General features: G+C 64.8%; 44 protein-coding genes (2 of these 44 cut by a window edge). 22 read left to right on the top strand and 22 right to left on the bottom strand.

What is annotated here, in order from left to right; translation table 11 throughout:
- The 3 genes from B0G57_RS22245 to B0G57_RS22235 all read right to left on the bottom strand — a co-directional run.
- On the bottom strand, positions 1-277 hold the 5' portion of the coding sequence (locus tag B0G57_RS22245) for a GatB/YqeY domain-containing protein (RefSeq protein ID WP_026229504.1). The gene continues 170 nt to the left of window position 1, outside the view; only the first 277 of its 447 coding nucleotides appear in the window; it begins with the start codon at positions 275-277; the stop codon falls past the left edge of the window.
- 136 nt (positions 278-413) lie between these two features.
- Positions 414-626: a 30S ribosomal protein S21 gene (gene rpsU / locus B0G57_RS22240; protein WP_018439737.1), complete on the bottom strand. Its 213-nt coding sequence runs from the start codon at positions 624-626 to the stop codon at positions 414-416.
- A gap of 67 nt (positions 627-693) precedes the next feature.
- The gene (locus B0G57_RS22235) at positions 694-1923 is read right to left on the bottom strand and encodes a BaiN/RdsA family NAD(P)/FAD-dependent oxidoreductase (protein ID WP_018439738.1); all 1230 of its coding nucleotides are present in this window, start codon (positions 1921-1923) and stop codon (positions 694-696) included.
- 184 nt (positions 1924-2107) lie between these two features.
- Here B0G57_RS22235 and B0G57_RS22230 point away from each other — a divergent pair, with 184 nt between their 5' ends.
- Both B0G57_RS22230 and tsaD read left to right on the top strand, forming a co-directional pair.
- Positions 2108-4177: a Na/Pi cotransporter family protein gene (locus B0G57_RS22230; RefSeq protein ID WP_026229505.1), complete on the top strand. Its 2070-nt coding sequence runs from the start codon at positions 2108-2110 to the stop codon at positions 4175-4177.
- Positions 4178-4411: 234 nt separating this feature from the next.
- Positions 4412-5437 carry a tRNA (adenosine(37)-N6)-threonylcarbamoyltransferase complex transferase subunit TsaD gene (gene tsaD / locus B0G57_RS22225; RefSeq protein ID WP_018439739.1) on the top strand — a complete coding sequence of 342 codons (1026 nt, stop codon included), beginning with the start codon at positions 4412-4414 and terminating at the stop codon, positions 5435-5437.
- 12 nt (positions 5438-5449) lie between these two features.
- Here tsaD and folE2 read toward each other — a convergent pair whose 3' ends face one another.
- The 4 genes from folE2 to B0G57_RS22205 form a co-directional block, all read right to left on the bottom strand.
- Positions 5450-6262 (bottom strand): GTP cyclohydrolase FolE2, encoded by an 813-nt coding sequence (gene folE2 / locus B0G57_RS22220; RefSeq protein WP_018439740.1) that lies wholly within the window; start codon positions 6260-6262, stop codon positions 5450-5452.
- Between the two features lie 159 nt (positions 6263-6421).
- On the bottom strand, positions 6422-8317 hold the full coding sequence (dxs, locus tag B0G57_RS22215) for a 1-deoxy-D-xylulose-5-phosphate synthase (RefSeq protein WP_018439741.1): 1896 nt from the start codon (positions 8315-8317) through the stop codon (positions 6422-6424).
- A gap of 82 nt (positions 8318-8399) precedes the next feature.
- Positions 8400-9284, bottom strand: a complete 885-nt coding sequence (locus tag B0G57_RS22210; protein ID WP_018439742.1) for a polyprenyl synthetase family protein — start codon at positions 9282-9284, stop codon at positions 8400-8402.
- Positions 9281-9583, bottom strand: coding sequence for an exodeoxyribonuclease VII small subunit (locus B0G57_RS22205; RefSeq protein ID WP_018439743.1), 303 nt, complete (start codon positions 9581-9583; stop codon positions 9281-9283). The genes B0G57_RS22210 and B0G57_RS22205 overlap by 4 nt, the downstream gene beginning before the upstream one ends.
- 411 nt (positions 9584-9994) lie before the next feature.
- Between B0G57_RS22205 and B0G57_RS22200 the strand changes: the two genes are divergently transcribed.
- Together B0G57_RS22200 and B0G57_RS22195 are read left to right on the top strand one after the other, a co-directional pair.
- Entirely contained in the window at positions 9995-11101 is a 1107-nt protein-coding gene (locus B0G57_RS22200) for an aromatic ring-hydroxylating oxygenase subunit alpha (RefSeq protein ID WP_018439744.1), read from the top strand.
- 190 nt (positions 11102-11291) lie between these two features.
- Positions 11292-12161 (top strand): sulfurtransferase, encoded by an 870-nt coding sequence (locus B0G57_RS22195; RefSeq protein ID WP_018439745.1) that lies wholly within the window; start codon positions 11292-11294, stop codon positions 12159-12161.
- 73 nt (positions 12162-12234) lie between these two features.
- On the opposite strand, the gene B0G57_RS22190 is transcribed toward B0G57_RS22195, so the two are convergent.
- The 3 genes from B0G57_RS22190 to polA all read right to left on the bottom strand — a co-directional run bounded on the left by B0G57_RS22190 (position 12235) and on the right by polA (position 17394).
- Positions 12235-13107, bottom strand: coding sequence for a dienelactone hydrolase family protein (locus B0G57_RS22190; protein ID WP_018439746.1), 873 nt, complete (start codon positions 13105-13107; stop codon positions 12235-12237).
- 62 nt (positions 13108-13169) lie between these two features.
- Positions 13170-14528 (bottom strand): NAD(P)/FAD-dependent oxidoreductase, encoded by a 1359-nt coding sequence (locus tag B0G57_RS22185; protein ID WP_020566085.1) that lies wholly within the window; start codon positions 14526-14528, stop codon positions 13170-13172.
- 94 nt (positions 14529-14622) lie between these two features.
- On the bottom strand, positions 14623-17394 hold the full coding sequence (gene polA / locus B0G57_RS22180) for a DNA polymerase I (RefSeq protein WP_026229506.1): 2772 nt from the start codon (positions 17392-17394) through the stop codon (positions 14623-14625).
- Position 17395: 1 nt separating this feature from the next.
- On the opposite strand from polA, the gene B0G57_RS22175 reads away from it, so the two are divergent.
- Positions 17396-18142 carry an LOG family protein gene (locus B0G57_RS22175; RefSeq protein ID WP_018439749.1) on the top strand — a complete coding sequence of 249 codons (747 nt, stop codon included), beginning with the start codon at positions 17396-17398 and terminating at the stop codon, positions 18140-18142.
- A 441-nt stretch (positions 18143-18583) separates the two neighbouring features.
- Here B0G57_RS22175 and B0G57_RS22165 read toward each other — a convergent pair whose 3' ends face one another.
- The 3 genes from B0G57_RS22165 to B0G57_RS22155 form a co-directional block, all read right to left on the bottom strand.
- Positions 18584-18946 (bottom strand): type II toxin-antitoxin system PemK/MazF family toxin, encoded by a 363-nt coding sequence (locus B0G57_RS22165; protein WP_018439751.1) that lies wholly within the window; start codon positions 18944-18946, stop codon positions 18584-18586.
- On the bottom strand, positions 18946-19200 hold the full coding sequence (locus tag B0G57_RS22160; protein ID WP_018439752.1) for an AbrB/MazE/SpoVT family DNA-binding domain-containing protein: 255 nt from the start codon (positions 19198-19200) through the stop codon (positions 18946-18948). The genes B0G57_RS22165 and B0G57_RS22160 overlap by 1 nt, the downstream gene beginning before the upstream one ends.
- A 95-nt stretch (positions 19201-19295) precedes the next feature.
- Entirely contained in the window at positions 19296-20822 is a 1527-nt protein-coding gene (locus B0G57_RS22155; RefSeq protein WP_018439753.1) for an AMP nucleosidase, read from the bottom strand.
- A 207-nt stretch (positions 20823-21029) separates the two neighbouring features.
- Between B0G57_RS22155 and B0G57_RS22150 the strand changes: the two genes are divergently transcribed.
- The 3 genes from B0G57_RS22150 (at position 21030) to B0G57_RS22140 (ending at position 23384) form a co-directional block, all read left to right on the top strand.
- Complete coding sequence (locus B0G57_RS22150; RefSeq protein WP_018439754.1) at positions 21030-21428, top strand: hypothetical protein; 399 nt, start codon at positions 21030-21032, stop codon at positions 21426-21428.
- A 184-nt stretch (positions 21429-21612) separates the two neighbouring features.
- Entirely contained in the window at positions 21613-22599 is a 987-nt protein-coding gene (locus B0G57_RS22145) for a homoserine kinase (RefSeq protein WP_018439755.1), read from the top strand.
- A complete protein-coding gene (locus B0G57_RS22140) occupies positions 22590-23384 on the top strand; it encodes a BPSS1780 family membrane protein (RefSeq protein ID WP_018439756.1) in 795 nt (264 codons plus the stop codon). The genes B0G57_RS22145 and B0G57_RS22140 overlap by 10 nt, the downstream gene beginning before the upstream one ends.
- Before the next feature lie 31 nt (positions 23385-23415).
- Here B0G57_RS22140 and B0G57_RS22135 read toward each other — a convergent pair whose 3' ends face one another.
- The gene (locus tag B0G57_RS22135; RefSeq protein WP_018439757.1) at positions 23416-23592 is read right to left on the bottom strand and encodes a DUF3563 family protein; all 177 of its coding nucleotides are present in this window, start codon (positions 23590-23592) and stop codon (positions 23416-23418) included.
- 143 nt (positions 23593-23735) lie between these two features.
- The gene (locus B0G57_RS22130) at positions 23736-24881 is read right to left on the bottom strand and encodes an extracellular catalytic domain type 1 short-chain-length polyhydroxyalkanoate depolymerase (RefSeq protein WP_020566087.1); all 1146 of its coding nucleotides are present in this window, start codon (positions 24879-24881) and stop codon (positions 23736-23738) included.
- A gap of 312 nt (positions 24882-25193) precedes the next feature.
- Here B0G57_RS22130 and B0G57_RS22125 point away from each other — a divergent pair, with 312 nt between their 5' ends.
- Positions 25194-25889 (top strand): phosphatase PAP2 family protein, encoded by a 696-nt coding sequence (locus B0G57_RS22125; RefSeq protein WP_018439759.1) that lies wholly within the window; start codon positions 25194-25196, stop codon positions 25887-25889.
- A 14-nt stretch (positions 25890-25903) separates the two neighbouring features.
- Here the strand turns inward: B0G57_RS22125 and B0G57_RS22120 are convergent, their stop codons facing one another.
- From B0G57_RS22120 to B0G57_RS22110, 3 genes are all read right to left on the bottom strand, one after another.
- Positions 25904-26803, bottom strand: coding sequence for a TOBE domain-containing protein (locus tag B0G57_RS22120; protein WP_051089987.1), 900 nt, complete (start codon positions 26801-26803; stop codon positions 25904-25906).
- A gap of 39 nt (positions 26804-26842) precedes the next feature.
- Entirely contained in the window at positions 26843-28342 is a 1500-nt protein-coding gene (locus B0G57_RS22115) for a CHAD domain-containing protein (protein ID WP_018439761.1), read from the bottom strand.
- Positions 28343-28442: 100 nt separating this feature from the next.
- Positions 28443-28829: a tautomerase family protein gene (locus B0G57_RS22110; protein ID WP_018439762.1), complete on the bottom strand. Its 387-nt coding sequence runs from the start codon at positions 28827-28829 to the stop codon at positions 28443-28445.
- Positions 28830-28929: 100 nt separating this feature from the next.
- Here B0G57_RS22110 and B0G57_RS22105 point away from each other — a divergent pair, with 100 nt between their 5' ends.
- The 6 genes from B0G57_RS22105 to B0G57_RS22080 all read left to right on the top strand — a co-directional run bounded on the left by B0G57_RS22105 (position 28930) and on the right by B0G57_RS22080 (position 33731).
- On the top strand, positions 28930-29802 hold the full coding sequence (locus B0G57_RS22105) for a LysR family transcriptional regulator (RefSeq protein WP_026229507.1): 873 nt from the start codon (positions 28930-28932) through the stop codon (positions 29800-29802).
- 66 nt (positions 29803-29868) lie between these two features.
- The gene (locus tag B0G57_RS22100; RefSeq protein ID WP_018439764.1) at positions 29869-30138 is read left to right on the top strand and encodes a MoaD/ThiS family protein; all 270 of its coding nucleotides are present in this window, start codon (positions 29869-29871) and stop codon (positions 30136-30138) included.
- A gap of 60 nt (positions 30139-30198) precedes the next feature.
- Positions 30199-31383 (top strand): WD40/YVTN/BNR-like repeat-containing protein, encoded by a 1185-nt coding sequence (locus B0G57_RS22095; RefSeq protein WP_018439765.1) that lies wholly within the window; start codon positions 30199-30201, stop codon positions 31381-31383.
- Between the two features lie 195 nt (positions 31384-31578).
- Positions 31579-32571 carry a DMT family transporter gene (locus B0G57_RS22090; protein ID WP_018439766.1) on the top strand — a complete coding sequence of 331 codons (993 nt, stop codon included), beginning with the start codon at positions 31579-31581 and terminating at the stop codon, positions 32569-32571.
- Between the two features lie 114 nt (positions 32572-32685).
- A complete protein-coding gene (locus B0G57_RS22085) occupies positions 32686-33048 on the top strand; it encodes an MbcA/ParS/Xre antitoxin family protein (protein ID WP_051089988.1) in 363 nt (120 codons plus the stop codon).
- On the top strand, positions 33039-33731 hold the full coding sequence (locus tag B0G57_RS22080) for an RES family NAD+ phosphorylase (RefSeq protein ID WP_018439768.1): 693 nt from the start codon (positions 33039-33041) through the stop codon (positions 33729-33731). The genes B0G57_RS22085 and B0G57_RS22080 overlap by 10 nt, the downstream gene beginning before the upstream one ends.
- A gap of 13 nt (positions 33732-33744) precedes the next feature.
- Here the strand turns inward: B0G57_RS22080 and B0G57_RS22075 are convergent, their stop codons facing one another.
- From B0G57_RS22075 to B0G57_RS22060, 4 genes are all read right to left on the bottom strand, one after another.
- Complete coding sequence (locus B0G57_RS22075; protein ID WP_018439769.1) at positions 33745-34488, bottom strand: metallophosphoesterase; 744 nt, start codon at positions 34486-34488, stop codon at positions 33745-33747.
- A 63-nt stretch (positions 34489-34551) separates the two neighbouring features.
- Entirely contained in the window at positions 34552-36003 is a 1452-nt protein-coding gene (locus tag B0G57_RS22070; protein WP_026229509.1) for a c-type cytochrome, read from the bottom strand.
- Positions 36004-36164: 161 nt separating this feature from the next.
- Complete coding sequence (locus tag B0G57_RS22065; protein ID WP_018439771.1) at positions 36165-37766, bottom strand: GMC family oxidoreductase; 1602 nt, start codon at positions 37764-37766, stop codon at positions 36165-36167.
- 157 nt (positions 37767-37923) lie between these two features.
- Complete coding sequence (locus B0G57_RS22060) at positions 37924-38487, bottom strand: sugar dehydrogenase complex small subunit (protein WP_018439772.1); 564 nt, start codon at positions 38485-38487, stop codon at positions 37924-37926.
- 546 nt (positions 38488-39033) lie between these two features.
- Here B0G57_RS22060 and B0G57_RS22055 point away from each other — a divergent pair.
- From B0G57_RS22055 to treY, 7 genes are all read left to right on the top strand, one after another.
- Positions 39034-42501 (top strand): maltotransferase domain-containing protein, encoded by a 3468-nt coding sequence (locus B0G57_RS22055; RefSeq protein ID WP_018439773.1) that lies wholly within the window; start codon positions 39034-39036, stop codon positions 42499-42501.
- 2 nt (positions 42502-42503) lie between these two features.
- Entirely contained in the window at positions 42504-46019 is a 3516-nt protein-coding gene (gene treS / locus B0G57_RS22050; protein WP_051089989.1) for a maltose alpha-D-glucosyltransferase, read from the top strand.
- Between the two features lie 54 nt (positions 46020-46073).
- Positions 46074-48287 carry a 1,4-alpha-glucan branching protein GlgB gene (gene glgB / locus B0G57_RS22045; RefSeq protein ID WP_026229510.1) on the top strand — a complete coding sequence of 738 codons (2214 nt, stop codon included), beginning with the start codon at positions 46074-46076 and terminating at the stop codon, positions 48285-48287.
- A 55-nt stretch (positions 48288-48342) separates the two neighbouring features.
- On the top strand, positions 48343-50460 hold the full coding sequence (gene glgX / locus B0G57_RS22040) for a glycogen debranching protein GlgX (protein WP_018439776.1): 2118 nt from the start codon (positions 48343-48345) through the stop codon (positions 50458-50460).
- 79 nt (positions 50461-50539) lie between these two features.
- Positions 50540-52483 (top strand): malto-oligosyltrehalose trehalohydrolase, encoded by a 1944-nt coding sequence (gene treZ, locus B0G57_RS22035; RefSeq protein ID WP_018439777.1) that lies wholly within the window; start codon positions 50540-50542, stop codon positions 52481-52483.
- Positions 52480-54717, top strand: coding sequence for a 4-alpha-glucanotransferase (gene malQ / locus B0G57_RS22030; protein WP_018439778.1), 2238 nt, complete (start codon positions 52480-52482; stop codon positions 54715-54717). Before treZ ends, malQ begins: the two co-directional genes overlap by 4 nt.
- Positions 54714-57671, top strand: the 5' portion of a protein-coding gene (gene treY, locus B0G57_RS22025) for a malto-oligosyltrehalose synthase (protein ID WP_018439779.1). The gene runs 42 nt beyond the window's last position; only the first 2958 of its 3000 coding nucleotides appear in the window; the start codon lies at positions 54714-54716; its stop codon lies off the right edge, out of view. Before malQ ends, treY begins: the two co-directional genes overlap by 4 nt.

Below are 57671 nucleotides of genomic sequence, written 5' to 3'. Positions count from 1 at the left end.
GCGCCGGCATATAACCTGCGAGAACCGCCAGCTCGGCCGTTTCCTTGTCGACGAGATCGGTGCGGCCCGCGGCTTCGAACTGGCTGATCGAGTCCTTGCGCTGCTTGATCATCTTGTCGATGACGGCCGTGACGGCCGTGTCGTCGAGCGTCGTACGCTCATCGACCTCACGTTGCTTGATCGCCGCGAGCAGCAGGCGAATCGTCGCGAGACGCTCCGATTCGCGCGCGCGCATGGCGGACTTCATGTCGTCGTTGATCCGATCCTTCAAACTCATCATTCACCCGAAGAACGCGTTGAAACAGAAGGAAAACGCTTACCGAGCGCAAAAACCCGCTTGGGATCCGACCTCAAGCGGGTTTTTGCGCGACGCACGGACTGATCCGCACGGCGCGGCTAAATCGTTAGAGCTATCAGTAGAACTTCTTCGGCAACATCTGGCTGCGCAGGCGCTTGAAATGGCGCTTCACTGCGGCAGCTTTCTTACGCTTGCGTTCAGCCGTAGGCTTTTCGTAAAACTCGCGCGCACGAAGCTCGGTCAGAAGACCGTTCTTCTCGATCGTGCGCTTGAAGCGGCGCATGGCGACTTCAAAGGGCTCGTTTTCTTTAACGCGGATGATCGTCATGTTCCTAACGGAAACTTGGCAAAGGTCCGGGAGTATAGCAGACGATCTGCATTAATGCCAGCCAGCTTCAAGCGTCAGTTTTGCGAGCGTATTCCGCCGCAGCCTCGCCCGCCGCGACCCCCGATGCCCACGCCCACTGAAAGTTGTAGCCGCCGAGCCAGCCCGTTACGTCGACGGCTTCGCCGATGAAATAGAGCCCCGGAACGCGCTCGCTCATCATCGTGGCCGACGACAGCTCTCGCGTATCGACACCGCCCTTCGTCACCTCCGCCTTGCGGTAGCCCTCCGTGCCGCTCGGCACGAGCGTCCATACCGAAAACGCCTCGCCGAGCCGGCGCAGCGTCTTGTCGGGAAGGTCAGCCACGCGCGCTTCGGGCGAAAGTCCCTGCGTTTCGAGCCAGGCGTGCGCCAGGCGTGCCGGCAGCCACTCGGCGATCAGATTGCCGATCTGGCGCTTCGTTGCGCTCTTGGCCCGCAGCAACTCGGCGACAGGCTCGCGATCGGGCAGCAAATCGATCCGGATCGGCTCGCCCGGCTGCCAGTAGCTGGAAATCTGCAATACGCCCGGTCCGGATAGACCGCGATGGGTGAAAAGCAGGTCTTCGACGAACGACCCGGCTACCTTCGTCTTCTTTTCGCCGGTCGCCACGCCGACTTCCAGGGAGACGCCCGACAGGACCGTGAACGGCGCCCAAACGTCTGACGAAAACGTCAACGGCACGAGGGCCGGACGCGGCTCGACGAGCTTATGCCCAAACTGCTTCGCCACCCGATAAGCGAAGTCCGTCGCGCCGATCTTCGGGATCGACAGTCCGCCTGTGGCAACGACGAGCGCGCGCGCCGCGATCGGGCCCGCGCTCGTATCGAGCGCAAACCCACTGCCGTTCGCATGACGGACCGCATCGACGGCCACGGGGCGCCGCCACGCGACCTTGCCCGTGTCGCATTCCGCCTTGAGCAGGTCGATGATCGCTTCGCTCGAGTGGTCGCAGAACAGCTGCCCGCGGTGCTTCTCGTGCCATGAGACGCGATGCGCCTTCAACAGAGATAGGAAATCGCGCGGCGTATACCGCGCAAGCGCAGAGCGGCAAAAGTGCGGGTTGGCCGAGAGAAAATTGGCGGGGCTCGCCTGCAGATTCGTGAAGTTGCAGCGGCCGCCGCCGGAAATTCGGATCTTCTCCGCAAGGCGCGCCGCATGGTCGATGAGCACGACGCGCCGACCGCGCTGTCCCGCCACCGCCGCACACATCATCCCCGCCGCACCGGCGCCGATCACCGCGATATCGAAATCTTCCATGGCGCGCAGTGTAGCGTGTTCGATCCATTCGAGCGGCTGTCAATTGTCGGATTACCGCTCGAGAACCGTTAGTTGCCCCGCCAACTCACCCCAGGAGACCGCCTACACTGAGCCAACTGTCTGCACTGAGCCGGATCGATCGCAATCCGCCTCACAGCCCTGCAGCATCAGGACCAGAAGCCATATGACGTTCACATTTACGCTGATCGATCTCGCCGGCTCCATTGCGTTGCTGATGTTGGCCACCCAAATGGCCCACACTGGCGTCCAGCGCGCATTCGGAGCAAGTCTTCGCTCGCTGCTGAGCCTGACGCTCCGCGGGCGGCTTGCGGCATTTTTCGGCGGACTCGGCGTAACAGCGGTCTTGCCGAGCAGTACGATCGCTTCGAGCATGACGGCGGAATTCACGAGGCAAGGGATCGTGGAATTGCCCGCCGCGCTCGCCGTCGTATTAGGCGCGAACGTCGGTGCGACATTGGCGGTGCAAGCGTTGTCGTTCAATATCCCCGCCATCTCGCCCGCGCTGATACTGATCGGCGTGATGATGTTTCGCAAAGCATCGAACACGCGCGCGCACGATTTGGGCAGCACGCTGATCGGGCTGGGCCTGCTGTTGTTGGCGGTGGACCACTTGCAGGAGCTGATGACGGATTACGACGATGCGCCGAATCTTCGGATGCTGCTGGGCGCCGCGTCCACCGTACCCGCCGTCGACGTCCTATTGGCCGCCGGCTTGGCCTGGGCGGCCGATTCCAACGTCGCGATGGTGCTTCTCGTTGCAACGCTTTGCGCGAAGAATGTCGTCCCCCCCAATACCGCCTTCGCGCTCGTGATGGGCGCAAATCTGGGTGCGGCAATCAATCCCGTGTTGGATGCCACCGCGGCGCACGATCCCGTATCGCGACGATTGCCCGTCGGCAATCTGATCATTGTGATTGTCGGCGCCGCCGCGGCCCTTGCGGTCCTGACTCCGATCGGCTGTGTCATGGTCAGAATGGAGCCCGACAACGGGCGCGTCGTTGCTGACTTCTACACGCTGTTCAATTTAGTTCTCGCGAGTCTCTTCTTCCCGTTGCTGACTCCTTATGCGAGCCTGTTGAGCCGGCTATTGCCGCCGCTTGCGAAGTTCGCCGATGCGGCACCGCCGCGCGACATGAATCCGCTCGCGACAGGCTCTCTCAGTCAGTCCACCAACAGCGCGTCAAGCCCCGCGCTCCGCGCAAAGGAGACGCTTGGCACGGTGCTGTCAGGGCCGCGCTCGGCCTGCGCCGAACGTCGTGGAACGCAGGCGCCCGTGGCTTTGCCGCGGGGCGATGTCCTCGAGATGTTGGTGCCGGAGTGGCGGAATCATTCGACCGTTGTCGATGCCGCCCGGCTGACCGAAAGCGATCGACGGTCCTCGGATGAGCAGACTCGAATTTTTCCCCTTCAAATCAGGGAATGCGCTAACCATAGCATCCAGTTGGTCGATCCCGACGGAAACGCTTGGATGTACTACCCGGCCAGATCCCTCTGGCTAACCTTGCAAGACATCAAGCTCATCCGGCAGCTAGAGCCATCAGGCAATCCGGAGCGATCGATCGTGTCGACGTGCGTGCGCGGCACGGCATGCCTCGACGACTGCGAGCTATCGATCATCGGCCAGCCTCAGAAGAGCACGCGCACGGTCTTGATCTCCTTCGCCGCTCGTGAGATAGCCACGGCTGACCGCCTGGCGCTGCGCGAGTGGCAGGACGATATGGGAATATCGTTGTCCGACGAGCCTCTGGGCGTGGCCAGGCTCGGATTTAACGCCTCCGAGGCGGAAACGGAGGAAGTGGACCAGTGGTGGGTCGAATGCCATATCCCCGAGAGCAGCATGCAGGCGCTCGCCGATGGCATCGAGGAGGGGCGGATAACAGCTGTCAGGCTTGCCGTCTTCCTGCATGGGCTTTATACGACGGCCGCGTCGGGGATCGGCGAACCATCGATTTTTCTGAGGCCGATGCAGGATGACCAAGATGCCGAATCTCCGGTGATCGCGCCCGGCTATGTTGTCCACCTCGCATTCGATCTATCCACGCTGGACCTGCGGCCCGACGATGAAGAAAAACGACCGCGCCCAGGACGATCGCCCGGAACGCCTTCAATCGCCAGCAGCGCTGATGCGGTGGCACCGCTGGCGGCAAGACTCGATAGGTTGGTGAACAACCTGAAGTGGCTCGCGGCGTTGATTGCTGTCTTGGTGCTCGTCTTTGCGATTAAGGGACGCTGACGGCTCTCCGCTCGAAAGAATCGCAGCACCAATCGCCGTTCACACGCACTCGATGTTTAGCGGACGGGTGCAATTCGACCCAATGCCAGCAGCCGTGCTCACTCCCGGCGATAGCCAGCCGCCAATCGCTGCGCTGGTATAATTCTATGTTTCCATTCGAAAGGCTCGACGGGCGCACCACGTCGCCGGACATCGGCCCCATCGCACCACCCGCCGCCTTTTGCATCACCCACCATGCTCGTCCTCGGCATCGAAAGCTCCTGCGACGAGACCGGTCTCGCACTGTATGACAGCGAGCGCGGTCTCCTCGCGCACGCCCTTCATTCGCAGATCGCGATGCATCGCGATTACGGCGGCGTCGTGCCGGAGCTCGCTTCGCGCGACCATATCCGTCGCGCCCTACCATTGCTCGAGGACGTCCTCACACGCGCGGGCGCGCGCGGCACCGATGTCGACGCCATCGCCTTCACGCAGGGCCCCGGCCTGGCGGGCGCGCTGCTCGTGGGCGCGAGCGTTGCCAATGCGCTCGCCATGGCTTGGGACAAGCCGACGATCGGCATCCATCATCTCGAAGGTCACTTGCTGTCGCCGCTGCTCGTCGAAGCACCGCCGCCGTTTCCGTTCGTCGCGCTGCTCGTTTCGGGAGGACATACACAGCTGATGCGCGTGACCGAGGTCGGTATCTACGAAACGCTCGGCGAAACCGTCGACGACGCGGCCGGCGAAGCATTCGACAAGACGGCAAAGCTCCTGGGGCTCGGCTATCCGGGCGGCCCCGAAGTCTCGCGCCTTGCCGAATACGGCACGCCGGGCGCCGTGGAGCTGCCGCGGCCGATGCTGCACTCAGGCGATCTCGATTTCAGTTTCAGCGGACTCAAGACCGCCGTCCTCACGCAAGTGAAGAAGCTCGGCCAGAACGTCTGCGAGCAGGCGAAGGCCGATCTCGCACGCGGTTTCGTCGATGCCGCGGTCGACGTTCTCGTCGCCAAGTCGCTCGCCGCGCTGAAGAAGACGCATCTGACACGGCTCGTCGTGGCGGGCGGCGTCGGCGCGAACCGGCAGCTGCGCGACGCGCTTTCGCAAGCGGCGCAAAAGCGTCGCTTCGACGTGCACTACCCGGACCTGTCGCTTTGCACCGACAACGGTGCGATGATCGCGCTCGCCGGCGCTTTACGTCTGCAGCGCTGGCCCGAGCAGGCCAGCAGGGACTACGCGTTCACCGTCAAGCCGCGCTGGGACCTCGCCTCGCTCGCGCGCTAACGGCGCACCCCGTTATGCGGCAGGCTGGCGCTTGTCGTGCTCAATCACGGCGTAAGCGCTGTGGTTGTGGATCGACTCGAAGTTCTCGGCTTCGAGCGTGTAGGCGACGATCCGCTCGTCCGCGTTGAGCCGCTGCGCGACATCGCGCACGAGATCCTCGACGAACTTCGGATTCTCATAAGCGCGCTCCGTCACGAACTTCTCGTCGGGGCGCTTGAGCAACCCCCAGAGCTCGCACGACGCCTCATCTTCAGCAATCCTGATCAATTCCTCGGCCGACATGTCGCCCGTGAGCTCGGCGCGAATCGTCACATGCGAGCGCTGATTGTGAGCGCCGTATTCCGAGATCTCCTTTGAGCACGGGCAAAGGCTCGTCACCGGCACAAGGACCTGCACGAACGTGCGCAGCGCCCCGTCGCGCATTTCGCCCGTCATCGTCACTTCGTAATCGAGCAGACTCGAGACGCCCGACACGGGCGCCGTCTTGCTGACGAAGTACGGAAACGACACCTCGATGCGGCCTGCCGGCGCTTCGAGCTTCGCGAGCATCGCGGCCAGCATCGCGCGGAATGTGGCCGACTCGAGCGGTGCCTTGCTTTCCTCCAGCAGAGCGACAAAGCGCGACATGTGCGTGCCCTTCTGATCGGCGGGCAGATGGACGTCGAGGTTCCAGGTGCCGACCGTCGCCTGCGCGTCGCCGTTTGCCGTGCGCACCGAGAGCGGGTGACGTACGCCTTTTACGCCGACACGCTGAATGGAGATTTGCCGCGTATCAGGCGAGCTTTGCACGTCGGGCATCGCGAAGGCTGGATTCATGAGATTCATGGTTCTTTTGGTCCTTGAAGGCGCAGCGGCGAGAAACACCGCACACCTATCCGGCGCCGGCCGTGCAGATCACTGCATATAACGAAACATGGGCCGAGGGGCCCATGCATGAGTACGCTACGGAAAGAACGCAGCCGCCGTGAAGCGGCGGCCACATCGTTACGCGACGCGTTGCGCAAGCTTCGCGGCAGGCTCGACGAAACGCGCGCGGATCGATTTTTCGATGCCCGCGCCGTCGAGACCGCACTCCGCCAACAACTTGGCCGGATCGCCGTGATCGATGAAGCTGTCGGGGAGGCCCAATTGTAGTACGGGCCGAACAACCCCATTGGCGAGCAGGGTTTCCACGCAAGCGGATCCAGCGCCACCCATGATGCAGCCTTCCTCGACCGTCACGAGCGCATCGTGGGTTTGCGCAAGCTCGAGCAGCAACGCGGCATCGATCGGCTTCACGAAGCGCATGTTGGCCACTGTCGCATTGAGCGCCTCGGCCGCCGCGAGCGACGGCGCGACCATCGTGCCGAACGCGAGGATGGCGATGCGGTTGCCCTTGGCGGCCGTCGATTGTCGACGAACCTCGCCACGACCGACCGGAATCGCCGACATCTGCTTGGCCGTCGCGACGCCGATGCCGGCGCCGCGCGGATACCGCACCGCCGTCGGATTCGACTGCTGCAGCGCCGTGTAGAGCATCTGGCGGCATTCGTTCTCGTCGGACGGCGCCATGACCGTCATGTTCGGAATGCAGCGCAGGAAGGCCAGATCGTAGGCGCCCGCGTGCGTCGCACCGTCGGCGCCGACGAGCCCGGCGCGGTCGATCGCGAAGACGACGGGCAGATTCTGAAGTGCCACGTCGTGAATGAGCTGATCGTAGGCGCGCTGCAGAAACGTCGAATAAATGGCGACGACGGGCTTCATGCCTTCGACGGCCAGGCCGCCCGCGAACGTCACCGCATGCTGCTCGGCAATGCCGACGTCATAGTAGCGGTCCGGAAAACGCTTCTCGAATTCGACTAGACCGGACCCCTCGCGCATCGCGGGCGTGATGCCGACTACACGCGAATCGAGCTCAGCCGCATCGCAAAGCCACTCGCCGAAAACCTGCGTATAAGTCTTCTTGGGCGGTACCGCAGGCGGCTTGATCCCTTCTGCCGGATTGAACTTGCCTGGGCCGTGGTAGAGCACCGGATCGGCTTCCGCGAGCTTGTACCCTTGCCCCTTCTTCGTGACGACGTGAAGGAATTGCGGCCCGCGCAACTCACGGATGTTCTGCAGTGTCGGGATCAGGGAATCGAGATCGTGTCCATCGATCGGGCCGATATAGTTGAAGCCGAACTCCTCGAAGAGCGTAGCCGGCACGACCATCCCTTTCGCGTGTTCTTCCAGCTTGCGCGCAAGCTCGAGCATCGGCGGCGCAACGCGCAGTACGCGCTCCACGCCCGCGCGAGCCGCGGCATAGAAACGGCCCGACATCAGCCGCGCGAGGTGACGGTTCAGTGCGCCGACGGGCGGCGAAATCGACATGTCGTTGTCGTTGAGGATCACGAGCAAGGGCACGTCGTCGCACACGCCGGCGTTGTTCATCGCTTCGAACGCCATGCCGGCCGTCATTGCGCCGTCGCCTATGACGGCGATCGAGAAACGGTTGTCGCCCGCGAGCTTGTTCGCGATCGCCATGCCGAGCGCGGCCGAGATCGACGTGCTCGAATGGGCCGTGCCGAACGTGTCGTATTCCGATTCCGAGCGGCGCGGGAAACCCGAAATGCCATGGCGCTGACGAAGCGTGTGCATTTCGTCGCGGCGCCCGGTGAGAATCTTATGCGGGTACGTTTGATGGCCGACGTCCCAGACAATGCGGTCGTGCGGCGTGTCGAACACGTAATGCAGAGCGATCGTCAGCTCCACCGTGCCGAGATTGGACGACAAGTGCCCGCCCGTCTGCGACACGCTGTCGAGCACGAACGCGCGCAGCTCGTCGGCAAGCGGCTTCAGTTGACGACGGTCGAGACGGCGAAGGTCCGCCGGGTCGTCGATAGTTTTGAGCAAGTCGTACATCGTCGTTCCATTGTAGGAAAACTTACGCGCCCGCTTTTTTCTCGCGCTCCCCGTGGCATTTGCGCGGCGGCGGGCTTAGCGTTCAACTGACCCGGTTCACCACCAGGTCCGCCAACTCGGCGAGACGTTGCGCACGCCCGCCGAATGAGCCTAGTGCCTCGTGCGCCTCGCGATGCAATTGAGCCGCAAGCGCACGCGACGCCTCCAGACCGAGGATGGACACGTAGGTCGGCTTGCCGTCCTTCGCGTCCTTGCCCGCCGTCTTGCCGAGCGTTGCGGAATCCGTCGTCACGTCGAGAATGTCGTCGACGACCTGGAAGGCCAGCCCGATCGCCGCGGCGTAGCGGTCGAGCGCACTCATCGCGTTCGCATCGGGCGCCTCGCCCGCGAGCGCGCCCATCCGTACGGCCGCGCGCAATAGCGCCCCGGTTTTCATCCGATGCATCGTCTCGAGCTCGCTACGCGTCAGCATCAAGCCGACGCTCGCGAGATCGATCGCCTGGCCGCCCGCCATGCCGAGCGACCCGCTCGCCAGCGCAAGCTCGCGCACCAGCGCGGCCTGAGCCGGTACGTCGAGCGCCGCTGCGTCGGTCAGCGCGATGAACGCCTGCGATTGCAATGCGTCGCCGACGAGCAGCGCCGTGGCTTCGTCGTACTGGACGTGCACCGTCGGCTTGCCGCGCCGCAGCTCGTCATCGTCCATACACGGCATATCGTCGTGCACGAGCGAGTAGACGTGGATCATCTCGATGGCAGCCGAGGCTGCTTCGAGGGCCGCCGCGCGCGCGCCCGTCAGTTCGCCGGCCGCATGCACGAGCAGCGGCCGCACCCGCTTGCCGCCGCCGAGCGCCGCGTAGCGCATCGCTTCGTGCAGCCGGGCAGGCTCGATCCGCGGGCCCGGCAGATATCGCTCGAGCGCCGCCTCGACGCGCGCGAGCACCGCGCGCATCCATTCTTCAAAGGTCATAAGTCGTCTCCGCCTTCCGCGGCAGGGGTGCCGGCGGGCAGAGGCTTCAACGTCTCGCCGTCGAGTACGCGCACTTGCTGCTCCACCTTTTCCAGTTGTTGCTGACAGTAGGCCACGAGCGCCGCGCCGCGCCGATATGCGGCGAGGGACTCCTCGAGGCTCAGCGCGCCGCCCTCCATTCGAGCGACGAGCTGCTCCAGTTCCGCGAGCGCCGCTTCATAGTTCTCGGGTAGCGGCCCCTCGCTGTCGGGCCCGCTTTGTGCGGGTGAGGCGGCGTCCTCGGGTGCGGTTTTCGCCATCGAAATAGGGTGAATTCAAAAACAAGTCGGACATTCTACGGCAAAAGCCGGTAGTCGGCCCCATCCGGCACCTTTTGCCGTTCGCATCAACACAACGTTTGCGCAACTATCCTGCCCGGCGTCGCCGCAAGAGGGACATGGTAACGAAGGGGAACTCAATATGAGCTGCTTCCAGTCAATACTGATATCCGACTGTTGCGCGCGCGCCAAAACAACAGACAAAAGGGCCGCCGTTTGGCCGATGGATCCGCCCGGGCGGCGGGCCCGGACGCCCTGTTGCCGTCGAATCGACGGACAAATCATGGACTTAGGTGCCCCACGGAAAGGGGAAAGGGTATAATCGCGGGCTCCCCAAATCGAATCTTCGATGGTTGGGTTGTTCACTGCTTTCACGTCTTCACGGGAGTGGGAATGTCCAATCTGAGCAATGCATTGCAGCTGAAGGCAATCTCGAGTCAGCTGCCAGTCACGGCTTACTTTGACGAAGCGCTTCTCGAGCGCGAACTGGAAGTACTTTTCAAGAAGGGTCCCCGTTACGTCGGGCACGAATTGATGGTGCCCGAGGTGGGGAGCTATTTTGCGCTGCCCTCCGAAAACGAGGGCCGCGTCCTCGTTCGCAACGAGCGCTCGGAGATCGAGCTGCTCTCGAACGTGTGCCGCCATCGTCAGGCCATCATGCTGGGCGGGCGCGGCCAGACGCAGAACATCGTCTGTCCGCTGCATCGCTGGACCTACAACCTCGACGGCGAGTTGCTCGGCGCCCCGCACTTCGCCGACAACCCTTGCCTGAATCTCGGCGCCACGAAGCTGCAGAACTGGCACGGCCTCCTTTTCGAGGCCGGGGGACGCGACGTGGCCAAGGATCTCGCGAAGCTCGGCACGCGTAATCACTTCGATTTCACGGACTACATGTTCGATCACGTCGAGGTGCACGAGTGCAACTACAACTGGAAGACTTTCATCGAGGTCTACCTCGAGGACTATCACGTCGTACCTTTCCACCCGGGCCTCGGCAGCTTCGTCAATTGCGACGATCTCACCTGGGAATTCGGCAACTGGTACAGCGTGCAGACCGTCGGCGTTCATGCGGGTCTCGCCAAGGCGGGCAGCCCCGTCTACCGCAAATGGCACGATGAAGTCCTGCGCATGCGGGACGGCCAGCCGCCCGAGTACGGCGCCATCTGGATGGTCTACTACCCCGGGCTCATGATCGAGTGGTATCCGCACGTGCTGGTGCTGTCGTGGCTGATCCCGCGCGGCCCGAGCAAGACGACGAACATCGTCGAGTTTTATTACCCCGAGGAAATCGCCCTTTTCGAGCGCGAGTTCGTCGAAGCGGAGCGCGCCGCCTATATGGAAACGGCCCGCGAGGACGACGAGATCGCCGAGCGCATGGACGCCGGCCGGCTCGCGCTCATGCGGCGCGGCGAGTCGCAGGTGGGGCCGTATCAGAGCCCGATGGAGGACGGTATGCAGCACTTCCACGAATTCCTGCGCCGCGAGCTCGGTACGATCTGACGAGCAGCGGGCGAGCGGCTTCCGCCGCAGCAAGGCGGGCAAGAAGGTTTTCCTTCTTGCCCGCTTTTTCGTGCGAGCATGCGGCAGTGAACGGCGGCCACGGCGACACGCGCCGACATCGGCTGAAATCGTCGTGAACAGGCCCTAAACTTTGAGCATCACTCAGCCTTCGCTCCCCACGAGGACCATCATGCCGCACACCCATTACACGACGCTGATCCTGGCCACCAATCTCGCCGAGCGTCTCGAGCACGCGCCGCAGTCCGTGCTCGTCTTCGATTGCAGCTTCGATCTCGCCGATCCGGCCGCAGGCGTTGCGGCCTATGCGGCCGGCCATATCCCCGGCGCGCACTACCTGCATCTCGAGCACGACCTGTCGGGGCAAAAGACCGGGAAGAACGGGCGGCACCCGCTGCCCGAGCGCACCGCGCTCGTCGATACGCTCGCCGCGCGCGGCTTGATGCGGAACCAGCAGGTCGTCGCTTATGACGCGCAGGGCGGCGCTTACGCCGCACGGCTCTGGTGGCTCTTGCGCTGGCTCGGACACGATTCGGTCGCCGTTCTCGACGGCGGCCTCCAGGCCTGGCAACGCGCCGGATACAAGCTGGATACGGCGACGCCGGCCCGCGTGAAGGGTGACTTCAAGGCGGGAGCGCCGCTCGCGGTCACGATCGATGCGCATGCGCTCGAGCAAAACCTGTCGACGCACGAGCGGCTCGTCGTCGATGCGCGCTCGCCGGATCGCTACCGCGGCGAGAACGAGACGATCGACCCCGTCGCCGGCCACATCCCCGGCGCCGTGAATCGCTTCTTCAAGGACAATCTGACGGGCGACGGGCGATTCAAGCCCGCGCATACGCTGCGCGACGAGTTCAAGGCCGCGATCGGGGCGACGCAGCCCGAACATGTCGTCCTGCAGTGCGGCTCGGGCGTCACGGCCTGCCACAACGCACTGGCGATGGAAGTGGCAGGCTTGCACGGCTCCGCCCTCTACCCCGGCTCGTGGAGCGAATGGTGCGCGGAGCCGGCGCGTCCGATTACGGTGGGAGCTAAGCCCTAGTCCTGGGCCTGTATGCACGAGCCGCGAGCGGACTTCGTTGCCGCCCGCGGCCGACTCGCCAGCCGTCCCGGTACTAAGCCACGCCGTGCTCGCGCAGCCAGGCGATGGTGCGGCGCCACGCGTCTTCCGCATCCTCCTTGCGGTAGCTCGGCCGATAATCGGCGAAGAACGCGTGGCCGGCATCGGGATAAACGACGAACTGCGAACCGCGGGCGACTTCCGGGCCTTTTGCGATCGCAGCCTTCATCCGCTCGATCACATCCTGCGGATTGCCCTGGTCCTGAAGCCCGTAAAGCCCGAGCACGGGCGCGTGCAGTTCGGCGACTCGGTCGATCGGGTTGAACGGCTTCGTGTCGGTCGGCTTGCCTTCCAGAAACCCGTAAAACGATACGACCGCCTTCAACTTCGGGTTGTGCTCGGCAAAGAGCCACGCCTGCCTGCCGCCCCAGCAGAACCCGACCACCCCGACCCGCTTCAGATCGCCGCCGTGCTCGCCCGCCCATTGAACGGCGGCGTCGAGGTCGGCCATGACGGAGGCGTCGGGCACCTTGCTCACGAGCTCGTTGCTCAACTGCTGAATCGATTTGTAAGCGTTCGGGTCGCCTTGACGCGAATACAGATTCGGCGCGACCGCGAGGTACCCGAGCTTCGCGAAGCGCCGGCAGACATCGGCGATATGCTCGTGCACGCCAAAAATCTCGTGGATCACGATCACGACGGGAAGGTGGGTCTTGCCCTGAGGCTGCGCACGATAGGCAGGCACCAGCGTGCCCTGCGATTGGAACCCAACTGCGCCGGCCTCGAGGCCGGCAGTGTCGGTATGGATGGTCTGCGCCGAGACGGGCAGCACGGCCGCCGCAAATCCGCTGCCGATCGTCGCCTTGAGGAACGTGCGGCGATCGAAAGGCACATGCGGCACGAGGGTATCGATATCCGGTGACAACATTTTCGCTCCTGGTTTTTTTTGGGCCACCCGCCGCGGACCGACCGGCGTACCGGCGCATCAACTCAATGCAGCTTGACGCGCGGCAACGTCGTGCGCCGCAGCCAGTGCGCGACGGTATCGAGCATCATGCGCGGATAACCGTGCAACGCGGCAATATGCAGCCTGTACAGCGACATGTACATGAAACGCGCAAAAAGACCTTCGACGAGCATGCTGCCGCCGATCACCCCGCCCATCAGATTGCCGACTGCGCTGAAGTGACCGAGCGAGACGAGCGAGCCGAAATCGCGGTAAGTGAACTCGGGCAACGGCCGGCCGTCGAGCCGGTTGGCGAACGCACGCAGCAGAAAGCTCGCCTGCTGGTGCGCGGCCTGCGCGCGCGGCGGCACCTTGCGGTCGTTGCCGTCGTGGCTGGGCCATGGGCACGCGGCACAATCGCCAAGTGCAAAGATATCGTCATCGGCTTCCGTTTGCAGCGTGCGCCGCACGACGAGCTGACCGAGCTTCGTCACGGGCAGCCCGTCGAGCCGCGAAAGCACGGACGGCGCCTTGATGCCGGCCGCCCAGACGGTCAGATCGGCACGCACGGTCTTGCCGCTAGCCGTGCGCACGAAGCCGGGCGCGATCTGAGCGACCCTCTCGCCTGTCATCAGCTTGACGCCTAGATTTCTCAGTAGTTCCGCCGTTGCGCTCGAGACACGCTCCTGCAACGCGGGCAAAATTCGCGGCCCTGCCTCGATGACGACGAGGCCGATATCGTGGCTCGGATCGAGCTTGTGCAGCCCGTACGCGGAAAGCACCTGTGCGGTATTGCGCAACTCCGCCGAAAGCTCGACGCCCGTCGCACCGCCGCCGACGATTGCGATCTGGATGCGCGGCTCGCTTTCAGGCGACGTGTCAGGCCCATCCTGGACGGTCACATGCACCTGATGCTCGGCGCGCATGCAAGCGGCGATGAGCTTCTTGCGAAAGCGCTCCGCCTCTTCGACGGTATCGAGCGCAATCGAATATTCCTCGGCGCCGGGCACGCCGAAGAACGCGGTGGTGCTGCCGATGGCAATGACGAGCGTGTCGTACTCGAGCTCGCGTGCCGGCAAGATTTCGGCGCCGTCGTCGTCGATCACGCGCGCGAGCATGATCCGCTTCGCTGCGCGGTCGATGCCGATGAGCTCGCCCTGCTGAAACTCGAACCCGTGCCAGCGCGCCTGCGCAGGGTATTCGAGCTCCTGCGTGAACGGATCCATGCTGCCGGCCGCGACTTCATGCAGCAACGGTTTCCAGATATGCGTCGGATAGCGATCGACCAGCGTAACGAGCGCGCGCTGAGCGGATTTTCGCTTGCGCCCGCCATACCGATCGCCAAGCCGCGTTGCGAGTTCCAGCCCCCCTGCCCCACCCCCTACCACGATGAAACGATGCATGCCTGATTCTCCGTAGTTGCCGTTGCTGATTCTTGTTGCCGGCATCACGATGTGATGCGCACCGCTGAGCGCGGGGGGCAGCTACCGCCAGTTTTCAGTGCGCCTCTTCCCAATTCGCTCCCACACCGACTTCGGCGACGAGCGGCACCTTGAGCTCCGCGACGCCGCACATGAGCTGAGGCAGCTTCTCGCGAACGGTCGGCAATTCGTCTTCCGGTACTTCCAGCACGAGCTCGTCGTGAACCTGCATGATCATGAGGCTCGCCGCGTTCTCGCGCTCGAGCCAGTCCTGCACGGCAATCATCGACATCTTGATGAGATCGGCGGCCGTGCCCTGCATCGGCGCGTTGATCGCGGCACGCTCGGCCGCCTGCCGGCGCGGACCGCTCCCGCCGTTGATCTCCGGCAGCCAGAGGCGGCGGCCGAACACGGTTTCGACGAAACCCTTCTCCTTCGCGCTCATGCGCGTGTCGTCCATGTACCGCGCAACACCGGGGTAACGGGTGAAATAACGGTCGATATAGAGCTTCGCCGCATCGCGCGTGATGCCGAGGTTCGACGCGAGGCCGAACGAGCTCATCCCGTAGATCAGGCCGAAATTGATGACCTTCGCGATGCGGCGCTGATCGTCCGTCACTTCGAGCGGCGTCACGCCGAACACTTCCGACGCCGTTGCACGATGGATGTCTTCGCCTTTCGCGAACGAGGCCAGCAGCGACTCGTCGCCGGAGATGTGCGCCATGATGCGCAGCTCGATCTGCGAGTAATCGGCCGAGACGATCTTGCGCCCCTCGGGTGCGATGAACGCTTCACGGATGCGGCGACCCTCGGCCGTGCGCACCGGAATGTTCTGCAAATTGGGATCGTTCGAGGCGAGCCGCCCCGTTACCGCGACGGCCTGCGCGTAGTTGGTATGAACGCGCCCCGTGCGCGGATTGACCATGCGCGGAAGCTTGTCCGTATAAGTCGACTTCAGCTTCGACAACCCGCGATGCTCGAGCAGCAGCTTCGGCAGCGGATAGTCTTCGGCAAGCTTTTGCAAAACATCTTCGTCCGTCGACGGCGCGCCGCTCGGCGTCTTCTTGATGACCGGCAGCTGCAGGCGCTCGAAGAATATCTGTCCGATCTGCTTCGGCGAGCCTAGATTGAACTCGCCGCCCGCCAGCTTGTAAGCCTCGGCTTCGAGTTCGATGAGGCGCGTGGCGATTTCGTTGCTTTGCCGGCGCAATCGCTCGCTCTCGATGAGCACGCCGTTGCGCTCCATCTTGCGCAAGACGCGCGACGTCGGAATCTCGATATCGCGATAGACCCGCAAAAGGCCCGGCTCGCACTCGATGCGCGGATAGAGCGCCTCGTGAAGTTGGTACGTGACGTCCGCGTCCTCGGCCGCATACTCGGCCGCGGTCGCGACGGGAACCTCGTCGAAGCACAGTTGGCCCGCGCCCTTGCCGCAGACGTCCTCGTACTTGATGGTCTCGACCCCGAGGTGGCGCATCGCGAGACTGTCCATGTCGTGCGAACGGTGCGATTCGAGCACGTACGATTGGAGCAGCGTATCGTGCTCGACGCCGTTCAATGCGATGCCGTGGTTGAGCAGCACCTGCTCGTCGTATTTGAGGTGCTGGCCAAGCTTCTTTTTCTCGGGGTTCTCGAGCCACGGCTTTAGTCGCGCGAGCACTTCATCGCGCGGCAACTGCTCGGGATGGTCCGGGCCGCGATGCGCCACTGGAATGTACGCGGCGCAGTTGGCCTCGACGGCGAGCGAAAGGCCGACGATCTCGGCGACCATCGGATCGAGGGAAGTCGTCTCGGTATCGAACGACGTGATCGGCGCCGCGTCGATTCTGGCTAGCCAGGCGTCGAATTGCTCCCTCGTCTGCACGGTTTCGTAGTGGCGCGGCGCCTCGATCGTCGGAGCCGGCGCGGCCGCGAGCACGTTGGCCGCTTCGGGCGCGACCTCCTGCGCCGTTTCGACTTGCTCGATCAGCGTTTCCACTTCGCGCAGCCATGTGCGGAAGCCGTAGCGCATGAACAGCTCGCGCAGATCGAGCGGCGATTCCGGGCGCGTCGTCAATGTCTCTTCGATCGACGCGACGTGGTCCTTCAGGTCGCATGCGCGCTCGACCGTGACGAGCTTCTTGCCGAGCGGCAAAAAATCGAGGGCGCGGCGCAGATTCTCGCCGACGGCGCCCTTGATGTCCGCGGCGTTCGCGATGACGCCCTCGAGCGTCTCGTATTGCGAGAGCCACTTGACGGCGGTCTTCGGACCGCACTTGGCGACGCCGGGCACGTTGTCGACCGTATCGCCGATGAGCGAAAGGTAGTCGATGATTCGCTCGGGCGGCACGCCGAACTTTGCGATCACGGCCTCGCGATCGAGCGTTTCGTTCGTCATCGTGTTGACGAGCGTCACGTGCGGGCTCACGAGCTGAGCGAGGTCCTTGTCGCCCGTCGAGATGAGGACGTTCATTCCCTCGCGCTCGGCCTCGGCGGCCAGCGTACCGATGACGTCGTCCGCCTCGACGCCGTCCACCATCAGCAACGGCCAGCCGAGCGCGCGCACCGCGAAATGGATCGGCTCGATCTGTTTCGCCAGGTCGTCGGGCATCGGCGGACGATGCGCCTTGTACTCGGGGTACCACTCGTCGCGAAACGTCTTGCCCTTGGCGTCGAACACGCACGCGCTATACTCTGCCGTGACATCCTTGCGCATGCGCCGCAACATGTTGACGATCCCATAGAGCGCACCCGTCGGTTCGCCGTCAGGACCGCGCAAGTCAGGCATCGCGTGGTAAGCCCGATAGAGATAGCTTGATCCATCGACCAACACCAGGGTCTTACCTTTTAGGTTTCGTTCCAAAAGCATTATGAACAAGACTAGAAAAGTGATTCCGAGTCTGCGATCGCTCGCAGATCAAGAACGCGCAACGGCCAAGAAGGCCCGCGCATCGTGGCAGATGTTCACGATTATGGCAGAGTTCATCGAGGCGACCGAGTACCTCTCGGAGATCCGCCCGGCCGTCAGCATCTACGGCTCGGCGCGCCTGAAGCCGAACTCGCCGTACTACAAGCTGACGATGCAGATCGCGCGCAAGCTGTCCGACGCGGGCTTCGCCGTCATCTCGGGCGGCGGCCCCGGCATCATGGCGGCCGCGAACCGCGGCGCGCATGCGGGCAAGGCCCCATCCGTCGGACTCAACATCGAGTTGCCGCACGAGCAGTCGGGCAATCAGTGGCAGGACATCTCGCTGCGCTTTCGCCACTTCTTCACGCGCAAGGTCACGTTCGTCAAGAACTCGGACGCCGTCATCGTGATGCCGGGCGGCTTCGGCACGCTCGACGAGCTCGCCGAAGTCCTTACGCTGATTCAGACGAAGAAGTCGCGCCACGTGCCGATCATTCTCGTGGGCGGCGAGTTCTGGAAGGGGCTACTCGACTGGTTCCAGAATTCGATGGTGCCGATGGGGCTAATCAGCCCCGGCGACATGAACCTGATGAAGGTCATCGACGATCCGGACCAAGTGCTCGAGGCGGTGCTCTCGTTCTACGAGGATCGTGAGGAGCCGCAGCCGCAGACAGTCAAGGCGGAAGAGGATCGGATGTTCTATCTCTGAGGCGCGAAACGGGGGGTGGACGGCGGTCAGCGCCACTCTCTTCACGCGCCTGCAATTGCTCGCCAAGCGTTTTGGCGGAATCGACCCGCGTCATTTCACGGTGCGCGGACGCCGCAGCGACTTATGGAATTCGGCCTCGGACTGCACGCGTCCTCTCAGCGCGTCCGTCAACCCGCTCTCTGCATCGCCGAGCATGACCAATCGACCATGCTCCGCCTCGAGCGCGTGGTAATAGTCGAGCTGACGGACGTCGACTAGTGCGACGTCGGCTGCGCCGTTTCTCGTCAGAATTTTTTCGGCGCCCGCAACTACGTCCGCGGCCAGTTCTGTCAGTCGTGAACGGGCATCGCTAATTGGAACACATCCTGAGCACGGATCATATAAATGGATCCTTTAAGGGATAAGACACCGACAACTGCCTCAAGCATTGAGGAGGTCGGCCTACTCACTAATCGCGATGATCTGATTCAGCTGCTCGCATGCCGCTGTGAAGACTTCATCGGGCGCACGCTTCCACGGATGCGCCTTGGCACCGCGCGCGCGCCAGTCGAACGACTTCGGCTGGTGTCCAAGCACGTAACTGGTAACGTTCTTCGGCCCGCGAAACTTGATTGCAAACGGGTTCGTATCGTTGAACGCCGCTGTAGTCATCGGGAGACCGATCACGATTCCGGTTTTTTCGTTGAACGGTTTCGGCGAGAGGACCAGCATCGGGTGGAAATCTCGCATCTCGCGGCCAATCTGAGGATTGCAATCGATCCAAATAATGTCGCGTCGGTCCGGCACCCATGCACCGCCCGTCATCAGACCACCTCCGCGCCGACTGCGCCAGTCGCCATTGCTTCGCCCCCGTGTTTCGCGGGGTCGAACTGTGCCAGCTTCTCCGCGAGTGTGAGTTTGCGAGGGCCCACCGGCTTCACCGTCACGCCCACCTCGTCGGTCGTCACTTCGACCTCCTGCCCCACCTCGAAGTGAGCAGACCGTGCAACGGCCGCGGGGATGCGAACAGCCAAGCTGTTCCCCCACTGCTGAATCCTGAGCGTGGCCGATTTTGCCATGGCGCAATCCCCTTTCGTATAAACGAGTATATACGGTCGAGCACGACGTTTCAACACGTAGATACGCCGCGAGCGCGACCGCCAGCAACGTCTCCCTACTGGAACGCCACCTCGGCAAAACTGCGCAACTTGCGACTGTGTAGACGGTCGAGCCCGTTCATCCGCAAGAGCTCCATGGCCTTCACCCCGATCTGCAGGTGCTGGTCGACCTGCGCGCGATAGAACTGGTCCGCCATGCCGGGCAGCTTCACCTCTCCGTGCAACGGCTTATCCGATACGCAAAGCAGCGTACCGTACGGCACACGGAACCTGAAGCCGTTCGCGGCAATCGTCGCGCTTTCCATATCGAGCGCGATCGCGCGGCTTTGCGAAAGCCGCCGCACCGGCTCTCGATAGTCGCGCAGCTCCCAGTTCCGATCGTCGACGCTCGCGACCGTCCCCGTGCGCATCACGCGCTTCAGCTCGGCACCCTCGAGCTGTGTCACCTGCGCGACGGCCCGCTCGAGCGCGACCTGCACCTCCGCAAGCGCCGGAATCGGCACCCAGAGCGGAAGGTCGGCATCGAGCACGTGATCCTCGCGCACGTAGCCGTGTGCCAGCACGTAATCGCCGAGCCGCTGCGTGTTTCTGAGGCCGGCGCAATGCCCGAGCATGATCCACGCGTGCGGACGCAATACGGCGATGTGATCGGTAATCGTCTTCGCGTTCGAGGGACCGACGCCGATGTTGATCATCGTGATGCCGCTGCCGTCGGCCCGCTTCAGGTGATAGGCGGGCATTTGCGGCAGCCGCGCCGGCGCCGTGCCTTCGTCCGGCTGCTCGCCGAGGTTCGCGTTGTAGGTGACGACGTCGCCAGGCTCGACGAACGACGTGTACTGGCATCGGTAGGCACGCAGCTCCTCGTCGTCGGTAGGCGACATCAGCGCGTGCCCGAGTTTCGTAAATTCGTCGATGTAGAACTGATAGTTCGTGTAAAGCACGTAATTCTGAAAATGCGTGGGCGACGTCGCCGTGTAGTGCTTGAGCCGATGCAGCGAAAAGTCGACGCGCGGCGCCGTAAAGAGCGCGAGCGGATGCGGCTCGCCGGGAGCCGGCTCGTACGTGCCGTTGACGATGCGATCGTCGAGCTGCGCGAGATCGGGCGTATCGAAAACGTCGCGCATCGCCATCAGCCGATCGCGCCCGAGGTCGCCTTCGAGATGGATACCTTCGGCAAACGCGAAGTGAATGGGGATCGGCTGCTGAGATACGCCGACTTCGATCGAGACGCTGTGATTCTTCGCAAGAAGCCGCAACTGCTCGCGGTAGTAGTTGCCAAAGAGATCGGGGCGCGTCACCGTCGTTTCATAAACGCCAGGACCTGCAACGAAGCCGTAGGAGCGGCGCGAATCGACGCGTGTATTGACTTCAGTCTGAACCCGCACGAATGGGTAGCAGGCGCGTATATGCTCGGCGAAGGCTTCGTTGCGGCGGTAGCGCGCGAACGCGTCGCGCAGGAACGCGGTGTTGGCCTCATAGATCGCGGAGAGCCGCGCGACGGCATCGGCCGCGTCGGTGAAGGCTTCGGTCGGAAAGTCGCTCGGGTGCACTGCCCGCGCATGGTGAGTCAGATCGTTTTTCATGTTTGGATTTCGCCTCGTCGAATGCAACGACATTACCACGAAGTATGTGGCTAAACGGTGCGCGGCCCGTCACCCTGGCCGTTCGGCCATCGAGGCGTGGGGACGTGCGCCACGGCGCTCAAAAAAATGTGTCCCGGTGCGTGTGCAAGCGAAGCCGTTTTGGGGGACGCATTTGCTAGAATCTAAGGGTTCCCTTGGAGAACCACTATGAAGCCGTATCTCCCCGCCGCCGTTGCCGTTTCGGCGATGCTTGCCGTGTGCAGTGTGTCCGCCGCCCAACCGGCCGACAACGCCCAGGCGCACGCGGCATCGCGCGCCGCCAACGAAGCCGCGGGTCTGCCCGATCTCGACGCCATCAATCGCCCGGCGGCGGAAGTCTCGTCGAAAGTCGATATCAACGTGCCGCGCACGCCGAGCTTCTACGAGAGGAGCGGCAACGGCACCGAGATCACCGAGTACCGCGACAAAGGCAAGCCCGTCGAGATCGACGTTCGCTCGAACTTCGGGACGCGCTATCAGATGAGCGCGTCGCCCGATACTTCCCCGAAACCTCACGACAGCGGTCAGCCAATTACGCGCCTGCCGTCGATCAACTTGCATTACTGATTTTAGGAAGGGACCCGTCACCCGGGCCGTCACGCATGAGCGGCCGGCCCGCCGTGGCGCTGTGTCAGCCTCACCAACGTTCATCGTCGCGCCGCCGAACGCCGGCTTTTGCCGGCGGGTGCGTTGCAAGGCGCGCCAAGCGCACTCCCTTGCCGTTCGTCAATCCGATTTCGAAGCTCTCCGCATGGCCGTATTCACTGTCGTCAATGAAACCGACCTCGCGCAATGGATGCGCCACTACGACCTCGGCGAGGTCGTCGATTTTCGCGGCATCAGCTCGGGCATCGAAAACAGCAACTACTTCCTCACGACGACGCGTGGCGCCTTCGTCCTCACGATCTTCGAAAAGCTGACGGCCGAGCAGCTGCCGTTCTACCTCGATCTGATGCGCCATCTCGCGTCGCACAGCGTGCCGGTTCCGGATCCTGTGCCGCGCGACGACGGCGCCCTCTTCGGCATCCTGCACGGCAAGCCCGCCACCATCGTGACGAAGCTCGATGGCAAGGCCGAACTCGCGCCCGGCCCCGAGCATTGCGGGGAAGTGGGTCAGATGCTCGCGCGCCTGCATCTGGCGGGGCGCGATTTCAAGTCGCATCAGCCGAATCTGCGCAGCCTCGCCTGGTGGAAAGAAACGGTGCCGCGGATCGTGCCGTTCGTCGACGGAGCGCAGCGCGAGCTTATTGTCGGCGAGCTCGCTCATCAGGAGGCATTCTTCGAATCGGCCGATTACGCAGCGCTTCCGGGCGGCCCCTGCCATTGCGATCTTTTCCGCGACAACGTCCTTTTCGCTCCGGCGGCGCCGGGAACGAATCACCAGGTGCGGCTCGGCGGATTCTTCGACTTCTATTTCGCGGGCTGCGACAAGTGGCTCTTCGACGTGGCGGTGACGGCCAACGACTGGTGCGTCGATCTTGCGACGGGACGTTTCGATGGCGCCAGGCTCACGGCGCTGCTGCGCGCGTATCAGACTGTGCGGCCCTTCACGCCGGAAGAGAACCGGCATTGGCGCGACATGCTGCGTGCGGGCGCGTACCGTTTCTGGGTCTCCCGCCTTTACGATTACTACCTGCCGCGCGCGGCCGCAATGTTGCAGCCGCACGACCCCACTCATTTCGAGCGCATTCTGCGCGAACGCGTGATGCACGCCGACGCTTCCCCGCTATGCAACTGATCGAAGTTCCCGCAAAGACCGGCTACGTCTGGTATCGGCAGGGCATATGGCTCTTTCGCCGCAACCCGCTGGCCTTCCTGACGATTTTCTTCACCTACCTGTTCGCGATGTGGATCGTCTCGCTCGTGCCGATGGTAGGCGGCGTCCTGCCGCTCGCGTTCATTCCGGGTGTGGCGGTCGGGTTCATGGCGGCCTGTCGCGACACTGTGGCCGGCAAGCCGGTCTTCCCGACCATACTGGTGGACGGATTCCGTTCGTATGGAGGGCTCGCCGCGCGGCGGCTGGTCGAGCTCGGCGGCCTCTATGTCGCGGCGATCGCGCTCGTGTTCGCGGGCTCGGCGCTCGCCGATGGGGGGATCTTGTTCAAATTGATGCTCGGCGTCTCGGGCGTGTCACCGGAAACGCTGGCAAAGACGAAATCCGTGCCGCTCGCCGGGCTCGTGGCCCTGGCCTGCTATGTGCCGGTGGCGATGCTTTTCTGGTTCGCGCCCATTCTCGCCGCGTGGCACGGTGTGCCGCCCGCCAAGGCAATGTTCTTCAGCCTCGTCAGCTGCTGGCGCAACCGCGGTGCGTTCATCGTGTACGCCGCGCTATGGTTCGCGACGGCAATCGTCGTATCGATCGGGCTTTCTTTCCTTATGGACGCGCTCGACGCGCACGACTATGCATTCGCCGTGCTTTTTCCGGCGACGATCACGCTGACGACGATGCTCTACTGCTCGTTCTACGCGACCTACCGCGGTTGCTTCGGCACGCAGGACGCTGAAAAGCCGGCCAGGCAATAAGGCCGGGCCGGCTGGTCAGCGCTGGCTTTGCTCAGTACTGGCCGAGCCACGCCGCGGAAGGCGTCGCCGCGTCGCGGTCGAGCTTGCGCATGCGGTACTCGAGATCGTAAAGATCGGTGGCTTCCGCCAGATAGGCATCGTCGCGCTCTTTCTTGCGCTCGTCGGCGGATTTCGTCAGGAACAGAAACAGGCGGCTAAGCAGGAACATGGTGGACCTCTCGACAGGGTTGACCCCTAGGTATTTACCCGTATTATAGGGAAAACCCTGATCGCCTGCCAGTCCTTTGTCGCAATGCGTCAAAACTGTCGCGTTAACGCATCACTCGTACACCTTGGCCGCCGACCCGGGGCTCAGCGGCCGGACGCCGCGGCTCGCCTGACCGCGGCGCTGACGACACGGCTACGTCTGCGCTGATAGCGGAAAAACTCCCACATCAGCGCGCTCGCATCGGGGCCTTTGCGCGAGTGGAACGGAATCGCGTCATCGCCGCCGGCCCAAGCATGGCCGAGGTCGGCAACGCGCACGAGCCGCACGACGCGGCGTCCGCCCGCCGAATAGTCGCGGATCATCGTCCCCGCCTCCCGCGTTTCACGAACGGTGCCCGAGACCGGCGCACCGCTCGCGTCAACGAGCCCGTTCGCGCGCAGAAACTCGATCGCAAGCTGTTCGGCGTTTTGCGGCGCGACCACCGCATCCTGGTCACCTTGCACGATGACCGCCGGCATGCCCGGGTACGATGCGGCGTCGATGGCCGCATCGACGAGCGCAACCGGGTCGTGTCGCGCGCCGCGCCGCATGACGTCCATTGCCGTCATGCCGGAATGGGCCTCGCCGAAGGCCGGTGCCGAGTGAAGCCCAACTGCCGCGAAGCGCTCCGGGTAGTGGATCGCCAGCAGTGAAGCGAGTCCCGCGCCGGCCGAAAGACCCGCGACGCAGACGCGCTCCGGGTCGAATCCATACACCTCGACGAGTTCGTCGATGAGCGAGACGATAGCGCGCGCTTCCCCGCGTCCCGCGGAATCCCGGTCGTCATACCAATGCCAGCATCGGTGCGCATGCGCGTGCTTCGACTGCTCCGGATAGACGACGGCGAATCCTTGCGCATCGGCCACGAGGTTCATCCGCGTGCCCGCCGCGAATTCGTCGATGGTCTGCTTGCATCCGTGCAGCATCACCACGAGCGGCATCTGCAACGTCGAGCGCGTGGGCGGCACATAGAGGCCATACGACAGATGATTGACGAGGCGGCCCGGCATCGGTGGCGCCGAGTGATACGACCGCGTCCATGTTCCCTTTGCCCATGCCGCCGCGCGCGGACGAACGCGAGACTCCGGCGCTTCGCGCGCCTGCCGTCGCTTCGCCGAGCGTACGCTATCGGCGCGCGCCTTCCGCTGCTTTTTCGTGACATCCCGCAGGTAGTCCGCCTGCACCTTGGGCAGGCCCGTCATTAACCGCTTGAAGCCGTGTAGCCAGATTTTCGTCAGACTTTTTGTCATTGAGCGAACTTCCTTTCATGACGCACTGCACAATACTACCCCTTCGTCGATGTTCGAGGCATGTCAATCCGTTGCGCACCCGTTTAATCCGTAAATTCTCGTTTCCCCGATTTCTTATCCACAGCCCCGATCGCAGTGCAGTCGCTATACTGTGCGTTCGCGCACGTTTTTCCTGTCGTCCGGTCCGGGGGCTTGCGCGTTCTTACGTATCATCAAGCCGAGCGCCCTCGCGCACGGCCCGCCCCGAACGGCGCCCCTGAGGGGATCCCGTTGGGGAGTCCCTCTCGGGAAGTCCCCCTCGCGCGTACTGACATGCACGACCTTCCGCTTCACCTCTGGTATACGATCACGCGCCTCGGCGGCCCGGGTCTCACGCTGCCTCTTGCACTGACCATTGCACTGTGGCTCGCGCTCGGCTACACGTGGCGCCTCGCGGCGGGATGGCTCGCCATCGTTGCCGGGGCATCCTGCATCGTCGCGCTGACGAAGATTGCCTTTCTCGGCTGGGGGGTCGGCGTCCGCGAATGGGACTTCACGGGAGTGAGCGGCCACGCCATGCTCTCGACCGCTGTTTACCCCGTCGGATTTTTCCTGACGCTGCTGCCGGCGCGGACACGGATCCGCGTGCTCGGCGTCGCGCTTGGCATGGCCGCCGGCGTCGCGGTCGGGCTCTCCCGCGTGGTGCTCGAGGCGCATTCGCCGTCGGAAGCCATCGCCGGCTGCATCATCGGCGCGCTCGCCGCCGTGCTCTTCGTCTGGTGGGCATGGGACGCTCACCCGGGCAAGCTCTCGGCCGTGCCCGTGGCGGTGAGCCTGCTGATGCTGGCGGTGGCGTTGCACGACGTCCGGGTGCCGACGCAACGTTGGATCACGCACGTCGCACTCCATCTCTCCGGCCACGAGCGCCCCTACATTCGCGCCCGCTGGAAAGCCGGAGTCGAACCGTCGCACCGTGCGCCCGTCAGCTCAGCCCCGCATAGCGCCGCGCTCGGGATCGACCTGGCCTGAAAAACGATGCGCTGCTAGTCCGTGGTACCGAGGATCACGCTCGACGCTTTGAAAACCGCGATAGCCGGCGTACCTTCGCTCAGGCGTAATGCCGAGACGCTCTCATTCGTGATGATGGCAGTCATTACGGCGGGCGACGCCGTGCCGGCCGTGGTAGCGCTATCGAGTTCCAGCGAGACTTCGGAGTTGACCGCCCCCTGAGTCACGTGCTTGACCGACCCGGGTAGCCGATTGCGCGCGGAAATGCGCAACGGCGTTGCGCCCTTCGAATCATCGACGGCCAGCATGATCCAAGAAGCCTTCACGAGCGCAAACGCCGGCTTGCCAACGGCGAGCCCGAGCCCTTCGACGCTCTCGTGCGTCACGACCGCGACGATCTGCTGCCCGCCCGGCAACTTCAGCACGACTTCGTCGTTGACCGCTCCGCGCGTGATCGATTCGACCGTCCCATAAAGCTGATTGCGTGCACTCGTCTTCATGCCGATTCTCCCGATCATTGCCCAGTCGCCCGCGAAATCGTCGATCGCCGCACTTGCCCGCTCGATGAACTTGCGATGCTCGTGCTCGAGCCCGCGATAGGTTTCGATGAGGCGCTCGGCGCGCGGCGTGAGCGTCGTGCCGCCGCCGCCCTTGCCGCCGGTCGAGCGGACGACGAGCGCGACGCCGGCAAGGTTGTTCATCGCGTCGACGGCTTCCCACGCCGCCTTGTAGCTGAGGCCGACGGCCTTTGCCGCGGCGGTGATGGACCCCGTCTCGCCGATCGCCGCGAGCAGCGCGATTCGCGCGGCGCCGGCCAACGTTTCGCCGTCCGCGCGTAACCAGAGCGACCCGGCGAGGCCGAGCGGCTTCTCGTCCGAGGCGTGATCGGGGTCAGTCGAAGCGGCTGGAGTCGACGATAGTGGAGGGACGCTCATGTGCAATGCGAAACGTGGCGCAAGTCGCGCCATTATCCTTCACGCTGCCACTTCACGCGCGATCTTCGGCTTCGGAAGCTTAGCTAGCAGACCGTCGGCCTCGTGCGCCGCCGCACGCGTGGCAGCCTCGCACCAGCCGCGCGCAAAGCCACGCTGGTATTCGGTTACATCGAGACGTTCTTCCTCGAGAAACCGAAGCGCGGCAGCAGCGTCGTTCGCGTCGCCGAGCACGGATTGGATCCGGCTCACCTGCTTCGCTATTTTGCGGCGCCTGCGAGGCGCGACGAGCGGCTCGAAGAACTCGAGCGTATAGCGCAAGCGCTTCGCCTCGATGCGCCGGCGGTGCCGTCCCGCGGCATCGAGCGAGGTCAGCGGCGGCTCCGCCGTCAATCGCTTGTAATGGCGGCGCGCGCGTTTCGCGGCATATTCGCGCAGCGCGCGCCCGGCATGTTTCGGCGGGCCTGACGAAAAATGCTGATTGGCCAGCCACTCGAGCCATGCGAGCGAAAGTTGCGCATACCGGCGCGAGCGCATCGCCTGCTGCAGACGGGCTCGCGCTTCGAGGCGGCGCGCATCGGCCGCGGCAATGACGCCCGACCATGCCGACGGATCGGCATCGGCGGCGGCGAGCGCCGGCAGTGTCGAATCGACGAGCACATCGAGGTCGCGAGCTTCGCCGAGCATCGCGCCGACCCACTGCAAGCCTGGTTCGACGTTCGTTCGCCATGCATCGTCGACCCAACTCGGAAACGTCTTGATGAGCGTCTTTGCGCGCCGCAACGAAACGCGCATTTGATGCACGAACTCGATCTCACTGCTCTCGCGGACGCCGCGTTCGTTGCCGAACCATTGATGGGCGATATTCGTGGCTATCGCGATCAAAGCTTCATGCGGCGTGCGGGCACCGGCAAGATCGATGCGCGAGGCGCGCACGGGTTCGCGGGTCTTTGTTTTGCAGGCGCTGGCGGCTGCCGCCTCCGTCGATTCGGGGAACGCGGGGAGATGGTCGAGCAGCATTCGGGCAGCCGCGAAGACCGCTCGCGTTGCGGACAGTCGAGCCGCATCGCTGCGCTCATCGGAGACGGAATCGGCTCCGGCATCGATAGCGGATGCATCGTCGTCGTCAACATCGCAAGACAGGCGCAGTTCGCAGAACATCGATGCGTCTGGCGGTTGGCCGGCGTCGGAGCGTGCAGCCGCCGGCTCTTCCGCGGACTCGATCGAAAGCGCATTGACGAATTGGATTGCGACCGGCCTGCTGTCGGATGTCTGCCAGCGAAAAGCCATGGGATGCGACGGCAACGACTCGCACTGCGCGCGCGCTTTGCGCTCGTCGGCCGCCGCCGTCTCGATGCCGGGCAAATGCTCCAGCACATCGACGATGGCGCGGCTGATCGACCGCGCTGCGTCCTCGCCTTCGGCGTCGCGAATGTTCTCGGCCCGTTCGCGAAACCATTGTCCAGCAGCCTTTGGCTCGACTGCGAGCACAATCTCCACGGCGTGCCGTGGCGGTCCGCTGGTGTTCGTGGGCTTGGGCATGCCGTCAATATTACACACTCATCGCGATCTCGCGCACGGTGCGGCCCGGCGCGGGGTTCAGGCAATCATCGCGCCGCCCACGAAACCTCAGGCGTTTCGCTTACTTTTTTACGTACTGCGCGTCGCCAAGACCGAACGACCAATTTTCCGGCAGGACTTCGACGAGATTGACGAAAACATCCTCCTTGCGCAGGCCGGGACGCTCGGCGAGCCGTTCGACGATGCCCTTATATAGCGCCCGCTTTTGGCTGAGCGAGCGCGTATTGCTCACCGTCAGCTGGATGACGACAAAGTCGTCGCTGCGTTCAATGCCGAAGTAGCTGCGGTTATAGACGAGCGTTCCCGGTTGGTGCTCCGTCAGCAGCATGAACTGGTCGTCGGGTGGAACGTTGAATGTCTCCACGAGCGCATGCTGGATGCCTTCGGTCAATGCTTGGCGGTATTCGGCGGACTTTCCCGCGGCGAGGGAGATACGAGCGAGCGGCATGTCAGCCTCCTTTTGAACGATTCTGGAGCTCGCAGATTACCCTTCGCATGCCATAATGAAAACTCATCGTCGGATATTTCATTAATTCACATCGCAAATGATTGAGGTCCTCGATCTCGACGCGGTGCGCGCGTTCATCCACGTTGCCGATTTGTGCAGCTTCACGCGGGCCGCCGACGCGCTCGGCACGACTCAATCGGCCGTCAGCCTGAAGGTAAAGCGCCTCGAGGCGCATATCGGGAAACGGCTCTTCGAGCGCACGCCGCGCTCGGTGCGGCTCTCGGCGGCCGGGCACGCATTCCTCGCTTCGGCGCGCGACCTGCTCGACGCGCATCAGCGCGCCCTCGCGTCGCTGACGGCCGAGCGGCGCACGCTGAAGATCGGGATCAGTGAGCACGTCGTCGGCTCGCAGCTCGTACGGATCGTCGAGAACCTGCACCGGCACGATTCGCGGTTGATCCTCGAGGTGCATCTCGGCTCGTCGTTTCCGCTCCTCGCGCAATACGACGAGCGGCGGCTCGATGCGGTCATCGTCCGCTACGAAGCCGACGAAGCGCCTGCCTGGACGGCACGAACGGATGCCGAGCCGCTTTTCGCAGAGCCGCTCATCTGGCTCGCGGCCGGGGGCTGGCGTCCCGAACCCGGCGAACCGCTCCCGCTTGCCATGATCGCCCCGCCGTGCGGCGTGCGCGGCGTGGCGATTCGCGCGCTCGAACGCGCCAACATCGCTTGGCAGGAGACGTTCGTGGGTGGCGGGATCGCGGCTGTCGGCGCGGCGCTTGCGGCCGGCCTCGCCGTCTCCGCATTGGCGAAGCGCGTGGCGCCGCCAGGCCTCGTGGAAGTGAACGGCAAAAATGGCCTGCCCGCGCTGCCGACGCTTCCGAAATCGCAGATCGTCATGCATTCGCGCATGCGCGACCCGCGCGCCGCCGCCGCGCTGCGCATTCTCGCGGCATCGATCGAGCGCGGGTAAGGGCGTTTCGGCGCGCACGTGCACAGGCTACACTGAAGCCTCGTCCCGACCATCGCATCGTCAGTCATGGCGCACCTCTTTTTCGCCCCGTCGATTCAACGGCACATCGTCGTTCCCGAATGCGAGATTGCCGCTAAATCCGTCGATGAAGCGCTCGCGGCCGCGTTCGCCGGCGAGCCGCGACTGCGCGGCTACATTCTCGACGATCAAGGCGCGCTACGCCGCCACCTCGCTGTCTTCGTCGACGGCCGGCCGGTGCGCGACAGACGGCGTCTTTCCGATGAAGTCGGCGAAACGAGCCGGATTTATGTCGTGCAGGCGCTGTCCGGCGGGTAGCGGCCGCACGAACACCGCTGGCCAGATGGCAGATAGCAGCTACCAGAGGAGACATCGAAAATGAGCGATCGGCTGATCGTCGGTACCCGCAAGGGCTTGTTCGAATTCGCATGGAACGACGGGGCGTTCGGTATCGGCCCGGGTACGCCGCATTTCCTCGGCGAGCCCGTCACGATGGCGCTGCTGGACCCGCGCGACGGTACGCTCTACGCCGCGCTGAACCTCGGGCACTTCGGCGTGAAGTTGCATCGTCGGCGCGCCGGGGCGAGCGAATGGGAAGAATGCGCGGTGCCCGTCTATCCGCCCCAGCCGGAACGCGAGGCGGTTGCGCTCGTGGAAGAGCAATCCGCCGACGCCCGAGGCGACGCTCTGTCACAGTCTCAATCCCAGTCGTCCGCGGACAACCGAGGCGCCGCGGACGGGCCGTCCTGGACGCTCGAGCAAATCTGGACGCTCGAGCCCGGCGGCCCCGAAGAGCCCGGTGTGCTCTGGGCCGGCACGATCCCCGGTGGCCTGTTCCGATCGGACGACGGCGGCGATAGTTGGACGCTGAACCGCCCGTTGTGGGACCGTCCTGAGCGCAGCGAATGGATGGGCGGCGGCTACGATCATCCGGGCATTCATTCGATCCTCGTCGATCCGCGCGACAGCCGGCATGTGACGATCGGCATTTCGTCCGGCGGCATCTGGCAGACGAACGACGGCGGCGCAAGCTGGCGGCCGACCGCGGAGGGGATGGAGGCCGACTATATGCCGCCCGAGCGGCGACACGATCCGAACATTCAGGACCCCCATCGCGTCGTGCAGTGTCCGGCCAAGCCGGACGTGCTGTGGGTGCAACACCATTGCGCGATTTTTCGATCGATCGACGGCGGCGCGCAATGGACGCGCGTCGAAGCGAAGCCGTCGAGCTTCGGCTTTGCCGTCGCCGCCCACCCGCGTGATTCCGATACGGCCTGGTTCGTCCCGGCCATCAAGGACGCGTGTCGCGTGCCCGTCGATGCGCGCTTCGTCGTGACGCGCACATGCGACGGCGGGCGCACCTTCGAGTCGTTTTCGGCGGGACTGCCGGACATGCCCGCCTACGATCTCGTCTATCGGCACGGGCTCGCCATCGATTCGACGGGCAAGCGGCTCGCCATGGGCTCGACAACCGGCGGCCTCTGGACCTCCGAGGACGGAGGCGAAAGCTGGCGTCAGGCCTCGGCGCATTTGCCGCCGATTTACTGCGTGCGGTTCGCGTAGAGAGATGAACGGTCGCCGCGGACGAGCGGTCATGTCGCCGGCGGACAACATTACGGCCGGACAACTACGACATGGCCGCTCAAGATGCGGCATTCTCGGCTGTGAGGGCCCGTTCGCGCCGATCACGGGCCCCCACAGTTCAGAGCCTCATGGCAATCGGAAACTCGATCTGGTGCCGGTGCGGATCGATTCTCAATGCACATCACTGTGTCCAAGCACGAAAGGAACAAGCAAAACAACCCTGCACGCGCGAATCTGCTGATGCTGTTTGCCGCCATGATCTGGGGCTCGGCGTTCGTCGCCCAGCGGCTGAGCCTCGACGTGATCGGTCCGTTTCTGTTTACAGGCCTGCGCTTCCTGCTCGGCTCGGCGGTCGTCCTCGCGTTGTGTCTGCGGCCCTCGGCGCGTGCCTCGCGCGGCGAGCTTGCCGCGCTCGTCCACGCCCCTGCGCGCGCATGGCCCGGCGCGCTGATCGGCGTCGTGCTGTCCATCGCTATCGGGCTGCAACAGGTCGGCCTGCAATACACCAAAGTTGCGAACGCCGGATTCATCAGCTCGCTCTATGTCATCGTCGTCCCGATTCTCGGCGTCGCCCTCGGACACCGGACCCGGGCGGCCACATGGCTCGGTGCGCTGCTCGCCGTCGTCGGCATGTATCTGCTAAGCGTCAACGAATCGTTCGTCGTCCAAAGCGGCGACTTCTATCAGCTCGGATGCGCCGTCATCGTTTCGCTGCAGGTTTTGCTCGTCGGCCGCTACGCGCGCTCGATCGATGTACTCGCCCTCTCCTTCGTCCAGTTCGCGACGTGCGGTTTCATTTGCGTCTTCGTCGCGCTGCTGATCGAGCCGATTCGCGGATCCGCGATCGTCGACGCGCTGCCGACGATCCTCTATAGCGGCGCGTTCTCGGTCGGCATCGGCTACACGATCCAGGTCGTCACGCAACGTGACGCCGCGCCGGCTCATGCGGCCGTTATTTTCAGCATGGAAGGCGTGTTCGCGGCACTGGCAGGGTGGCTCGTACTCGACGAAACGCTGTCGTTGCGTGCCATCTACGGGTGCGCGCTGATGGTCGCCGGCTTAATCGTCTGCCAGTGCCTGCCGGACCGGGGGCAGCGCCGCGCCGCAGGCTCATCAGTCGTCGCCGGCCCGCCACAGCTCGGTTGTAAAAATCCAGAAATGGACTAATATCGGCGTAGAGACCGTTTCTGGATGAACCAGATGCCTGCCGCCGCCGCCCATCGCTTTCCGTCCACCGCGCGCGCCGTCAAGCCTTCGGGCGCGACGGCTTCGGTCGCCGAAATGTCGGCGGCCGGGTTGCGTGCGTTCTTCAATATCGCCCGCGATTGGGATCTTTCCATCGACGAGCAGCTCGTCCTGCTCGGCTCGCCCGGCCGTTCGACGTTCTTCAAGTGGAAGGCCGCCCCTGAATCGGCGCGCCTCACGCGCGATACGCTCGAGCGCCTGTCGCTGCTGCTCGGCATTTACAAGGCGCTGCAGATACTGCTGCCGGAACATGCCGCGGCCGATGCCTGGGTCAAGCGCCCGAACAGCGCTCCGCCGTTCGGCGGCGCCCGCGCACTCGATCGGATGCTCGCCGGCAATGTCAGCGATCTCGTCGCCGTGCGGCAATATCTCGACGCGATGCGGGGCGGGTGGGCGTGACGGCTCCCTGGCGTCTCACGTTCATCGACTGGTCACCCGCGTATCGCGTCATTCCCACGCGCTTTCCCGCGGTGAACCTCTTCGATCGCGTAGCCTCGCCCGAGGATTTTGACGCGCTCTATGCGCTTGAATCGTTGACGAACGATCGACTCCGCACGGAGATCGGCGATCTCGATCTCGTGCCGCGCGAGGAACGCCGCTTCGGTCCCGGCACCGGGCCGATCATGGCCGCCTTTACGCATCTGAACCCGCTCGGCAGCCGATTCTCGGACGGCAGCTACGGCGTGTTCTACTGCGCACGCGAGGCGCGCACGGCCATCGCCGAAACGCGCTTTCACTCGGCGAAGTTCCTGGCGGCCACGAACGAGCCGCCGATACGCCAGCAGATGCGGCTCTATACGGTGACGGCGCAAGGCGAGGTCGCCGATTTGCGCGGCGACGAGACGATCGATTCGGCCATTCTGTCTCCCACCGACTACAGCGCGGGCCAGACGCTCGGGCGCGCCGTGCGTGCGGCGGCTGTGGCGGGCATCGTCTATCCATCCGTGCGCGATACGCGTGGCGAATGCCTCGCAGCGTTGAAAACGACTATCCTGCGCGACTGCCGCCATGCGGCGTACCTCGAATACAACTGGAACGGCAGCGCGATCGACAGCGTCTTCGAACTGAAGCAGGTCGGTTAGCGCTGCGCGGCCATCAGGGCAGCGCCATTTGCGCCGCGCCTTCGGAAAGGGCGGTTTCGAGCGAGACGGACCATGCGCGTGGCGTCAGCGCCTCGGTGATCGTCAGCTTGCCCGTCAGCGCGAACGCACCCGTATCGACGAATATCTGCGAGCCGATGCGCCCCATCTCGCGCATCGGCGTATGGCCGCAGTACGTCACCGAGAGCCCCTCCTGCCGAGCCGGGTCGCCATTGCCGAACGCGAGCTCGCGCCCCCATAGCATTTGCTGCCGCACGCGTTCCGTGAAAACGCCGGCGTCGAGATCCGCGTCGCTGCCGAAGAATTCGGCGTGCACGATGTTGAAACGATCGGCACCGCTGCCCACGACGCGCGCGAGCGGCAACGTCCGCAAGCGCTGCGCGTAGTGCAGCAACGCTTCGTCCGAGAGTGAATCGGCCCACTCTCCGCCAATGCTGTACCACCAGTTGCGGCGCATGCTGCCCTCGGCCACTAGGCAAAGCGCTTCTTCATGGTTGCCGAGCACGGCATGGAACCACGGCTTGTCGAGCAGCGTCAGCGCCTCCTCCGATTGGCTGCCGCGATCGATGAGGTCGCCTACGGAAAAGAGCCGGTCACGCGTGCCTTCGAACTCGATTTCGCGCAGCAGGTAGCGCAGGGCGTCGACGCAGCCGTGCAGATCGCCAACGATGAAATCGCGGCCAACGGTGTTGGCAGCGTGCCGGCAAACGATGGGGAAGTGTTCGGGGCTCGTTTCCATATCGCGATCATAGCCCTGTGCCCGCAGGCGGTCCTGGCTTTTCCCCCTCGCGCTGATTTCGCATCACTGCTGCCTCGCGCGCAGCTTGGCAACGTCTGCGGCCGTCATGGCCGCCCGCGGGTTGCCGAAGTGCTGCGTCACGTAGTTCGCGATGGCGGCGACCTGCTCGTCGTTCAGCTCGTCGCCAAACCCCGGCATCATCACATCGGCGTCCTTAGTGCGCCGCGCGACGCCGTGCAGAATGACCATCGTCAAATTGTCGGCGTTGCCGGCGCCGGTCGCGCTGTTATGAATCAGCGACGGATAGGCGAGCGGCGCGTTGCCGCCAACGCCCTGCCCCGACCAGTCGTGACAGGACGCGCAGTTGGCGACGAAAAGCTGCGCACCGCTGACGCCCTTGACGGCCGTGCCGCGCAGCGCGGTCACGTCGTCGGCCGGCTTGCCCCATTGATCGCGCGAGCGCGTCGCCCCGCCCGAAACCGGCGGCACCGAGCGTAGGTAGACACCGATGGCGCGCAAATCGTCGCTCGTCAGATATTGCGTGCTGTTGGCCACGACGTCGGCCATCGGTCCCGCCGCATTGGCGCGGCCGGGCGCGACTCCCGTCGACAGGTAGCGGACGAGATCGTCGTCGCTCCAGTTGCCGATGCCGCCGGCCTTGTCGGGCGTGATGTTGAAGGCGCTCCATCCGGCCTGCTGCGCGCCGGAAAAGCGATCGCTCGTCTTCAGTCCCTGCATGAAGTTGCGTGGCGTATGGCATTCCTCGCAGTGCGCGAGCCCTTCGACCAGGTAAGCACCGCGATTCCATTGAGGGCTTTGCTTCGGATCGGGCACGAAGCGACCGTCGTGGAAATTGAACAGGTTCCAGAAAAACATCAGCCAACGTTGATTGAAAGGGAAATTCAGATCGTTGCGCGGCGGCGTGTAGTGGATGGGCACGAGCGTGTTCAGATAGGCGCGGATCGCGAGCACGTCGCGTTCGGTGATGCGCGTGTATTCGGTGTAAGGAAATGCCGGATAGAGCCGCTCGCCGCTCTTGCCGATTCCTTCGTGCATCGCACGGACGAAGTCCGCATCGGTCCAGCGGCCGATGCCCGTGTCGGGGTCAGGCGTAATGTTCGGCGTGTAGAGGGTGCCGAACGGCGTCGCGATCGGCAGGCCGCCCGCGAACGGACGGCTCTTGTCGGCCGTGTGACATGCGATGCAATCGCCGGCACGCGCGAGGTAAGCGCCGCGCTTGACGAGGTCCGGATTGTCGACGTCGCTCGCCTGGCTCTCTTGCGCCAGGCCAGCCGTCGGGCCCGGCGTGGGCGACGCATCAGGGCTCGTCGCGGAGTTCGATCCGCCTTGCGCGAGCGCGGCGGAGAGCGGTATTTCGTCGGCCGGCGCGCCATCGGCATCGCTCGCCGCGTGCCACGCCAGATAGAGCGCAAACAGCGCGAACGCGGCGGCGACGCTCGCCATGCGGACGGGACGAGGCAGAGAACGATGCGAGGGTGAGGATTGTCTCGTCATCTCAGCCTCCCGTCCCCCAAGGGGACTTCCTTCGGGCGCCGGTTCCGCCCCAAGGGAGGCTGAGACCCCCTCGCGACCTGCAGGTGCGCCGCAGGCGCGCCAAGGAAGTCCCCTTGTGGGAGGGGGCAGCGAACGATAGTGAGCGTGGGGGCCGTTTCATCTCAGAGTTCATGCTTGAGCTTGTCGGCCAATCGTAAAGCGAGTGCGGCAAGGGTCAGCGTGCAATTGACCGAAGCCGCCGAGGGCATGACACCGCTCGTCGCGAGAAACAAATTTCGATGATCGTGCGTGCGGCAATCCGCATCGACGACCGAATCGGCCGGATCGCTTCCCATGATCGTCGTGCCCATGATGTGATTGTTCGGGGCGAAGTGATCGTCGAACGTCACTTCCATGCCGCCAAAAAGCCCGGCGATCTGCGCATAGAGCTCGTGAGTGTGGGCCGCGCTCTTCTTCACGTAGTCGCCGATCGAGTAGTAAATCTCCGGTTGCGGAATACCGAGCGCGTCTTTGTGATCGGCCGACGGCACGATTCTGTTGCGCGGCTCGGGCAGGATCTCGTGAAAGCTGTTGATCGTCAGCGTGCGCGAAGCCCGATCGCGGATCTCGCGATCGAGTTCGCCGCCGGTCACACCTCTTTTGAGCAGCGCCGCCGTGATCGCCATCGTCGGCACGCCGTTCGACAGGTGCAGTTTCTTCGCGGCGTAGTCGGAGCGGAATTTGCCGTCGCGGAAATTCACGACTGAGGTCATCTCCATCGGCCCGCGGCCAGGCCAGAGCGCTTCGTTCGCCAGGAAGCTGACGCCGGTGCCGGGATGGTCCATCAGATTACGGCCCACCTGATCGGAGCTGTTGCCGACTCCGCGCCGAAACTTGTCGGACGTCGACATCAGCATCAGCTTCGGCGTCTCGATGCCGTTTGCCGCGAGAACGAATAGCTTGCCCGTCACGCGCGTGCTGCCACCCGACGGATCCTTGTAGTGGACGGCCGCGACGAGCCCTTTGTCGTCGACTTCGATGCGATAGACGATAGCCTGCGGCACGAGCTGGGCGCCGGCCTGCTCCGCCTTCTCGACATGGACGATCCCGTTGTACATTGCCGCGATCGGGCAGATCGGCATGCAATTGTTGTTGCCGCAGCACGTGGGGCGTTCATCGTATGGAAGGCTGTTGCGCGCGACAGGCTCGGGCACGACCTTGAAGCCGTTTGCATTCAGTGTTTCGGTGAAGCGCGCGTCGAGATACGAGAGCGGCAGCTGCGGCATCGGATAGGGCTTGGCGCGCGGCGAACCGAGATCGATCGATAGATCCGGGCCGGAAACGCCGAGTTGCACTTCGGCCGCGTAGTACCAGGGCTCGAGCGTGTCGTAGGGATAAGGCCAGTCGCTTCCCACACCGTAAAGGCTCTTCAGCTTGAAGTCGGACGGTACCAGCCGCCACGTCGCGGCGGCCCAGTGCCAGGTGGTGCCGCCTACCACGCGCAGATATTGCGAGTCATACGGATAGTCGCCCTTTTGAACCAAATAGCCGTTCGGCGGCGCGTACTCGGGGTGCGGTGCATACCGCATGGACGGATATGGCGTCGCGAAGTCGGCCTTCGCGGGCGAATTGCGAAAGTTCTCGACGATTTGCCAGCGCGGAATGCGCGGGCCCGCTTCGAGCACGATCACGGACGCGCCGGCGAGTGCGAGCTGATGAGCGACGAGGCCGCCCGCCACGCCGGAGCCGACTACGACGACGTCGGCGGAAGTGTTGTTAGCCATGTGCGCAATGCCAAGCCAAATCGATCGACCGTGACGTTGTTTTGAAGGCCGCGTCCGCAAGGCATATGCCATGCGCAAACACGGTGCATTGCCGGGCCTTCGACCGCCGAGTCGGTGTCGGCGGCGAGCATTGCCCCAGTTCATCTCCTGCGGGAGACTATCCGCCTCCGGGCTTCTTGCTCCAGTAGAACGGCACGTCGCGGCAATACGACGGAATCGTCAGCACATCTTTGACGGGATCGAACATGAGGGCGCTTTCATAAGCGACGACCTTCGTCATCGGCGTCTCGCCGATGAGCCCGAGATACCAGGCGCGCATGACGTCGCCGACGGTCTTGGCAAGGCGTGGATTCTCGACGGCGAGGGCGGCCGTGACCGTATCGCTCGGCACACCGCCGTGAGACTTGAGCCACGTGTTGAGCGCGGCGACGCTTTGCGGGAAGCCGCTGTCCGATTGCGCGAATGCCTCGTAGATTCGCTTGCCGAGCGTCGCATTGAGGCTCGCGCGTCCTGTCAACTGCTGAGATAGCGCGACGAACGCGTTCAGCCCGCCGCCCGCGGGCGGCTCGAACGCAAAGGCGGAAGCAGTGCCGATGGGAAGGCCGAGCGTCGCGGCGAAGGAGAGCGCCGCCGCCGACGCGCACGCGCCCAGGACGAACTCTCGGCGGGCGAAAGCCGCCGGTACCTCGCTCGGCCGATTCTCTCTGGCATCTGCTGTCATGTGGGCTCCAAGGTCGTATCGTTGACCCTGCCGGCACGTGCCGGCGGCGAGTCGCCCCGAATCCGGTCTTGAACGCCGCCCTTCCGACCGGCGGTCTTTCACTTTCATTATGCGAGAGGCGCGGGCGGGGCCCACTGCGACGAAATATAGCTGCGTCCGCGCCGTTAGACAATCGTTGGCACGACGATTGTCGGCAGATTGGGCACATACGATGTAAAAATCGACCGCGGCACGGTGTCAGATTTACACCATTCAGTTCGACGCGATGCGCCGCCACCCTGTCCGTGTCGGAAACCGCTCACGGTCCGCCGCCGATACGCGCATACTTGTTTTTGTCCGATGGGCGTCAGCCGACGGGACCTCAGCGGCCGGCGCGGCATGCAACCTGCTTAGCAGATTCGCGCGCTGAAGGTCGCCGCCAACGTGGACCGACGCCGAAGGAACGTCACCGCACTGCGCGCCATCAAGCGCCGCCTTGTTCGGCGATGCGATCGCGCGCAGTGCGTGCCATCCACATCGCCGTCCGCCACCGGGGGCTGTTCACCTATGGAACGACCACAAGCGTATGCGCCGCGGATCTACTTCATCCATCCTCTGCTCGTCGGGCCGCTCGACGCCTGGTCGGCCCAACTCGAGCACGCCGCCACGCTCGGCTTCGATCATGTCCTGATCGGCTCGCCGTTCGCGTCGGGGGCTGCGGGCCATTTGCAGCTCGTGGCCGACCATCGCCGGCTCCATCCCGCTCTCGCATCCGAGCGCGATGCCGACGAGACCTTGCGTCGGCTCGCCGATGCGGCACGCGAGCAAGGGCTTGCGCTGCTCGTCGATCTTGTCCTCGATCGCGTGGCGGCCGACGGCGAACTCTACCGCGACCATCCGCACTGGTTCAGACCGTTCGAGCCCGAGCACGCGCGCCTCGACCCACGCCACACACGCGGCGAAGACAACGCGGCCTATGCGAACTTCGACGACCCGGCGGCGGCCGCTCAACTCGGCGCCTGGTGGAGCGAACGACTCCTGGCGCTCGTGCAAGCGGGCGTCGCCGGCTTTCGCTTCGATTCTCCTCATCACGTACCCATCGACGTCTGGCGCGAACTCGGCGCGGCCGTGCGCACGCGTCATCCGGATGCGCGCTTTCTCGCCGCCACGCCCGGCCTCGCGCGAAGCGAGGTCAGCCGACTCGCGGAGGCTCGTTTCGACAGCGTGTTCTCGTCCGTCCGCTGGTGGGACTTCCGCGAAGATTGGCTCGCCGACGAGCACGCCGCACTCGTGCAGGTCGCCGCACCGATCGCGTTCCCCGAAGCGCCTTATGGTTCACGTCTCGCATCGGAGCTCACAGGGGCAAGCGATGCCGTCGTCGTCGAGCGCGCCTATCGCCGTGCCATCGCGGCCGCCGTTGCGCTCGGCACGGGATGGCTCTTGCCAATGGGCTTCGAATACGGCATCGCGGAACCGCTTTCCTACCGATCGGGCAGCCCCGAGCAGTACCGCAAGGCATGCGCGGCGGCACAATTCGATTTGGGCGCCGAAATCGCGCAGGCGAACTCGTTGCAGCAACACACGCCGGTGTTGCGAACGACGGGTGAGCTGCGTGCGCTGTCGGGCGCGGGCGCGAACGTCGCGGCCCTGCTGCGCGGCGAATGCCGCGACCTGCGCAACGCGCGCGAAGCCGCGCTGCTGATCGCGAATCCCGACCTCAACACGCCGGCCTTCGTGGACCCGGCTCGCTTTCTCGACGGCGTGCCTGGCAGCTTCACCGCGTTCAAGCCGATGACGAGCGCCTGCACGACGCCGGCCGAGCCGCTCGAACCGTTCCTGCTCGCCCCCGGAGAAGCGCGGCTTTTTCGCGCGAGCGCGAATCCAAGCGTCACGATGCGGCATGGCTCGAAGCGCGCCGCGACGGCGGCCATCCTCGAAGCGATCGCCGCGCCGCGCATCGCGATCGAAAGCGTTTCGCCATCGATCGATGGCGGGCGCTTCGTCGCCAAGCGCGTCGTCGGCGAAGAAGTGGAGATCAGCGCCGCCATCTTCGGCGAGGGACACGACAAGATCGCCGCCGCCGTCATCTGGCGCGCCGTCGATGAAGTCGCGTGGCGTGAGACGAGCATGACGCCGGCCGAGCCCGCGGGCCTGGATCTCTGGCATGCGCGCATCACGCCGACTCGCGTGGGGCGCTACGAGTTCACCGTGATCGCCTGGCGCGACGATTTCGCCTCGCTCGTCGATCACGTCCGCAAAAAGCTCAACGCAAATCAGGCCGTCGATCTCGAGCTCGAGGAAGCGCGGCATTTCATTGCGCGCGTGCTGGCCGAAGCCGAGACGGCCGACGCCACCGGCGAGCACCAGGAGATTCGTCATGAGCATCGCGCGCACGAGGCTCAGCGAACGGCGATCGATCGATTGAAAGAGCTCGCCACGCAGTTCATGCACGCCAGCTCGCCGGCACGACTCGATCTTCTGCTCGCCCCCGAAACGGCGGAAGTCGTCGCGCTCGCGCGCCATCGCCCATTCCTCTCGCGCGATGCGACCGTCTACCGCATCGACGCGGAACGCAGCGCCGCTCGTTTCGCAAGCTGGTACGAGATATTCCCGCGTTCGATGAGCGACGATGCGAACCGCCACGGCACTTTCGACGACGTCATCGCGAAGCTGCCGCGCATTCGCGACATGGGCTTCGACGTACTGTACTTTCCACCGATCCATCCGATCGGCAAAGTCAATCGGAAGGGGCGCAACAACACGCTCAACGCGCAACCTGGCGACGTGGGCAGCCCCTATGCCATCGGCAGCGAAGAAGGCGGCCACACGGCGGTGCATCCCGAGCTCGGCACGCTCGACGATTTCAAGCGAATGCTGCGAGCGGCCCACGAGCACGGCCTCGAGATCGCGCTCGACTTCGCGATACAGTGCGCGCCCGATCATCCGTGGCTGAGCGAGCATGCATCGTGGTTCGCCTGGCGTCCCGACGGCACGCTCCGCTACGCGGAGAACCCGCCGAAGAAATACCAGGACATCGTCAACCCCGAGTTCTATGCGCATGACGCGAAGCCCGCGCTGTGGCTCGCCTTGCGCGATGTCATCAGCTTCTGGATCGACGCGGGCGTGCGCATCTTCCGCGTCGACAATCCGCACACGAAGCCGTTGCCGTTCTGGGAATGGATGATCGCCGACATTCGCGCGCAGCACCCCGACATCATTTTTCTTTCGGAGGCTTTCACGCGCCCGCGCCTCATGTACCGGCTCGCGAAGCTCGGCTTCTCGCAGTCGTACACGTACTTCACATGGCGCGAATCGAAGCGGGACTTCATCGACTATCTGACGGAGCTCACGCAAACGAACGCGCGCGAGTATTTCCGCCCTCAGTTCTTCGTCAATACGCCCGATATCAATCCGCGCCATCTGCAGGCTTCGGGCCGCGGCGGGTTCATGATTCGCGCGGCGCTGGCGGCGACACTGTCCGGGCTATGGGGGGTCTACTGCGGCTTCGAGCTTTGCGAGTCGACACCGCTGCCGAACAGCGAGGAATACCTCGACTCGGAGAAGTACCAGTTGCGCGCGTGGGACTGGAATCGGCCCGGCAACATCGTCGACACCATTACGGCGCTCAATCGAATCCGCAGGTCCAACCTAGCTCTGCAGACGCACCTGGGCCTCACGTTCCTGCCCGCTCACAACGACAGCATTCTCTTTTTCGAAAAGGCGACGGCGGCACGCGACAACGTAATCCTGGTGGCTATCAGCCTCGATCCGTCCGCGCCGCAGGAAGCCGATATCGATCTGCCATGGCAAACGCTCGATCGCTGGCGCATGCACGACTGGGATGCGCTCGCTGTGACGGATCTCATGAGCGGCGCGCGCTCTGAATGGCGTGGACGCCGCCAGCACATTCGCCTCGAGCCGGATACGCGGCCTTTCGCGATATGGCGCATTGCGCCGGCGGCGGGATTGCCGCGCGACGCACGCGCTCACGTGGAGGCGGGCGCGGCGAGCGTCGGCACCCCGGGGGGAGATTGACCATGAAGCGAGAAGAGCAACACATCGATACGCCGCCGGCACACACGCCGTCCGCCCCGCGCGGGACCGAAACGGCAAAAGCCGAAAGCGCGGTGCATGCCGCCCGGGTGCGAGGCAGCCGCCGCTTGAAGCGCTCGCCGCTTGCCGACGATCCTCTTTGGTACAAAGACGCGATCATCTACCAAGTCCACGTGAAGTCGTTCTTCGACGCAAACAACGACGGCGTCGGCGATTTCCAGGGCCTCATCGCGAAGCTCGACTACATCGCGGAGCTCGGCGTCGACACGGTCTGGCTGCTCCCGTTCTATCCTTCGCCGCGCCGCGACGACGGCTATGACATCGCCGACTATCGAGGCGTCCATCCCGATTACGGGACGCTCTCCGATGTGCGCCGCTTTATTCAAGGCGCGCATGCGCGCGGCATCCGCGTCGTGACCGAGCTCGTCATCAATCACACGTCGGACCAGCATCCGTGGTTTCAACGAGCGCGGCGCGCGAAGGCGGGATCGAACTATCGCAACTATTACGTCTGGTCCGACACCGATCAGAAATATCTGGGCACGCGTGTCATCTTCATCGACACCGAGCCCTCGAACTGGACGCACGATCCTGTCGCGGGCGCCTACTACTGGCATCGCTTCTACTCTCACCAGCCCGACCTCAACTTCGACAACCCGGCGGTGCTGCGCGAAGTGCTCTCGGTCATGCGCTTCTGGCTCGACATGGGCATCGACGGATTGAGGCTCGACGCCGTGCCCTACCTCGTCGAGCGCGAGGGGACGAGCAATGAGAACCTGCCCGAGACCCATGCGATTCTGAAGAAGATTCGCGCGACGATCGACGCGGAGTATCCGAACCGGATGCTGCTCGCCGAAGCCAATCAATGGCCCGAAGACGTGCAGGAGTATTTCGGCAACGAGGATGAATGCCACATGGCGTTCCACTTCCCGCTAATGCCGCGCATTTATATGGCGATCGCGAGCGAGGACCGCTTTCCGATCACCGACATCATGAAGCAGACGCCGGAGCTGCCGCCGAGCTGTCAATGGGCGGTCTTCCTGCGCAATCATGACGAGCTGACGCTCGAGATGGTGACGGACTCCGAGCGCGACTACCTCTGGAACGCCTATGCGAGCGATCGGCGCGCACGGCTCAACCTCGGCATTCGCCGGCGGCTCGCGCCGCTCATGGAGCGCGACAGGCGCCGCATCGAGCTCATCAACTCGGTGCTGCTCTCCATGCCGGGCACGCCCGTCATCTACTACGGCGACGAGCTCGGCATGGGCGACAACATCCACCTCGGCGATCGAGACGGCGTGCGCACTCCCATGCAGTGGTCGTCCGATCGTAACGGCGGCTTCTCGCGCGCGGATCCGGAGCAGCTCGTTTTGCCGCCGCTGATGGGCACGCTTTACGGATTCGACGCCGTCAACGTCGAAGCGCAAACACGCGATCCGCATTCGTTGCTGAACTGGACGCGCCGCATGCTCGCCACGCGTCGCTCGACGCATACGTTCGGCCGCGGCAGCATTCGTTTTCTGAAGCCCTCGAATCGCAAAATTCTCGCGTATCTGCGCGAGCTCGATGGCCATCCGCCCATCCTTTGCGTGGCCAATCTCTCGCGTGCGCCGCAGGCGGTCGAGCTCGACCTCTCCGAGTTCGCCGGCCGCGTCCCGATCGAAATGACGGCGGACTCGGTGTTTCCGGCCATCGGCCAGCTCACTTATCTGCTGACGTTCCCGCCTTACGGCTTCCTCTGGTTCCTTCTCTGCAGCCGCGAGGATCGTCCCGCCTGGGCTCAGCCGGGCCCCGAGCAATTGCCGGAGTTCGTCACGCTCGTCATTCGCGCCGAGCAGACGGGGCCGACGCCCGAGAACGTGCGGTTGCTCGAATCGGAAGTGCTGCCCTCGTATCTGAGCCGGCGCCGCTGGTTCGCCTCGAAGGACCAAAGACTGAAAGCCGTGCGGCTCGCGGCGTTGACGACGATCCCCCAAGCGGGCTTCGCGTTCACGGAGATCGAGGCCGACGTCGGCACGCATACCGAGCGCTATGTGCTGCCGCTCGCGATCACCTGGGGCGCGGACACGACAGTGCCGCTCTTCACGCAGCTCGCGCTCGCGCGGGTACGGCGCGGACGCACGATCGGGCACCTGACGGACGCATTCTCGTTGCCGCAGTTCGCGCACGGCGTGCTGAAAAAGATGCACGAGCACGCCGCGATACAGACGGTGCAAAAAAGCGAGATCCGCTTCATCCCGACCGCGCGTTTCGGCGAGCTCGACGACCTGGGCGAAACACCGGAAATCCGCTGGATCTCCGCCGAACAGACCAACAGCTCGCTCATCGTCGCCGAGCGCGCGGTTCTCAAGCTCGTGCGGCGCGTAGTCGGCGGGATCCACCCGGAAGCTGAAATGAGCCGACATCTGACCGAGATCGGCTATGCCAATACGGCGCCTCTTTACGGCGAAGTGGTTCGCGTCGATCCGGCCGGTGTGCCGCACACGCTCGTCCTGATTCAGGGCTTCATCGACAATCAGGGCGATGCCTGGAACTGGGCGCTCGATTACTTGCGCCGCGTCATCGAAGAAATGGTGCTGGCCGCGGAGACGGACGAGCCCGATGCGGAAAAGATCCTGGGCTACTGCGCCCTCACCGGCACCATCGGCCGGCGGCTCGGCGAGTTGCATGCCGCGCTCGCCGCGCCCAGCGACGATCCCGCCTTCGCGCCGGAGGCCGTCACGCCGACCGACGTGCGCGACTGGATCGACGGGGCCCAATCGATGCTCGCCGGCGCGTTCGACGTGCTCGCCGCGGAGCTCGCGAAGCCGGGCGAACATCTGCCCGAGCAGACGCGCGCGCCGGCCCAACGTCTCATGCAGATGCGCGAGCGTCTCGTGCAGGCGCTCGAGACCCACGTGCCGCTCGAAATCGATGCCCTGCGCATCCGTGTTCACGGCGATTTTCACCTCGGTCAGGTCCTCGTCGCGCAGAACGATGCGTATCTGATCGACTTCGAGGGCGAACCGGCGCGCCCCCTCGAGGAGCGGCGTATGAAGCGAAGTCCGCTCGTCGACGTGGCGGGGCTCCTGCGCTCGCTCTCGTATGCGAGCGCGGCGGCCCAGCCGACGCTCGAAACCTTGACGGCGCAGGCGGCTGACCGCAAGCGCACGCTCTATGAATACTTCCGCGAGCGCGGCGAGGAGAGCTTCCTCGCGGGCTATCGCGAGGCCGTGAGCCGGGCGGTCAAGCCGCTCGTCTCGGTGGAAGCCGAGGCGGCGCTGCTCGACCTTTTCCTCATCGAGAAGGCTGCTTACGAGGTCCGCTACGAAGCCGCGAACCGGCCCGCGTGGCTCGGGCTTCCCGTGCGCGGGCTCGCGGCGCTCGCGAGCCGGCTGCTCGGTGAGCCGGCCGCGCCTGCCGACAACGGAGAGGAGGGCGGCGACAGCGGCGGTAACGGCAGCGATGGCAAACGTCAAAACGGCAACGACGGCGCCGGTACGCCTTCCCCATCGCCTTGATTTCCATGGGTTCGCGCCATGAACGAGCAATCCACCCTCTCTCGCATTCATTCGATCGCCGAGCGCGACCCCACCGCCGGGCTCGACAAGCTCGACATTCAAGCGCTCGTCGACGCGCAGCACCCCGATCCGTTCTCGAAGCTCGGCCTGCATCGCACGACGGACGGCTACGTCGTACGGGCGATGCTCCCGGGCGCCGCCGCGGTCGCCGTCATCGAGCGCGATAGCGGCGCGATCCTCGGTCGGCTAGCCTCGATCGATCCGTCCGGTCTTTTCGCCGGATTCGTCGAGCGTGCGGCGCCCTATCGGCTGCGTATCGACTGGCACGGTGTCGAGCAGGACATCGAGGACACCTATTCGTTCGGCCCCGTGCTCGACGAAGACGCGCTCAACCGACTCGCGCGCTCCGATCCCTATGCGGTGCTGCAATGTCTCGGCGCCCGCCCCTGCACGATGGACGGCATCCCCGGCGTACGCTTCGCGGTGTGGGCGCCGAACGCCCGGCGGGTCTCGGTGGTCGGCGATTTCAACACCTGGGACGGCCGCCGGCATCCGATGCGTCTACGGCACGTCGCGGGCGTCTGGGAGCTCTTCGTGCCGCGGCTCGCTGCCGGAGGGCGCTACAAGTACGAAATCGTCGGCCACGACGGCCGTACGCTCCCGCTGAAAGCCGATCCCTGCGCGATGCAGACGGAACGCACGCCGGCAACGGCATCGATCGTCGCCGAGGTAAGCCGCATCGAGCAGTTCGCCTGGACCGACGGCGAATGGATGACGAAGCGCGCGGCGCTGCAGACGCCGCATGCGCCCATCATGATCTATGAAGTGCACGCAGAGTCGTGGCTGCGTGTCGAGGAGGAAGGCCGGCGCGGCCTGAATTGGTCCGAACTCGCGGATCGGCTGATCCCGTATGCACTCGGCATGGGCTTCACCCATGTGGAATTTCTGCCGATCGCCGAGCATCCGTTCGGCGGATCATGGGGCTATCAGCCGCTTTCGCCTTTCGCGCCGTCGGCTCGCTACGGTCCGCCGGAGGGCTTCGCCGAGTTCGTCAACCGCGCGCACGAGGCGGGCCTCGGCGTGATCATCGATTGGGTCAGCGCGCACTTTCCGAACGATGCGCATGGCCTTATCCAGTTCGACGGCACCGCGCTCTACGAGCATTCCGATCCGCGCGAGGGGTATCACCAGGACTGGAACACGATGATCTACAACCTCGGTCGCAACGAGGTCAGCGCGTTCCTCATCGCCTCGGCGCTCGCATGGCTTTTGCGCTATCACGTCGACGGACTGCGCGTGGACGCCGTTGCCTCGATGCTCTATCGCGACTACTCGCGCGCGGCCGGCGAGTGGGTGCCGAACATCTACGGAGGCCGCGAGAACCTCGAAGCGATCAGCTTCCTCAAACGCGTCAATCATGAAGTCGCTTATGCGCCCGGCGTGCCCGGCGCGATCACGGTGGCCGAGGAATCGACGGCATGGCCTGGCGTCAGCGCGCCGGTCGAGCAAGGCGGGCTTGGATTCAACTTCAAATGGAACATGGGGTGGATGCACGACACGCTCAACTACATGCACGAGGATCCGGTCTACCGCCGCTATCACCATCACAGCATGACGTTCGGGATGATCTACGCCTACTCCGAACGCTTCGTGCTGCCGCTCTCACACGACGAAGTCGTCCACGGCAAGGGTTCGCTGCTCGGCAAGATGCCCGGAGATCGCTGGCAGCGCTTCGCCAATCTGCGCGCCTACTTCGGCTTCATGTGGACGCATCCGGGCAAGAAGCTGCTTTTCATGGGCGGCGAGTTCGCGCAGGACGCGGAGTTCGATCACGACGGCTCGCCGCGCTGGCATCTGCTCGACGATCCGATGCATCACGGCGTGCAAATGCTCGTTCGCGACCTCAATCGCATCTATGCGAGCGAACCGGCGCTCTATGCCACCGACTCGGAACCTGGCGGCTTCGAATGGCTCATCGGCGACGACAGCGCCAACAGCGTCTTTGCCTATCGACGCTGCGACGGCAACGGCGCGGAGTTGACGATCGTCTGCAATTTCACGCCCGTGCCGCGCCACGGCTACCGGATCGGCCTGCAACGCGCGGGGCACTGGGCCGAAATTCTCAATACGGATGCAAGCGTCTATGGCGGCTCGAACGTCGGCAACGGCGGGACGATCGTGACCGAAAGCATTGCGAGTCACGGTAAGCCGCAATCGGCCGTGCTCGTGCTGCCGCCACTCGCGACAATCGTGCTGCGCGCGCCCTGAAACGGGCGTGCGGTGACGTCCATATCAACGAACAAGGGACAACGGGGGCAAGCGAATGGCGAACTCTTTACCCGACCGGCTCGAAACCGGTACGCCGCACCCGCTCGGCGCGACGTGGGATGGTCTCGGGGTGAACTTCGCCGTGTTTTCCGCGAACGCGCAGCGCGTCGAACTCTGCGTCTTCGATCCGACCGGTCATAGAGAGCTTGGACGGCTGCCTCTTCCCGAGTGCACCGACGAAGTCTGGCACGGCTACCTGCCCCGCGCGCACCCGGGTACCGTGTACGGCTATCGCGCGCATGGACCCTATCAGCCGCATCACGGGCATCGCTTCAATCCGCACAAGCTGCTGCTCGATCCGTACGCGAAGAAGTTGACGGGCGGGTTCCGCTGGTCGGACGCAATGTTCGGCTATCGCGTCCACTCTAGCCGGCTCGATCTTTCCTTCGATCGCCGCGATTCAGCGCCGGCCGTGCCGAAATCTGTCGTCATCGACGAAGCATTCGACTGGTCGCGCGACGCTCGACCCGACGTGCCGTGGTGCGAAACGGTCATCTACGAAGCGCATCTGCGCGGCGTCTCGATGATGAACGGCGAGCTGCGCCCGCACGAACGCGGCAGCTTTGCGGCACTCGCCTCGCCGGGCTTCGTCGATCATCTGGTCAAGCTGGGCATCACCGCGATCGAGCTGTTGCCGGTACACGCGTTCCTCGACGAGCGCTTCCTGCTCGAACGGCATCTCACGAATTACTGGGGCTACAACACGGCCGCGTTTTTCGCGCCGCATCCGACTTACCTCTCGACTCGGCGTCTTTCCGAAATGCGCATTGCGGTTCGTCAGCTCCATGCCGCCGGCATCGAGGTCATTCTCGATGTCGTCTACAACCACACCTGCGAGGGCAACGAGCTCGGGCCGACCGTCTCCTGGCGCGGTCTCGACAACGCAAGCTACTACCGGTTGATTCCCGGCGACGAGCGTCACTACATCAACGACACGGGATGCGGCAACACCGTCAATCTCTCGCACCCGCGCGTGTTGCAGATGGTCATGGACTCGCTGCGCTACTGGACGACCGCCTATCACGTCGATGGCTTTCGCTTCGACCTCGGCGCGACGCTCGGGCGCGAAGGCCACGGCTTCGATCCTGGTTCGGGCTTTTTCGATGCGATTCGCCAGGACCCGGTATTGTCGCTGCGTAAGCTCATTTCGGAACCGTGGGACGTCGGGCCCGGCGGCTATCAGGTCGGCCGGCATCCACCTGGTTTCGCCGAATGGAACGACAAATTTCGCGACTGCGTGAGGCGTTTCTGGCGCGGGGACGCGGGCATGCGCGCCGAACTGGCGGCACGCATCACCGGCTCGGCGGACCTGTTCAATCACCGCTACAGGCGGCCGTGGGCCTCGATCAACTTCCTCGCCTCGCATGACGGCTTCACGCTCGCCGACCTCGTTTCGTACGAGCAAAAGCACAACGAAGCGAACGGCGAAAACAACGCGGACGGCCACAACGAGAATTGCAGCTCGAACTGGGGGGCCGAAGGGCCGACCGAGGACGCGACGATCAACGAAACGCGCCGCCGCGTCATGCGCTCCATGCTCGCCTGCCTCTTCACGTCGCTCGGCACGCCGATGCTCACGGCAGGCGACGAGTTCGGGCGCACGCAGAAGGGCAACAACAACGCTTATTGTCAGGACAACGAAACATCGTGGCTCGACTGGGTCCAAGCCGATACGGAAGAGGCGCGATCGCTCGCTTCGTTCACCGCGCGCCTCATCGCCTTGCGCAAGAATCATCCGCTCTTGCGCGATAGCCGCTTTCTGCATGGCGACAACGAAGTGCTGGCCGGCATCAAGGACGTCGGATGGTTCGACGAGCGAGGCGAGCCGCTCACGAGCGAAGTGTGGCAAGACCCGGAAGGCCGCGCGTTGGTACTGCGTCGCGCGGGCGCGGGGCTCGACGGCGCGACCGAGGTGCTGCTGATGATATTCAACGGCGCCGATACGCCCCTATCGTTCCTGCCGCCGGCTCCCCGTCTGGAATGGAACGTGCTGCTCGATACGACGGCGCCCGGGGCCGAGCCGCATCCGCTCGAGAGCGACGCGCTCGAGCTCGGTGAGCACGGCTTCGCCGTCCTTGTCGCCCGATCGCTCGGAGAGCACGTTCAACCCTAGAGCCAGGACGACGCTACGGCCGGCCTCAGACCGACCTACACTTTTTATCGGTGACGACGCAAAGACAAGGATGAGCCCCATGTCCGAACATCCGCTCGATCGCCGGCAGCAGCGTCACGCGCACTGCCTGCCGTTCGGCGCCCATCTGATCGATGCCGCTTCCGGCGCGCCGCCACACACGCGGTTTCGCTTCTGGGCGCCAGCGTACTCGGCGGTCAGCGTGGAAATCGAATACGCCTCCACGACGGTCGCTGTCGAAATGACGCCGGCGGGCAACGGTTGGTTCCAAGCGCAAGCCCAATGCGGTGCAGGCGCGCGCTATCGCTATCGGCTCGGCGGCCCCGACGGGCCCGCCGTTCCCGATCCCGCCTCACGGTTTCAACCCGAGGACGTGCATGGGCCGAGCGAGGTGATCGATCCGCGCGCCTATGTCTGGCAGCAATCGCAGTGGCTCGGTCGGCCATGGGAAGAAATGGTCGTCTACGAACTGCACGTCGGTACGCTCGGCGGCTACGAGAGCGTGGCCAAGCGCCTGCCCCGCATCGCCGAACTCGGCGTCACGGCCATCGAGCTGATGCCGATCAACGATTTCCCTGGCCGCCGCAACTGGGGATACGATGGAACACTTCCGTTCGCGCCTGATTCGGCCTACGGCCGCCCCGAAGACCTCAAGTCGATGATCGATCGCGCGCACGAGCTTGGACTCGCCGTGCTCATCGACGTCGTCTACAACCATTTCGGCCCGGATGGCAACTATCTGCCTTCGTACGCACCCCAGTTCTTTCGCGAGGACGTGATCACACCGTGGGGTCCGGCCATCGACTTTCGCCGCCTCGAGACGCGCGAGTTTTTCGCCCAAAACGCGCTTTACTGGCTCCAGGAATATCGTTTCGACGGCTTGCGAATTGATGCCGTCCATGCCATAGGCGACGACGAATGGCTGCGCGAGCTGGCGGACCGCATACGTCGCACCACGGAGCCGGGGCGCCACGTGCATCTCGTGCTCGAAAACGAGCACAACACGGCGAGCCTTTTGCAGGGCCATTTCGACGCTCAATGGAATGACGATGCGCACAACGCGTTACACGTGCTGCTGACCGGCGAGCACGAAGGCTATTACCGCGCGTATGCCGACGAGCCGATCCGCAAACTCGCGCGCGTGCTGGCCGAGGGTTTCGCCTACCAGGGAGAGCCGTCGCCGATCCACGACGGCGCGCCGCGCGGCGAGCCCAGCGGCCACCTTGCGCCGACTTCGTTCGTGATGTTCCTGCAGAACCACGATCAAATCGGCAATCGCGCGTTCGGCGAACGGCTGCGCACGCTCTGCGCGCCGCAGGCACTGCTGGCGGCGACAGGGCTCATGCTGCTGTCGCCGCAAATTCCTCTCCTCTTCATGGAAGAAGAGCACGGCTCGACGCAACCGTTCCTTTATTTCACCGACTACGACGGCGAACTCGCCGATGCGGTGCGCGAGGGACGCCGCCGCGAGTTCGCGAAATTTTCTGCATTCAGCGATGCGGAGCGGCGTGCGCGCATTCCCGATCCCAACGCCGTACAGACGTTCGCGCTATCGTCGCCGCCCGCCGAAAACGGCAGTTGCGAAGCGACGACGACGGGTAACGGCAATGCCGGCGGCGAGCGCGATGCATGGCTTCACTTCTACCGCTCGGCGCTTGCCGTGCGGGCCAAGCTGATTGCGCCACGCATCACGCAAGCACGCTCCCTCGGCGCCTCCGTGCTCGCTATGCGCAACGGCCACGAAGCGAACGCGCTTGTTGCGCGCTGGCGGCTTTCGGACGGCGAGACGCTCGCCATCGCGCTGAACCTGACGCCGGATGCACTGCCGTTCGCTGAGCGCCCCGACGGCATGGTCGTTTTCGAAACGCCTCCGCGTTCGCGCGATACCGTGGAAGCGGGCGACTTGCCCCCCTATGCATGCATCGCGTGGCTGACCGGCGACGTCAACAGCTACGCATTGCGGCACGATTCGCGCGTGCTTCAGCCGCGGGAGAACAACGCGTGAATGCGCCGACGCAACCGCCGACACCCGCGCCGTCGCCCGAGTCGCGGCGCTCCGCTCGTTCCGCGCGTCAAGCCATCGAGCGCGTCGCCACGCGAGCGGGATTCTCGGTGCATTGGGAAGACGCGCATCGCCGCAAGCGCCGCGTGCCCTCCGAAACGCTGGCCGCCCTGCTCGCCGCGCTCGGACTGCCCTGCGCCACGCGCGAGGAAGCCGCCGAGAGCCTTGCCGCGCTCGACGCCGAACACCAACATGGCGCGTTGCCTCCGCTCGTCACCGCCGAATGCGATCGCGCAATCGCGCTGCCCGCCGCAGCCATCGAAGCGGGCACTCGATATCGAATCGAGCTCGAGAGCGGCGAAGTCATCGACGGCCGTCTCAGCGCGCCGAGAGCCCAATCGGCACTGCTTGCGCCGATCGCCGAGCCGGGCTACCACCAGCTCGTGCTCAACGATCGCCACATCACGCTTGCCGTTGCGCCCTCGCGGTGCCACACCGTCAGCGACGCGTGCCTCGCGGCAGGCGTGGAAGGCGGCGAAGCGCCGGCGCTATGGGGCATCGGTGCCCAACTTTACGGGCTGCGTCGCGCAGGCGATGGGGGCATCGGCGACTATTCGGCGCTCGCCGCATTCGCGGCCGAGAGCGCGCGCCGAGGGGCGCACGCGCTGGCGATCAGTCCCGCGCATGCGATGTTCAGTGCCGACCCGGGCAAGTTCAGCCCCTACTCGCCGTCTTCACGTCTTTTCCTGAACGTGGCTCACATCGACCCCGCGGCCGTGCTCGGCGACGAGGCTCTGCGCGAAACGCTGGACGCGCTCGGCGCCGGCGCGGCGTGGGCCGCGCTCGAGAGCGAGCCGCTCGTCGATTGGCCTCGCGCCGTTACGCTGCGGCTCAAGGTTTTGAGGGCGCTGTTCGACCGCTTCAGGGCTCACGATTGCAATCAACGCAGCCCACTGGCAGCGCAATTCGATGCCTTTTGCGCGCAGGGCGGCCGAGCGCTCGAAGACCACGCGCGTTTCGAGGCGCTCGACGCGCGCCAGCGAGCCGAGCACGGACAAACGCATTGGCGCCGATGGCCGGCTGAATTGACCGACCCGCGACGAGCCGAAGTCGACGCGTTTGCGCGTGAACACAGACAGGAAATCGACTTCCATCTGTTCATGCAATGGCTCGCGGCGGCAGGCCTCTCGGAGGCTCAGCGGGCCGCGCGCGATGCCGGCATGGCGATCGGGCTCGTCGCCGATCTCGCGGTCGGTTGCGACGGAGCCGGCAGCCACGCCTGGTCGTACCGCGACGACATGCTGGAGGGCGTCTCCGTCGGCGCCCCGCCCGACCTCTTCAATCAAGCCGGACAAGCGTGGGGCTTGACGACGTTCTCGCCACGCGCAATGCGCAACCAGGGCTTCACGGCATTTATCGATATGCTCCGTGCCACGTTCGCGCATGCGGGCGGATTGCGCATCGATCACGTACTCGGTCTGCGGCGTCTGTGGCTCGTTCCCGAAGGCGCGTCCCCGGCCGATGGGGCTTACCTCAGCTACCCCATCGACGATTTGCTGCGACTTATCGCGCTCGAATCGTGGAGGCATCGAGCGATCGTGATCGGCGAAGACCTCGGCACCGTGCCGGCGGGCCTGCGCGATCGCCTCGCGGAGCATGGTCTGCTCGGGATGCGCGTTCTTTGGTTCGAGCGCAACGAGGAGGACGGCGGATTCCGCGCGCCCGAGCAATGGGGAGCGAGTTCGGTTGCAATGACAACGACGCACGATCTGCCGACCGTTGCCGGCTGGTGGGAAGGACACGACATCGAGTGGCGCAGCCGCATAGGCCAGACCGCGGCGCGCCCTGACGGCAAAGACCCCGTCGCCGTAGCGCAAGCCGAGCGTGCGACGGACCGCGAGGCGCTCTGGCATGCGTTGCAGCAGGCCGGCATTGCCGCGCGCGATGTCGGCGCGCCGCCGCTCGAAGAGCCGCCCGTGGACGAAGCGCTCGCGTTCGTCGCGTCCACGCCGACGCCGCTCGCCCTGTACCCGCTCGAAGATCTGCTCGGACTCGCCGAGCAGCCGAATCTGCCCGGCTCGATCGACGAGCATCCGAACTGGCGCCGCCGCGTGGGCGCCCCTGTCGACGCACTGTTCGCCGACGCCGCGTTCGCCGATCGCCTGCTCGCGATTGCGCGCGTCCGGGCGAGCGCGGCGGGCGGCCCCGCGGCGCCCGAGCCGCCCCGCGCATCATGACGCTGCCGCGCTCCACGCTCAGGTTGCAGCTGCATCGCGGCTTCACGTTCGACGATGCTGCCGCGCATGTCGACTACTTCTCGGCGCTCGGCGTGAGCCATCTCTATCTGTCGCCGATCACGACTGCCGTGCCCGGCTCGATGCACGGCTACGACACGGTCGACTACGGCAACGTCAACCCCGAGCTCGGCGGCGAGCCCGCATTGAAGCGACTCGCCGCTGATTTGCGCGCCCGGCAGATGGGCATCGTCGCCGACATCGTGCCGAACCACATGGGCATCGCGGGCAGCCATAACGCGTGGTGGCTCGACATCCTCGAATGGGGCAGGCACAGCGCGCATGCGCGTTACTTCGACATTGACTGGCACTCACCCGACCCCGCGTTGCGCGGCAAAGTGCTCGCGCCTTGTCTCGGTGCGCAGTACGGCGAGGAGTTGATGGCCGGTCGCATCACGCTATCGTTCGACACGGAGCTCACGCGCATTGTCGCGCGCTACGCCGAGCACCTGTTTCCGATCTGTCCCGTCGATTACGCGACGATCTTGCGGACCGCTATCGATGGAAAGGCGCTCAGGGATGACGCTAAACGCGCCGAGGCCGGCAAGGCTCGGCCGACGGCGGAGCAAGACCGCGAACGCGAGGCGCTGAAGGTGTTGGCCGCGCATTTCGACGGACTCACGGCGCAGCCCGACGAACGGCCGCGCGCGCAAGACGCGTTGGAAGCGTTGCACGCGTTCGTCGACGCGCACGGCCGCGCTGCCATCGACAACGCGCTCGCCGCCTATTCGCCCGATACGCCCCCCTCGCGCGAGCGCCTCCATCGGCTGCTCGAGAGGCAGTACTTTCGCCTGGCCTGGTGGCGCACCGCCGCCGACGAGGTGAACTGGCGGCGCTTTTTCGACATTTCGACGCTCGCGGCCGTGCGGGCCGAACGCACTGAAGTGTTCGAGGCCGCGCACGCGCTCATCTTGCGGCTTTTCGCCGAAGGCGTCATCGACGGCGTGCGCATCGACCATATCGATGGTCTGCTCGATCCGCGCGAGTACTGTCAACGCTTGCGCGAGCGACTCGCCGAACGTGAAACGCAGCGTCCGCCCCAGCTCGACGGCACACGCGCCTATGTCGTCGTCGAAAAGATTCTTGCGCGCGGCGAAGCGTTGCCCGCCGATTGGCCGGTCGATGGCACGACGGGTTACGACTTCATGAACGATGTCGGCGCCCTGCTGCACGATCCCGAGGGCGAGGCCGCGCTGACGGCGACATGGAACGAATTGGCCGCGAGCGAAACGACCTTCGCCCAGGAAGTGCTCGCCGCGCGCCGGCAGGTGCTCGCCGAAAACCTCCCGGCCGAGCTCGATAGAGCAACGCGCGCCCTGCACCGGCTGGCGCGCGAGCAGCCGGCCACGCGCGACTTCACATTCCTTGCGATTCGTCGCGCGCTGATCGAGCTGGCCGTTCATTTCCCGGTGTATCGGTTCTACCCGGTCAACGGTCTCCGTACGGAGGCCGATGAGCGCTACTTCCGCACGGCCTACGAAGCCGCACGCGCGGTATTGCCGGCGGCCTATCACGGCGTGCTGGCTAAACTCGACGAATGGCTCGGCGGCCCTGGGCCGCAAGCGCAGGCGCCGGCGCCGGCAGGCGCAGGTACGAGCGCCGAAGCGGCGAGCGGAGCGGATGCCGCCAGGACGTCGACCCCGAATCGCGAACGGCGCACCGCGTGCGCGCTCTTTGCGCAACTGACCGCGCCGCTAGCCGCGAAGGCCGTCGAGGACACCGCATTCTATCGATATGGCCGGCTGTTTTCGCGCAACGAAGTCGGGGCCGATCCGGGCGACTTCTCGCTTTCGGTCGAAGCGTTTCACGAAACCAATCTCGCCCGCCAGCAACGCTTTCCGCATGCGCTCGTCGCGACGGCCACGCACGATCACAAGCGCGGCGAAGACGTTCGTGCGCGGCTCGCGGTGTTGAGCGAAATCGCAAGCGAATGGGGTGCCACCTTGCGTGCCTGGTCGACATTGAATGCGCCCCATCGTCGCGAAGCGCCAGGGGCACTGGCACGGGCGGCCGCGGAGCCGCCGGCGGGCGACGTAGCCTACCGCCTCTCGCACGGATGGGCTCCCGGCGCCGCGGCCGAGGCGATGCTCTATCAAACGCTCGTCGGTTGCTGGCCGTACGATCTTGATCCATCCGACGCCGCGGGCGTCGAAGCGTTCGCCGAGCGCGTCGCGCAGTGGCAGTTGAAAGCGCTGCGAGAAGCGAAGCTAAGGACGACTTGGTATGCGCCCGACTTGGAATACGAAGCGGCATCGCGCGACTTTCTCTTCGACATACTCGCGCCGCAGCGGCGCGACGGTTTCCTGCGCGAGCTCTCGCAGTTCGTTGCTCGCGTGAGCCGCGCGGGCGCCGTCAATAGTCTGTTGCAAACGATGCTGCGCATCGCGGCGCCCGGGGTGCCCGATCTTTTTCAAGGCACCGAGCTTTGGGACTTCAGCCTCGTCGATCCCGACAATCGCCGGCCTGTCGATTTCGCGCTGCGTCGAGCGATGCTCGTCGATACGCCGCCGAGCGAACAGCTTTCGAACTGGCGCGACGGGCGCGTGAAGCTTGGCGTCATCCATCGCGCGCTCACGCTGCGCGCCGTATCGCCGGCGCTTTTCCTCGAGGGGTCGTATATCCCGCTTTCCGTGCAGGGGACTTACGCACGGCACGTCGTCGCGTTCGCGCGTCGGCACGGGGATGCGTACGCCATTGCCATCGCCACGCGGTTTGCCTGTGGGCTCCTCGCGCCTGAAAGCGATGTACCGCTCGCCGATCCAGCGGTGTGGCAGGACACACGCGTCGAACTGCCGCCGGCGCTCGCCTCGCGTGCCCTGTTCGATTGGTTGAGCCCCGGTGCGCCGAAGGTCGATGACGACGGAAATCTTTTCGTGCAAGACGTATTGACCGCGTTG

This window comes from Trinickia symbiotica (genome assembly GCF_002934455.1).
GTDB lineage: Bacteria > Pseudomonadota > Gammaproteobacteria > Burkholderiales > Burkholderiaceae > Trinickia > Trinickia symbiotica.
Note: the sequence above shows the minus strand (reverse complement) of the source record. Positions and strands in the feature narration are given on the sequence as shown.

Bases quoted from the DNA above. Each gene is read 5' to 3' on its own strand.
- B0G57_RS22140 (WP_018439756.1), top strand. From the start codon at position 22,590: ATGCAACTGATCGAAGTTCCCGCAAAGACCGGCTACGTCTGGTATCGG.
- dxs (WP_018439741.1), bottom strand. From the start codon at position 8,317: ATGTACGACTTGCTCAAAACTATCGACGACCCGGCGGACCTTCGCCGT.
- B0G57_RS22095 (WP_018439765.1), top strand. From the start codon at position 30,199: ATGAGCGATCGGCTGATCGTCGGTACCCGCAAGGGCTTGTTCGAATTC.
- B0G57_RS22100 (WP_018439764.1), top strand. From the start codon at position 29,869: ATGGCGCACCTCTTTTTCGCCCCGTCGATTCAACGGCACATCGTCGTT.
- B0G57_RS22210 (WP_018439742.1), bottom strand. From the start codon at position 9,284: ATGACCTTTGAAGAATGGATGCGCGCGGTGCTCGCGCGCGTCGAGGCG.
- rpsU (WP_018439737.1), bottom strand. From the start codon at position 626: ATGACGATCATCCGCGTTAAAGAAAACGAGCCCTTTGAAGTCGCCATG.
- treZ (WP_018439777.1), top strand. From the start codon at position 50,540: ATGTCCGAACATCCGCTCGATCGCCGGCAGCAGCGTCACGCGCACTGC.
- B0G57_RS22135 (WP_018439757.1), bottom strand. From the start codon at position 23,592: ATGTTCCTGCTTAGCCGCCTGTTTCTGTTCCTGACGAAATCCGCCGAC.
- B0G57_RS22065 (WP_018439771.1), bottom strand. From the start codon at position 37,766: ATGGCTAACAACACTTCCGCCGACGTCGTCGTAGTCGGCTCCGGCGTG.
- tsaD (WP_018439739.1), top strand. From the start codon at position 4,412: ATGCTCGTCCTCGGCATCGAAAGCTCCTGCGACGAGACCGGTCTCGCA.
- B0G57_RS22120 (WP_051089987.1), bottom strand. From the start codon at position 26,803: ATGAGCGTCCCTCCACTATCGTCGACTCCAGCCGCTTCGACTGACCCC.
- glgX (WP_018439776.1), top strand. From the start codon at position 48,343: ATGGCGAACTCTTTACCCGACCGGCTCGAAACCGGTACGCCGCACCCG.
- B0G57_RS22150 (WP_018439754.1), top strand. From the start codon at position 21,030: ATGAAGCCGTATCTCCCCGCCGCCGTTGCCGTTTCGGCGATGCTTGCC.
- B0G57_RS22075 (WP_018439769.1), bottom strand. From the start codon at position 34,488: ATGGAAACGAGCCCCGAACACTTCCCCATCGTTTGCCGGCACGCTGCC.
- polA (WP_026229506.1), bottom strand. From the start codon at position 17,394: ATGCTTTTGGAACGAAACCTAAAAGGTAAGACCCTGGTGTTGGTCGAT.
- B0G57_RS22205 (WP_018439743.1), bottom strand. From the start codon at position 9,583: ATGGCGAAAACCGCACCCGAGGACGCCGCCTCACCCGCACAAAGCGGG.
- B0G57_RS22190 (WP_018439746.1), bottom strand. From the start codon at position 13,107: ATGTTGTCACCGGATATCGATACCCTCGTGCCGCATGTGCCTTTCGAT.
- B0G57_RS22090 (WP_018439766.1), top strand. From the start codon at position 31,579: ATGCACATCACTGTGTCCAAGCACGAAAGGAACAAGCAAAACAACCCT.
- B0G57_RS22110 (WP_018439762.1), bottom strand. From the start codon at position 28,829: ATGCCGCTCGCTCGTATCTCCCTCGCCGCGGGAAAGTCCGCCGAATAC.
- B0G57_RS22070 (WP_026229509.1), bottom strand. From the start codon at position 36,003: ATGACGAGACAATCCTCACCCTCGCATCGTTCTCTGCCTCGTCCCGTC.
- B0G57_RS22185 (WP_020566085.1), bottom strand. From the start codon at position 14,528: ATGCATCGTTTCATCGTGGTAGGGGGTGGGGCAGGGGGGCTGGAACTC.
- B0G57_RS22155 (WP_018439753.1), bottom strand. From the start codon at position 20,822: ATGAAAAACGATCTGACTCACCATGCGCGGGCAGTGCACCCGAGCGAC.
- B0G57_RS22085 (WP_051089988.1), top strand. From the start codon at position 32,686: ATGTCGGCGGCCGGGTTGCGTGCGTTCTTCAATATCGCCCGCGATTGG.
- folE2 (WP_018439740.1), bottom strand. From the start codon at position 6,262: ATGAATCTCATGAATCCAGCCTTCGCGATGCCCGACGTGCAAAGCTCG.
- B0G57_RS22235 (WP_018439738.1), bottom strand. From the start codon at position 1,923: ATGGAAGATTTCGATATCGCGGTGATCGGCGCCGGTGCGGCGGGGATG.
- treS (WP_051089989.1), top strand. From the start codon at position 42,504: ATGAAGCGAGAAGAGCAACACATCGATACGCCGCCGGCACACACGCCG.
- B0G57_RS22230 (WP_026229505.1), top strand. From the start codon at position 2,108: ATGACGTTCACATTTACGCTGATCGATCTCGCCGGCTCCATTGCGTTG.
- B0G57_RS22060 (WP_018439772.1), bottom strand. From the start codon at position 38,487: ATGACAGCAGATGCCAGAGAGAATCGGCCGAGCGAGGTACCGGCGGCT.
- B0G57_RS22195 (WP_018439745.1), top strand. From the start codon at position 11,292: ATGCCGCACACCCATTACACGACGCTGATCCTGGCCACCAATCTCGCC.
- B0G57_RS22145 (WP_018439755.1), top strand. From the start codon at position 21,613: ATGGCCGTATTCACTGTCGTCAATGAAACCGACCTCGCGCAATGGATG.
- B0G57_RS22200 (WP_018439744.1), top strand. From the start codon at position 9,995: ATGTCCAATCTGAGCAATGCATTGCAGCTGAAGGCAATCTCGAGTCAG.
- B0G57_RS22175 (WP_018439749.1), top strand. From the start codon at position 17,396: ATGAACAAGACTAGAAAAGTGATTCCGAGTCTGCGATCGCTCGCAGAT.
- B0G57_RS22055 (WP_018439773.1), top strand. From the start codon at position 39,034: ATGGAACGACCACAAGCGTATGCGCCGCGGATCTACTTCATCCATCCT.
- B0G57_RS22165 (WP_018439751.1), bottom strand. From the start codon at position 18,946: ATGACGGGCGGTGCATGGGTGCCGGACCGACGCGACATTATTTGGATC.
- B0G57_RS22115 (WP_018439761.1), bottom strand. From the start codon at position 28,342: ATGCCCAAGCCCACGAACACCAGCGGACCGCCACGGCACGCCGTGGAG.
- B0G57_RS22160 (WP_018439752.1), bottom strand. From the start codon at position 19,200: ATGGCAAAATCGGCCACGCTCAGGATTCAGCAGTGGGGGAACAGCTTG.
- B0G57_RS22125 (WP_018439759.1), top strand. From the start codon at position 25,194: ATGCACGACCTTCCGCTTCACCTCTGGTATACGATCACGCGCCTCGGC.
- B0G57_RS22130 (WP_020566087.1), bottom strand. From the start codon at position 24,881: ATGACAAAAAGTCTGACGAAAATCTGGCTACACGGCTTCAAGCGGTTA.